This is a genomic window from Streptomyces xiaopingdaonensis (assembly GCF_000262345.1).
GTDB classification, from domain to species: domain Bacteria; phylum Actinomycetota; class Actinomycetes; order Streptomycetales; family Streptomycetaceae; genus Streptomyces; species Streptomyces xiaopingdaonensis.
Window position 1 is genome coordinate 1 of record NZ_AJTQ01000062.1, and the last position, 56,916, is coordinate 56,916.

The 56,916-nt window shown below is 71.1% G+C and carries 52 protein-coding genes and 1 tRNA gene (1 of these 53 only partly in view); 18 read left to right on the plus strand and 35 right to left on the minus strand.

The window, feature by feature from the left end; all coding sequences use genetic code 11:
• Positions 1 to 382: 382 nt before the first annotated feature.
• Positions 383 to 1,582, minus strand: a complete 1,200-nt coding sequence (locus UWG_RS34220; RefSeq protein ID WP_016906017.1) for a GntR family transcriptional regulator — start codon at positions 1,580 to 1,582, stop codon at positions 383 to 385.
• A 1,184-nt stretch (positions 1,583 to 2,766) separates the two neighbouring features.
• Here UWG_RS34220 and UWG_RS0104540 point away from each other — a divergent pair.
• Both UWG_RS0104540 and UWG_RS0104545 read left to right on the plus strand, forming a co-directional pair.
• Complete coding sequence (locus tag UWG_RS0104540; RefSeq protein WP_016906018.1) at positions 2,767 to 4,851, plus strand: serine/threonine-protein kinase; 2,085 nt, start codon at positions 2,767 to 2,769, stop codon at positions 4,849 to 4,851.
• Between the two features lie 124 nt (positions 4,852 to 4,975).
• Positions 4,976 to 5,542: a GNAT family N-acetyltransferase gene (locus UWG_RS0104545; protein WP_016906019.1), complete on the plus strand. Its 567-nt coding sequence runs from the start codon at positions 4,976 to 4,978 to the stop codon at positions 5,540 to 5,542.
• Positions 5,543 to 6,335: 793 nt separating this feature from the next.
• On the opposite strand, the gene UWG_RS0104550 is transcribed toward UWG_RS0104545, so the two are convergent.
• Positions 6,336 to 7,214, minus strand: coding sequence for a diacylglycerol kinase family protein (locus tag UWG_RS0104550; RefSeq protein ID WP_016906020.1), 879 nt, complete (start codon positions 7,212 to 7,214; stop codon positions 6,336 to 6,338).
• A gap of 528 nt (positions 7,215 to 7,742) precedes the next feature.
• Between UWG_RS0104550 and UWG_RS0104555 the strand changes: the two genes are divergently transcribed.
• A complete protein-coding gene (locus tag UWG_RS0104555; RefSeq protein WP_029391168.1) occupies positions 7,743 to 9,026 on the plus strand; it encodes an adenylosuccinate synthase in 1,284 nt (427 codons plus the stop codon).
• A 45-nt stretch (positions 9,027 to 9,071) separates the two neighbouring features.
• Here UWG_RS0104555 and UWG_RS0104560 read toward each other — a convergent pair whose 3' ends face one another.
• The 3 genes from UWG_RS0104560 to UWG_RS0104570 are packed head-to-tail and all read right to left on the minus strand — an operon-like array spanning position 9,072 to position 11,890.
• Positions 9,072 to 9,821: an alpha/beta hydrolase family protein gene (locus UWG_RS0104560; RefSeq protein WP_016906022.1), complete on the minus strand. Its 750-nt coding sequence runs from the start codon at positions 9,819 to 9,821 to the stop codon at positions 9,072 to 9,074.
• Positions 9,775 to 11,001 carry a kynureninase gene (locus UWG_RS0104565; RefSeq protein WP_016906023.1) on the minus strand — a complete coding sequence of 409 codons (1,227 nt, stop codon included), beginning with the start codon at positions 10,999 to 11,001 and terminating at the stop codon, positions 9,775 to 9,777. Before UWG_RS0104565 ends, UWG_RS0104560 begins: the two co-directional genes overlap by 47 nt.
• The gene (locus UWG_RS0104570; protein ID WP_016906024.1) at positions 10,994 to 11,890 is read right to left on the minus strand and encodes a tryptophan 2,3-dioxygenase; all 897 of its coding nucleotides are present in this window, start codon (positions 11,888 to 11,890) and stop codon (positions 10,994 to 10,996) included. Before UWG_RS0104570 ends, UWG_RS0104565 begins: the two co-directional genes overlap by 8 nt.
• 224 nt (positions 11,891 to 12,114) lie before the next feature.
• Between UWG_RS0104570 and UWG_RS0104575 the strand changes: the two genes are divergently transcribed.
• A complete protein-coding gene (locus tag UWG_RS0104575) occupies positions 12,115 to 13,221 on the plus strand; it encodes an amidohydrolase family protein (protein WP_016906025.1) in 1,107 nt (368 codons plus the stop codon).
• 75 nt (positions 13,222 to 13,296) lie between these two features.
• Here the strand turns inward: UWG_RS0104575 and UWG_RS0104580 are convergent, their stop codons facing one another.
• The 8 genes from UWG_RS0104580 to UWG_RS29490 all read right to left on the minus strand — a co-directional run bounded on the left by UWG_RS0104580 (position 13,297) and on the right by UWG_RS29490 (position 20,330).
• Entirely contained in the window at positions 13,297 to 13,710 is a 414-nt protein-coding gene (locus UWG_RS0104580) for a DUF3151 domain-containing protein (protein ID WP_016906026.1), read from the minus strand.
• 132 nt (positions 13,711 to 13,842) lie between these two features.
• Positions 13,843 to 14,868 carry a class II fructose-bisphosphate aldolase gene (fbaA, locus tag UWG_RS0104585; RefSeq protein ID WP_016906027.1) on the minus strand — a complete coding sequence of 342 codons (1,026 nt, stop codon included), beginning with the start codon at positions 14,866 to 14,868 and terminating at the stop codon, positions 13,843 to 13,845.
• A 239-nt stretch (positions 14,869 to 15,107) separates the two neighbouring features.
• Positions 15,108 to 15,647 carry an orotate phosphoribosyltransferase gene (locus UWG_RS0104590; RefSeq protein WP_016906028.1) on the minus strand — a complete coding sequence of 180 codons (540 nt, stop codon included), beginning with the start codon at positions 15,645 to 15,647 and terminating at the stop codon, positions 15,108 to 15,110.
• An 86-nt stretch (positions 15,648 to 15,733) separates the two neighbouring features.
• Positions 15,734 to 16,579 carry an aldose epimerase family protein gene (locus UWG_RS0104595; RefSeq protein WP_016906029.1) on the minus strand — a complete coding sequence of 282 codons (846 nt, stop codon included), beginning with the start codon at positions 16,577 to 16,579 and terminating at the stop codon, positions 15,734 to 15,736.
• Positions 16,580 to 16,675: 96 nt separating this feature from the next.
• The gene (locus UWG_RS0104600) at positions 16,676 to 17,509 is read right to left on the minus strand and encodes an alpha/beta fold hydrolase (RefSeq protein WP_016906030.1); all 834 of its coding nucleotides are present in this window, start codon (positions 17,507 to 17,509) and stop codon (positions 16,676 to 16,678) included.
• Between the two features lie 95 nt (positions 17,510 to 17,604).
• Complete coding sequence (locus UWG_RS0104605) at positions 17,605 to 18,594, minus strand: SRPBCC family protein (RefSeq protein WP_016906031.1); 990 nt, start codon at positions 18,592 to 18,594, stop codon at positions 17,605 to 17,607.
• 601 nt (positions 18,595 to 19,195) lie between these two features.
• Complete coding sequence (locus tag UWG_RS0104615; RefSeq protein ID WP_016906033.1) at positions 19,196 to 19,753, minus strand: DUF2617 family protein; 558 nt, start codon at positions 19,751 to 19,753, stop codon at positions 19,196 to 19,198.
• A 364-nt stretch (positions 19,754 to 20,117) separates the two neighbouring features.
• Entirely contained in the window at positions 20,118 to 20,330 is a 213-nt protein-coding gene (locus tag UWG_RS29490; RefSeq protein ID WP_033195967.1) for a hypothetical protein, read from the minus strand.
• 192 nt (positions 20,331 to 20,522) lie between these two features.
• Between UWG_RS29490 and UWG_RS0104625 the strand changes: the two genes are divergently transcribed.
• Positions 20,523 to 21,716: a pyridoxal phosphate-dependent aminotransferase gene (locus tag UWG_RS0104625; protein ID WP_016906034.1), complete on the plus strand. Its 1,194-nt coding sequence runs from the start codon at positions 20,523 to 20,525 to the stop codon at positions 21,714 to 21,716.
• 40 nt (positions 21,717 to 21,756) lie between these two features.
• Here UWG_RS0104625 and UWG_RS32945 read toward each other — a convergent pair whose 3' ends face one another.
• Complete coding sequence (locus UWG_RS32945; protein ID WP_016906035.1) at positions 21,757 to 21,918, minus strand: hypothetical protein; 162 nt, start codon at positions 21,916 to 21,918, stop codon at positions 21,757 to 21,759.
• The gene (locus UWG_RS0104635) at positions 21,915 to 22,157 is read right to left on the minus strand and encodes a hypothetical protein (protein ID WP_016906036.1); all 243 of its coding nucleotides are present in this window, start codon (positions 22,155 to 22,157) and stop codon (positions 21,915 to 21,917) included. Before UWG_RS0104635 ends, UWG_RS32945 begins: the two co-directional genes overlap by 4 nt.
• Positions 22,158 to 22,290: 133 nt before the next feature.
• Here UWG_RS0104635 and UWG_RS0104640 point away from each other — a divergent pair, with 133 nt between their 5' ends.
• Entirely contained in the window at positions 22,291 to 23,121 is an 831-nt protein-coding gene (locus tag UWG_RS0104640) for a helix-turn-helix domain-containing protein (protein WP_016906037.1), read from the plus strand.
• Complete coding sequence (locus tag UWG_RS0104645; protein ID WP_016906038.1) at positions 23,118 to 23,324, plus strand: DUF397 domain-containing protein; 207 nt, start codon at positions 23,118 to 23,120, stop codon at positions 23,322 to 23,324. The genes UWG_RS0104640 and UWG_RS0104645 overlap by 4 nt, the downstream gene beginning before the upstream one ends.
• A 47-nt stretch (positions 23,325 to 23,371) precedes the next feature.
• On the opposite strand, the gene UWG_RS32950 is transcribed toward UWG_RS0104645, so the two are convergent.
• The 9 genes from UWG_RS32950 to dnaK all read right to left on the minus strand — a co-directional run bounded on the left by UWG_RS32950 (position 23,372) and on the right by dnaK (position 34,754).
• On the minus strand, positions 23,372 to 23,911 hold the full coding sequence (locus UWG_RS32950; RefSeq protein ID WP_157838532.1) for a hypothetical protein: 540 nt from the start codon (positions 23,909 to 23,911) through the stop codon (positions 23,372 to 23,374).
• Positions 23,908 to 26,160: a DUF6571 family protein gene (locus UWG_RS0104655; RefSeq protein WP_237719983.1), complete on the minus strand. Its 2,253-nt coding sequence runs from the start codon at positions 26,158 to 26,160 to the stop codon at positions 23,908 to 23,910. The genes UWG_RS32950 and UWG_RS0104655 overlap by 4 nt, the downstream gene beginning before the upstream one ends.
• A gap of 90 nt (positions 26,161 to 26,250) precedes the next feature.
• Entirely contained in the window at positions 26,251 to 26,730 is a 480-nt protein-coding gene (locus tag UWG_RS0104660) for a hypothetical protein (RefSeq protein WP_016906041.1), read from the minus strand.
• 179 nt (positions 26,731 to 26,909) lie between these two features.
• Positions 26,910 to 27,449 (minus strand): type III secretion system chaperone family protein, encoded by a 540-nt coding sequence (locus UWG_RS0104665; protein WP_016906042.1) that lies wholly within the window; start codon positions 27,447 to 27,449, stop codon positions 26,910 to 26,912.
• 103 nt (positions 27,450 to 27,552) lie between these two features.
• Positions 27,553 to 30,168 carry an ATP-dependent chaperone ClpB gene (gene clpB / locus UWG_RS0104670; protein ID WP_029391170.1) on the minus strand — a complete coding sequence of 872 codons (2,616 nt, stop codon included), beginning with the start codon at positions 30,166 to 30,168 and terminating at the stop codon, positions 27,553 to 27,555.
• A 287-nt stretch (positions 30,169 to 30,455) separates the two neighbouring features.
• Complete coding sequence (locus tag UWG_RS0104675; protein WP_016906044.1) at positions 30,456 to 30,929, minus strand: heat shock protein transcriptional repressor HspR; 474 nt, start codon at positions 30,927 to 30,929, stop codon at positions 30,456 to 30,458.
• Between the two features lies 1 nt (position 30,930).
• Positions 30,931 to 32,121, minus strand: a complete 1,191-nt coding sequence (gene dnaJ, locus UWG_RS0104680; RefSeq protein ID WP_016906045.1) for a molecular chaperone DnaJ — start codon at positions 32,119 to 32,121, stop codon at positions 30,931 to 30,933.
• A 45-nt stretch (positions 32,122 to 32,166) separates the two neighbouring features.
• Entirely contained in the window at positions 32,167 to 32,886 is a 720-nt protein-coding gene (grpE, locus tag UWG_RS0104685) for a nucleotide exchange factor GrpE (RefSeq protein WP_016906046.1), read from the minus strand.
• Positions 32,883 to 34,754: a molecular chaperone DnaK gene (gene dnaK, locus UWG_RS0104690; protein ID WP_016906047.1), complete on the minus strand. Its 1,872-nt coding sequence runs from the start codon at positions 34,752 to 34,754 to the stop codon at positions 32,883 to 32,885. Before dnaK ends, grpE begins: the two co-directional genes overlap by 4 nt.
• 347 nt (positions 34,755 to 35,101) lie before the next feature.
• Between dnaK and UWG_RS0104695 the strand changes: the two genes are divergently transcribed.
• From UWG_RS0104695 to UWG_RS0104710, 4 genes are all read left to right on the plus strand, one after another.
• Positions 35,102 to 37,399, plus strand: coding sequence for a (Fe-S)-binding protein (locus UWG_RS0104695; protein ID WP_016906048.1), 2,298 nt, complete (start codon positions 35,102 to 35,104; stop codon positions 37,397 to 37,399).
• A gap of 200 nt (positions 37,400 to 37,599) precedes the next feature.
• Positions 37,600 to 38,508: an MEDS domain-containing protein gene (locus UWG_RS0104700; RefSeq protein WP_016906049.1), complete on the plus strand. Its 909-nt coding sequence runs from the start codon at positions 37,600 to 37,602 to the stop codon at positions 38,506 to 38,508.
• The gene (locus UWG_RS0104705) at positions 38,502 to 38,978 is read left to right on the plus strand and encodes an ATP-binding protein (RefSeq protein WP_016906050.1); all 477 of its coding nucleotides are present in this window, start codon (positions 38,502 to 38,504) and stop codon (positions 38,976 to 38,978) included. Before UWG_RS0104700 ends, UWG_RS0104705 begins: the two co-directional genes overlap by 7 nt.
• Positions 38,979 to 39,081: 103 nt before the next feature.
• Complete coding sequence (locus UWG_RS0104710) at positions 39,082 to 39,942, plus strand: Yip1 family protein (RefSeq protein WP_016906051.1); 861 nt, start codon at positions 39,082 to 39,084, stop codon at positions 39,940 to 39,942.
• 59 nt (positions 39,943 to 40,001) lie between these two features.
• Here the strand turns inward: UWG_RS0104710 and UWG_RS0104715 are convergent, their stop codons facing one another.
• The 5 genes from UWG_RS0104715 to UWG_RS33315 form a co-directional block, all read right to left on the minus strand.
• A complete protein-coding gene (locus UWG_RS0104715) occupies positions 40,002 to 41,537 on the minus strand; it encodes a ricin-type beta-trefoil lectin domain protein (protein ID WP_016906052.1) in 1,536 nt (511 codons plus the stop codon).
• Positions 41,538 to 41,721: 184 nt separating this feature from the next.
• The gene (locus UWG_RS0104720; protein ID WP_016906053.1) at positions 41,722 to 42,006 is read right to left on the minus strand and encodes a hypothetical protein; all 285 of its coding nucleotides are present in this window, start codon (positions 42,004 to 42,006) and stop codon (positions 41,722 to 41,724) included.
• A 116-nt stretch (positions 42,007 to 42,122) separates the two neighbouring features.
• Positions 42,123 to 42,620, minus strand: a complete 498-nt coding sequence (locus UWG_RS0104725) for a phosphoribosyltransferase (RefSeq protein WP_016906054.1) — start codon at positions 42,618 to 42,620, stop codon at positions 42,123 to 42,125.
• A gap of 31 nt (positions 42,621 to 42,651) precedes the next feature.
• Positions 42,652 to 43,227, minus strand: a complete 576-nt coding sequence (dcd, locus tag UWG_RS0104730; protein WP_016906055.1) for a dCTP deaminase — start codon at positions 43,225 to 43,227, stop codon at positions 42,652 to 42,654.
• A 156-nt stretch (positions 43,228 to 43,383) separates the two neighbouring features.
• Positions 43,384 to 43,548 carry a hypothetical protein gene (locus tag UWG_RS33315; RefSeq protein WP_016906056.1) on the minus strand — a complete coding sequence of 55 codons (165 nt, stop codon included), beginning with the start codon at positions 43,546 to 43,548 and terminating at the stop codon, positions 43,384 to 43,386.
• A gap of 335 nt (positions 43,549 to 43,883) precedes the next feature.
• Here UWG_RS33315 and UWG_RS0104740 point away from each other — a divergent pair.
• A tRNA-Gly gene (locus UWG_RS0104740) sits at positions 43,884 to 43,957 on the plus strand.
• A 405-nt stretch (positions 43,958 to 44,362) separates the two neighbouring features.
• Here the strand turns inward: UWG_RS0104740 and UWG_RS31945 are convergent.
• A complete protein-coding gene (locus UWG_RS31945; protein ID WP_157838533.1) occupies positions 44,363 to 45,205 on the minus strand; it encodes a TIGR02391 family protein in 843 nt (280 codons plus the stop codon).
• Between the two features lie 1,040 nt (positions 45,206 to 46,245).
• Here UWG_RS31945 and UWG_RS0104750 point away from each other — a divergent pair.
• A complete protein-coding gene (locus tag UWG_RS0104750; RefSeq protein WP_016906058.1) occupies positions 46,246 to 46,866 on the plus strand; it encodes a TetR/AcrR family transcriptional regulator in 621 nt (206 codons plus the stop codon).
• Entirely contained in the window at positions 46,863 to 48,047 is a 1,185-nt protein-coding gene (locus UWG_RS0104755; RefSeq protein ID WP_016906059.1) for an FAD-dependent oxidoreductase, read from the plus strand. The genes UWG_RS0104750 and UWG_RS0104755 overlap by 4 nt, the downstream gene beginning before the upstream one ends.
• A gap of 395 nt (positions 48,048 to 48,442) precedes the next feature.
• Here the strand turns inward: UWG_RS0104755 and UWG_RS31950 are convergent, their stop codons facing one another.
• Entirely contained in the window at positions 48,443 to 48,898 is a 456-nt protein-coding gene (locus UWG_RS31950; protein WP_337459918.1) for a transposase, read from the minus strand.
• 306 nt (positions 48,899 to 49,204) lie between these two features.
• Between UWG_RS31950 and UWG_RS0104765 the strand changes: the two genes are divergently transcribed.
• Positions 49,205 to 49,996, plus strand: a complete 792-nt coding sequence (locus tag UWG_RS0104765; RefSeq protein WP_016906061.1) for a serine hydrolase — start codon at positions 49,205 to 49,207, stop codon at positions 49,994 to 49,996.
• 355 nt (positions 49,997 to 50,351) lie between these two features.
• Here UWG_RS0104765 and UWG_RS0104770 read toward each other — a convergent pair whose 3' ends face one another.
• On the minus strand, positions 50,352 to 50,984 hold the full coding sequence (locus UWG_RS0104770) for a TetR/AcrR family transcriptional regulator (RefSeq protein WP_016906062.1): 633 nt from the start codon (positions 50,982 to 50,984) through the stop codon (positions 50,352 to 50,354).
• An 83-nt stretch (positions 50,985 to 51,067) separates the two neighbouring features.
• Between UWG_RS0104770 and UWG_RS0104775 the strand changes: the two genes are divergently transcribed.
• Positions 51,068 to 52,006, plus strand: coding sequence for an aldo/keto reductase (locus UWG_RS0104775; protein ID WP_029391173.1), 939 nt, complete (start codon positions 51,068 to 51,070; stop codon positions 52,004 to 52,006).
• A gap of 253 nt (positions 52,007 to 52,259) precedes the next feature.
• Here the strand turns inward: UWG_RS0104775 and UWG_RS0104780 are convergent, their stop codons facing one another.
• Positions 52,260 to 53,081, minus strand: a complete 822-nt coding sequence (locus UWG_RS0104780) for a TetR family transcriptional regulator (RefSeq protein WP_050988503.1) — start codon at positions 53,079 to 53,081, stop codon at positions 52,260 to 52,262.
• A gap of 105 nt (positions 53,082 to 53,186) precedes the next feature.
• On the opposite strand from UWG_RS0104780, the gene UWG_RS0104785 reads away from it, so the two are divergent.
• Positions 53,187 to 54,200 (plus strand): hypothetical protein, encoded by a 1,014-nt coding sequence (locus UWG_RS0104785; protein ID WP_016906065.1) that lies wholly within the window; start codon positions 53,187 to 53,189, stop codon positions 54,198 to 54,200.
• Positions 54,201 to 54,260: 60 nt separating this feature from the next.
• Here UWG_RS0104785 and UWG_RS0104790 read toward each other — a convergent pair whose 3' ends face one another.
• Positions 54,261 to 55,082 (minus strand): SDR family oxidoreductase, encoded by an 822-nt coding sequence (locus UWG_RS0104790; protein ID WP_016906066.1) that lies wholly within the window; start codon positions 55,080 to 55,082, stop codon positions 54,261 to 54,263.
• 104 nt (positions 55,083 to 55,186) lie between these two features.
• Here UWG_RS0104790 and UWG_RS0104795 point away from each other — a divergent pair, with 104 nt between their 5' ends.
• Complete coding sequence (locus tag UWG_RS0104795; protein ID WP_016906067.1) at positions 55,187 to 55,789, plus strand: TetR/AcrR family transcriptional regulator; 603 nt, start codon at positions 55,187 to 55,189, stop codon at positions 55,787 to 55,789.
• Between the two features lie 49 nt (positions 55,790 to 55,838).
• Here the strand turns inward: UWG_RS0104795 and UWG_RS0104800 are convergent, their stop codons facing one another.
• Positions 55,839 to 56,916, minus strand: the 3' portion of a protein-coding gene (locus tag UWG_RS0104800) for a DHA2 family efflux MFS transporter permease subunit (protein WP_029391175.1). It continues 425 nt past the right edge of the window; the window shows 1,078 of its 1,503 coding nt (coding positions 426-1,503); its start codon lies beyond the right edge, outside the window; its stop codon occupies positions 55,839 to 55,841.

Genomic DNA, 56,916 nt, shown 5'->3' on the forward strand with positions numbered 1-56,916 from the left:
TGATCGTGAGGCCCGTCGCCCGGGCTCGGTTGCGGAGTCTCGGTGTCCGGAAGGGGTTGCGAGGGACTCAATCGCGAGAGGAGCAGTCGCGGACACAGTCGCCGGGGCAATCGCAAGGCAGACAACCGTGAGGCAGGGACTCGCAAGGAGAAGGGTTGCGCAGGAAGCATCTGCACACGACGTGTTCGGGCGAGAGGTAACCGCTCGGAAAGCGCTCGCGGGGAATGCAGTCGCGAGGGAAGAAAGCGGGCGAGAGGTCATGAGGGGGCGGTCGTGCGGTAAGCGCTCGCAGGGGACATCGTCCCGCAGGGTCGGGGGCCGCGGGGGCGGTCGCACAGGTCCTTCAACTACCGCGGCATGTCGTGGGTCATGGTCCGAGCGGTCAGTCGCCGGGGTCGGGGGCGAGTGTCAGCGCGTGGGTGTTGTAGTCGCCGATGATGTGCCGGGATTCGTCGGCGTCGGCGCCTTCGACCGCCTCGACGAGTGCGCCGTGGTCCGCCCAGAGCTTCCCCGCGAGCGGCTCCTGGTGGCGCAGGCGGGGGACGACATAGGCCCAGCACTGCACCCGGAGGCGGTCGAGGAACTCGCATACGTAGGAGTTGGTGAGTACGCCGCCCAACTCCCGCCAGAAACGGAGGTCGTAGGCGATCAGTACGTCCAGGTCGCCCGCCCGGGCGGCACGGCCTGCCGCCTCGGCACGGCGCCTGATGGAGGTGAGGGTCTGCCGACCGACGTGCCGGGTGATCAGCCCTCCCTGCTCGGCACCGGCTGGACCGCCCGTCGAGGCGGGACGCCTGCTCTCGTCCGGGGTGGCTCCGGCGCCGGGGTACCCGAGGGCGCCTCGCACGCCGGAGGAGGTGTCCGGGTTCGCAGCGGGTCGGGCGTTGCTGCTGTTTTCGGAGAGCCCGTCAAGTGCTCTCGGTGCGGCGGGCGTTGGCGGGTCGGTCTCCGCCGTATGTGGGATTGCGGGGTTGGTTGAGGGGCACCCCTCGGCTGCGGGCGCACTGGGGTCGATGCCGCCCTCCGCCCCTGTGTTGCCGGGGGTACGGGGGCACGTGGGCTCGGACGGGCGGGGCTGCGAGTCCGCCGCGGGATGCGTGCACGCGGGAGAGACGCCGTCCGAATCCGGTACGGAGTCGCGGAGTTGGAGGGGGATGCCGTCGGGTGTGGGGCCCGGGGGACGAACGGTGCCCCTCGCCCCGGCCGCGGGAGCGCGTTCGGAATCAGGGGCGGTCGGCGTGCTGGAGGCGGTGGGTTCCGTGCGCGGACGGGCCGGTGCGGTGGGGGCGGTCCAGGGGAAGCGTTGAAGTACGCCCTCGACGACGAGGGTGCGGGCCTCGCACATGGCCAAGTAGTCGTCGCGGCCGAACTCGTGCACGCGGTAGCCGCGGTGCTGCTCGACGTCGAGGAGGCCCTGTCCCGCGAGGTCGACGAGCGCCTCACGGACGGGCGTCGCGGAGACACCGTACTGCTCGGCGATCTCCTTGACCGTGAACTGGGCGCCTGGGGCGAGGCGTCCGGCGAGGATCTCGTCGCGCAGCGCGGTGGTGATCTGCTCGCGCAGGGTGCTGCGACGGATCACCTGGACGGCATCTCCTCGATTTCTCGGCCACGCGGCGGGAGCAGCGTTTCCCTCGCGCACGGATGTTCGTGTGACCGGAACTCTACTGGCGAGTAGGCGACGCGGAGGGCAGTCCGGACGGACCAGTGGGGGGTGGTCACGTATGCTCCCTCGGTTCTGGCTGCGCTCGTGTGCGTGCGGTGCGCCCCACGGCGGCGGTGGTCACCCCCAGCCTAAAGCCTGCCGGGCGTGGTGGATCAGGTGCGGAACAGGCCGAAGGCACAGCCCGGGACGCGCCCGATCGGGCCGCCCGCGACCGCGCGCGCATTCGCGGACTGCCGCGGAGAGAAGCGGGGCGGGGGCACGACCCTCGTCGTGCGGAGTCGGTGATATGCACCACAGGACTCCCGTACGGAGGCCGGGCCTTCGCCTGGACGTCGCCGCAAGCAGGCCGCGGTCGGGACGTCGCTCCCCGCCCGGCAGACTCCGGACGGACGTCAGGACCGGCCCGCGGCCCACGTCCGCCTCAAGGCGTCGACGACAAGGCGACGCTCGGTCCGTGGCGTGGAGAGACGAGCCCGCGGCGCCGCGCGCCGGGCCGCCCGACGCACCGGCAGGGAAGCAGGCACCAGGTAGGTCCCTCTGCGGGTTCGGGACACGGCCGCCGATCGCCGCACGGCACGACAGCCTTCACACGCCTCCCCCACATCTCCCCATCACTCTCACTCCATCCGTCCCGTGGGCCCCGTGACGACCCGCAACGACCGGAGCGCACCACCTCGTCCCGGCCCCCGAGCCCACCGAACGAAGCGCCCCGAAAGCTTCCCGCACGGCGTCCGACGCCCCACCGCACAGGACCACAACTTCCCTCCGTCGCCCACGCTTTCCTCGCGCTTTCGAGCACACAACCGCCCGCGCCGGCCTCGTACGGGGCGCCAGGAGAGCCGCACCCGTACGTCGCGTCGGCGGCCTCCGATACGGTCTTAGGACCCAACAACGCCGTGGGCAGGGCCACTACGCTCCCGGAAGGGCCGACCGTTCCGGGAACCGCGGACACCTCTCGGTCACCCGACCGAGGACGCGAAGACCGGGCGCTCCAACCGGCGGTGCCGAGGGCATCACCGGTATGAGAGAACGGAACACCACCGTTCCGGAAGGGGTGACCGGGCGAGGGGCAGGACTGACCGACGGGGGACGGAAGGCAGATGGCAGAGCTGGCGGCCGACGATCCGCGCTTCGTCGGCGGGTATCGCCTGTTGAGCAGGCTCGGCGTGGGCGGCATGGGCCGCGTGTATCTCGCTCGCTCCGGCGGGGGCAGAACGGTCGCGGTCAAACTCGTGAAGGAGGAGCTCGCCGCCGAGCAGGAGTTCAGGGTCCGCTTCCGCCAGGAAGTGGAGGCGGCCGGTCGCGTGGGCGGCACCTGGACGGCCCCCGTCCTCGACGCCGACACCGAGGCGTCCACCCCCTGGGTGGCCACCGGATACATCGCGGGCCCCTCGTTGGAGCACGTCGTCTCCGGCTCGAGGGACGGCGGCACCGGGTACGGGCCGCTCCCCGCCGAGTCGGTGCGGATGCTGGCGTACGGGCTCTCCTCGGCGCTCGCCGACATCCACCGCGCCGGCCTCGTCCACCGCGACCTGAAGCCCTCCAACGTCCTGCTGACGATCGACGGCCCGCGCGTCATCGACTTCGGTATCGCCCGCGCGCTGGAGTCGGTCTCCGAGGCGACGCTCACGCGTACGGGCATGGTCGTCGGTTCACCGGCGTACATGTCGCCGGAGCAACTGCGGGGCGAGGGCCTCAGCGCGGCCGCCGACGTCTTCAGCATGGGTTCGGTGCTGGCGTACGCGGCGACGGGGCGTCCGCCGTTCGGCAACGGCGCGGGGACGGGCGGCGTGCACGCCGTGATGTTCCGCGTCGCGGCCGAGGAGCCCGATCTCGGCGGCGTCGAGGAGCCGTTGCGGGGCCTGATCGCCACCTGTCTCGCCAAGGAACCGGCGCTGCGCCCGGGTCCCGCCGAGACGCGGGAGCAGGTCGAGCCCCTCGGCGAGGGCGCGGCGCCACCGCTGTGGCTGCCTGCCGGGCTCCTCGCCGACCTGGGCCGCCAGGCGGTCCGCCTGCTCGACACCGACACCCCTCCCGACGGTTCGCGCGCCTCCGCCTGGCCGGAGACCGGCGTCGCCCCGTCGTCGTCGGGCGCGACGGAGCGCAAGGGAGCGCACGAGGAGGAGCCCGCGGGCCGGGAGTTCTCGGTGCGCCCTGCCGAGTCGGCGCCGCAGGAGGCGCCGGAACCGCTGACGGTCCAACTCCCCTCCGGCACCGGCGAGCAGACGGCAGAGGAGCCGCACGGCGAGCGGGCCGCCGAGGGCGCTCCGGAGCACACCGGCGGGGCCGAACCGAGCGCGGCGCAGTCGGCGCCGACCGAGGCGCCCGCCGACGCGCCGTCCCGCCGCAGGGGACTCCGCGCACGGATCGGACGCCATCGCGCGCTCGCCTCCCTCGCCGGGGTCGCGGTCGTCGGCGTCGCGCTCTACGCGGGCTTCACCGCGACCGGTTCCGCGCACGTGCCGTTCACGGGCGTCGGCGAGTCGGCCGACCACAGCGCCGACGCCGAGTCGGAGGCGTCGGACGTGCCGAGCGAGTACCTCGGCACCTGGACGGGCCCGATCGAGGTCGGCGGCGGACGGACCGGCGGCTACCGGAAGTTCGTGATCACGAAGGGGAACGTGGGCGACGTCGTCGTGGACAGCGTCACGCTCGGCGAGAAGTACAGCTGCTGGAGCGACGGCCGCCTGATCCAGGCGAGCGGCTCGGGCGGCCTCCGTCTCGACACCAAGGTCGTGCGCAGTCTCCCCGAGGGGCTCTGCACCGCGCTCGGGGAGCACACCTTGCGCCTGGACAAGGACGGCAACCTCCACTGGCGTGCCGCGAGTCGGAGCTCCGTGCTGAAGCGCCTCCCCCACCCGGAGCGGATCGGCGCCGACTTCCTCGGCACGTGGGAGCGCCCGCTGCCCGGCGGCGGCGTGCAGCACCTGACGGTCCGCGAGTCCTCCACCGAGGACGGCGGCGTGGGGCTGGTCTCGGACGGCCCCGAGCAGCACTGCGTGGCCAAGGCGCAGGTCTTCTCGCCGGACGGGGACGGCGAGCCGCTGCGTCTCGCCCCGCCGGCTCTCGACTCGGAAGCCTCCGACGACGGCTGCCGCCCCGGCACCAGCTCCGCGCTGACCGTGGGGGACGGAGAGCTGACCCGCTCCTTCCCCGACGGGACGACCCGCACCTACACGCGCTGAGCGCGGGCCCGAGCACCGTCGCGGTGCGGGCCGCTCCCGCCGACGGCCCACCGGCCGCCCGGAGTTGCCCCGGCACGCGGCGAAACCGCTGGCGCTCGGTATCGTCCCGAGCCACCATCGCCGCATGCCCGCCTTCCTGGAGAGCGAACGCCTCGTCCTGCGGCCCGTCACTGCGTCGGACCTCGACGACCTCGTCGCGCTCGACGCCGACCCCGAGGTGATGCGCTACCTCAACGGCGGCCGCCCCACCACCCGCGAATCGGTACGCCGCAGAGTGCTGCCCCGTCTCCTCCACGAGTACCCGTGCCTCGGCACGCCCGGCTTCTGGGCCGCGGAACCGCGGGGCGGCGGCACCTTCCTCGGCTGGTTCGAGCTGCGTCCCCTCGACGACGACTCGCCCGCCGAGGTGGAGCTCGGCTACCGGCTCAACAGGGCGTCCTGGAACCGGGGTTACGCCACCGAGGGGGCGCGCGCACTGCTCCGCAAGGCGTTCACGGAACTGGGCGTCGAGCGGGTGACGGCGAACACCATGGCCGTCAACGCCCGCTCCCGCCGAGTCCTGGAGAAGGCGGGGCTCCTCTTCGTGCGCTCCTTCACCGAGGAGTGGCCGGACCGGATCGACGGCTCGGAGCACGGTGACGTCGAGTACGCCCTCTCGCGGGGCGAGTGGCTCCGGCGGCACGGAGGTTGAGGGCGTGGTGGGTCAACGGGGGCGTTGTCACGCCGGTGTCCGGGAGGGCAGCGCGCGATCCGGGCGGCTGCGCGCCCGGATGCCGAGCCGTCCGAGTGTTCGCTGGCCGGACGGGCAGCAGGCCGGGCTCGGCGGTCGGCCCTGCGGGGTGACCAACCCCCCTGATCGCATGGGTACGCGGGCGCCCCACCACCGTCCGCCACGTCGCACGCCCGGACGCACACGCAAGCGACGCCGCCCTCCGCGGCCGCTCCTCACGGGGAAGAGCACGCTCAACGCCCGGAACCGACCCCACGACAAAGCCCCGGCCCACCCATCACGTCAAGCCGCCCGAAACACCCTTCGGTTGCTTCCCTCAGCCCGACCACACCGCACGCCCCTCGCCCCCGGACCATCGACCGCAGCGCCGAGCCGATCGACGGAACCGGCCCGTACCGGCCGGACCGCCCCCGCATGCCGGGCGAGCCGCCGACGAGCACGGGCCGCCCTCACCGAGCGGCGTGCACGTCGAGCGGAACCGGTCTCGGCCGCCTGCTCGGCGCACACGTCGGGAGAGTAGCCGCACCGGACCACGAGCAACCGGCTCGGTTGCCCGGGAACGGAACCGGCCGCGACCGACCGCCGGCCCCGCAGTCCCGGCAGGCACAGGCCGACGCCCCCAGCGACGCACGCAGCCCTCGCCCGAACCGCTCCGGCCACCGGGAACTCCGCCGAACGGACAGGCGTCCAACAGCCGGACCGGCACGCGCACTTGAGGAAACCCCGGACCGGCAACCGACGCCGCACGCCCCGTTCAGCTTCGCGGCAGCACGAGCCCCCACGCCGCCGGCAGCACCCGCCAGGCACGGAACCGCACCGGCCCGTCGACGGTGGCACCGGTGCGGTACCGGAACCCCTCGCCCCCCACCTCGACCGCCAAGCGCCGGGCACGTACGCGCAGTTCGCCTCCGCCGTCGGCGGCGGTCGGCCACTCGCCGCCGACCGCAGGGGCCGTAGGACCGCGGCGGGGCGCAGCACGCACGGTGACGTCCGCATAGCCCCCGGCGCCCGTCACCATCGCGACCTCGGCCGCGGGGGCGCCCGGCGGTACCACCGGCTCGCCGTCGGCCTCCACGCGCAGCCGCGGAGCGGGCGCGGTGGTGCGTCGCCGTACGAGGGAGCGGCAGGCGCGCAGCAACGCGGTCCCGGGGGGCGCGGGCGCCGGCGGGCAAGGCGGCTCGGGGATGCGGAGGGCGCCGGCCGCGACCCCTCCCGCGTCGTCGGCGAGGAGGTCCAACCGCCGCTCGGCGCCGCGGAGTACGGCGCGTGCCGCCGTGACGGCGTCGAGCGGCACCCCGAGCCCGCCGGCGACGGTGAGCCGCGTCGGCTGTCCGACGGGCACGAACGCGAGCGGTACGGCGAGCTCGCCGCCGGCGTGCAGCGCGCCGAGCGTGCGCTGGAGCGCGGCGTCGTCCCCGACCAGCACCGGGCGGCGACGGCCGTGGCGGAGGAGGGCGGCGGCCGTCTCCTCCGGTTCCTCGGGCAGGCAGAGCTTCACGCCCGGTGCGCCGGCGCGCAGTACGTCGCGCGCGATGCGTACGGACTCGATGTCCACCCGGCGCGCGAGCGGGTCCACCACGACGAGGAGCGGCTCCCCGGCGTCCGGCGGGTGCGGCGAGCGCTGCTGCGGCACCCTGGGCGGTTCGTGCTCGCCGCCGTCCGGTACGGCGGAGCCGGGCGGTGCGCACCGGTCGCCGACGGGGCCGCCGGGAGCGACGGGATCATGGGGTGGCCTCGCGGGATCTGGAGCCGACACCTCGGTCCTTCCTCGGATTCGTCAGGCCGTCTCAGTGGACAGTCTCCACCGGCGCCGCGCACGCAGGCGTACGCCCCCGGCCGCCGGCACGCGGCGCAGCCCCCGCCAGGGGACGCGGCCCGCGCGGTTCGGCGCCGTGGGGCCGGCGGTCGCGCGCCGGAGGACGCCCGGCCGGTTGATCCCGCGCACCCGCCGCCGGCACGGGGGTTCGCCCCGCGTGCGTCGGTGCGGACGCGAGACGCCCGTTCGTCGCCCGGCAGAGATGTTCGGTAATCTCTCGGTGCAAGAGCCCCTGTCGCTGTTGCGTCAGGGGCTTCGACTATCTGGGGCACCGGACCACGGCTCTCGCGTAGGCAGCAGCGCCGCGCACGTGGGACATGCCCCGCCCGGAAGGGGTGTACGCCTGTGCCCGCACTTGTGCTGCTCGGTGCTCAGTGGGGTGACGAGGGCAAGGGAAAGGCCACCGACCTGCTCGGTGGCTCCGTCGACTACGTGGTGCGCTACCAGGGCGGCAACAACGCCGGCCACACGGTCGTCGTGGGCGACCAGACCTACGCGCTCCACCTTCTCCCCTCCGGGATCCTCTCCCCCGGCTGCACGCCCGTCATCGGAAACGGCGTCGTCGTCGACCCGTCGGTCCTGCTCTCCGAGCTGAGCGGACTCGGCGAGCGCGGCGTCGACACCTCGAAGCTGATGGTCAGCGGCAACGCCCACCTGATCACCTCGTACCACGCGACCTTCGACAAGGTCACCGAGCGGTTCCTCGGCAAGCGCCGCATCGGCACGACGGGGCGCGGCATCGGCCCCGCCTACGCGGACAAGATCAACCGCGTCGGCATCCGCGTGCAGGACCTCTTCGACGAGTCGATCCTGCGGCAGAAGGTCGAGGCCGCCCTCGACTTCAAGAACCAGGTGCTGGCGAAGCTCTACAACCGCCGCGCGATCGTCGCCGAGCAGGTCGTCGAGGAGCTGCTGGGGTACGCGGAGGAGCTGCGCGGCTTCGTCGCGGACACCGCCTACGTGCTCAACGAGGCCGTCGACGACGGCAAGGTGGTCCTCTTCGAGGGCGGCCAGGGCACCCTCCTCGACGTCGACCACGGCACGTACCCCTTCGTCACCTCCTCCAACCCGACGGCGGGCGGCGCCTGCACGGGCTCGGGGGTCGGCCCGACGAAGATCGACCGCGTGATCGGCATCCTCAAGGCGTACACCACCCGCGTCGGCGCGGGCCCGTTCCCCACGGAGCTCTTCGACGACGACGGCGAGGCGCTCCGCCGGGTCGGCGGGGAGCGCGGTGTCACCACGGGCCGCGACCGCAGGTGCGGCTGGTTCGACGCGGTGATCGCCCGCTACGCGACCCGCGTCAACGGCCTCACCGACTTCTTCCTCACCAAGCTCGACGTCCTCACCGGGTGGGAGCGCATCCCCGTCTGCGTCGCCTACGAGATCGACGGCGAACGCGTCGAGGAACTCCCCTACAGCCAGAGCGACTTCCACCACGCGAAGCCGATCTACGAGTACCTCCCCGGCTGGAGCGAGGACATCACGAAGGCGAAGACGCTGGAGGACCTCCCGGCCAACGCGCGGGCCTACATCAAGGCGCTGGAGGAGATGTCGGGCGCCCCGATCTCCGCGGTCGGCGTCGGCCCGGGACGGGACGAGACCGTGCAGATCAACCCCTTCCTCTGAGCCGGAGCGGGCGGCCCGGGCGCACCGGGCCGCCCCCCGCTCCCGTCAGGCGAGCATGCGCGCGAGGACCCCGAACGCGGGGGTGTGCGGAACGAGCGCCGCGAAGTGCCCGCTGCCGGGGAGCAGGTGGAGCCGTGCGCCCCAGTTGTTGGCGTACCTGCGGGAGAGTTCGAGCGGGACGTCGGTGTCGGCGGTGCCGTGGAGGAGCTCGACGGGGACCCGGGGGAGCAGCCGCATCGGGTCGGCCGCCGCCCACGTCTCGGGCCCTGCCGCGCGGCCGAGGAACGCCGCCGCGGCGCCCTCGCTGAGGCGCAGCTCCCAGGCCCGCTGGAGGTCGGCGACGGCGCCGTAGGTGAGGACGCGCGCGGCAGCACGCTCCCGCACGGCCGCGGCGTGGAGGGCGAGTTGGCCGCCTGCGGAGTGGCCGAGGAGCACCGCGGGCGGGGCGCCGAGCAGGTCGAGCGCGGCCTGCACGTCCTCCGCCGTCTGCGGCCAGCCGCCGCCGTCCCCTACCCTGCGGTACTCGATGAGCGCGACGCGCATGCCGCGCGCGGCCAGCGCGGAGGCGAACGGCGTCAGGTGGCCGCGGTCCCACTCCTGCCGCCAGAAGCCTCCGTGGACCACGGCGATGTCGGGCCCGGGGCCCGACTCGCCGTAGAAATCGACGACTTGGTCCTCATGCGGCCCGTACGCCTCGGTGCGCTCCGGCGCGACGCGGCCGGCCTCCAGGAGAGCACTGAGCTCGGAGTCACTCAACGGACCCTCCCGCCACCTCGCCGAGGACGCGCGCGGCACGCTCCGTGTCGCAGAACGAAGTGTAGAGCGGCGCGAAGCCGAAGCGGAGCACTCCGGGCGCCCGGAAATCCGCCAGGACGCCGCGCTCACCGAGGAGTTGGAGTACCCGCTCGGCGCTCTCCGCCGGCCGCCAGCCCAGCGAGACCTGCCCCGCGCGGCGCCCGTGCGGCAGCGGCGTCAGCACGTGGGCGCGCGCCGGCGGGACGTGGACGGCGAGGCACCGCAGGAAGAAGTCGGTGAGCGCAAGGGACTTGGCGCGCACCACCTCGACGTCCACCCCCTCCCACACGCCGAGGGCCGTCTCCAGCGCCAGCAGCGACAGGATCTCCGGCGTACCGACCCGCCCGCGCGCCGGCCCCTGCGCAGGAACGTACGCGGGGGCCATCGCGAACGGCTCGGCGTGCGAGTTCCAGCCGGGGAGCGGGGAGTCGAACCGCGGTTGCAGCGCGCGACGGACGTAGAGGAAGGCGGGGGCGCCGGGGCCGCCGTTGAGGAACTTGTACGTGCAGCCGACGGCGAAGTCGACGCCGTCCGCGTCGAGTCGGACGGGGAGCACGCCGACGGTGTGGCAGAGGTCCCAGACGGTGCGGCCCCCCGCGGCGCGCACGGCGGCCGTCGTCGCCGCGAGGTCGTGGAGCTCGCCCGTGCGGTAGTCGGCGTGGTTGACGAGGGCGGCCGCGGTGCGCGGGCCCGAGGCGGCAGCGATCCGGTGCGCCGGCAGCGGACGCACCCGTACGCCGGTGAGCCGTGCCGCGGACTCGGCGACGTAGCCGTCGGTGGGGAACGTGCCCTCGTCGACGAGGAGTTCGTCCCGCTCGGCGTCCTCCCCGCGGGCGAGGCGCACCGCGGCCACCACCGCCTTGAAGACGTTGACGCTCGTGGAGTCGCCGACGACGAGCTGCCCGGGCTCCGCGCCCACGAGCGGTGCGATCAGGTCGCCGATCCGCTCGGGCGCCGTCCACCAACCCGACTCGGTCCAGGAGCGGATGCGCAGCTCGCCCCACTCCCGGGCGACCACCTCGGCGAGCCTTCCCTGCACGGCGGCGGGGAGCGCGCCGAGCGAGTTGCCGTCGAGGTAGACGGTGTCGTCGAGGACGAACTCCGTGCGCTTGGCGGCGAGTCGGTCCTCCGCGTCGAGCCGTGCCGCCTCCTCGGCGAGGCGGTCCGCCGGGTCAGACACGGCTGCGCGCCGTCCACAGCTCGGGGAAGACGGGTTTCGCGGCGCGCTTCTCCAGCCACGCGACCCCCGACGAGCCCCCGGTCCCCGTTTTCGCGCCCATCGCCCGCCGCGTCGCGAGCAGGTGGTCGTTGCGCCATCGCCACACGAGCTCGGCGACCTCGACGAGCGCCTCGCCGAGCCGCAGCGGCCCCCGCCCGGACTCCGGGGCCGCCACGACGCCCGCGTCGCCCGCCGCGCCCTCGGCCTCCGCCCGCTCGTCGGCGTAGATCGCGGCCCATGCCTCCTCCACGCCCGGGTGCGGTCGGTACGCCTCGCTGACGTCGCGCCGCAGCACCTCCTCGGGGATGGGCGCCCCGCACCGCGCGAGGTACGCGAGCGCCTCGTCGTAGACGCCGGGGCGGTGGAGCGCCTCCTCCAACTCGCGGTGCACACGCGGCGATCCGCGGTGCGGCACCAGCATCGACATCGACTTCTCGCCGAGCAGGAACTCCAGCCTGCGGTACATCGCGGACTGGAACCCCGAGCCGTCGCCGAGAGCGCCGCGGTAGGCGTTGAACTGGGCGGGGGTGAGGTGCGCCAGCGGCTCCCAGGACGCGTTGAGCGCGGCGAGCTCGCGTGTCGAGCGGCGCAGTGCGGCGAGCGCGGCGGGCAGGTCGTCGCGGCGGAGGGCTGCCGCCGCCGTCGAGAACTCGTGGACGAGCGCGGTGAACCACAGCTCCATCACCTGGGTGGTGACGAGGAAGGAGAGTTCTCCCGGGTCGTCGGAGAGCGGACGTTGGAGGTGGGTGAGCACCTCGGCTCGGACGTACTCCTCGTACGGCGTGGCCGCCTCGAAGTCCAGGTTGGGTGTCTCCTCGCCCTGGGGGGCGGCGGACGGACGCGTCGGCATGGTGGTGCCTCCCTCGTGGTGTGGCCGGGGTCGCCGGGCTTCTGCGGCGATCATCGGCCGGGGCACGAGCCGACGGCAAGAGCAGAGCACGAAACGCCCGGAGGGGCGCACACGCGCCGACCGATCCGGCTCGCACCCCGGCGCGTCCACGCGAAGTCCCCCGCACGGGGGAGATGTTGCCCGTAATGACGCGCGCGGCACCCCGCACCCGACACCCTGTTCCGGTGACTCATACCCGCCACCGCACGGCCCGGCTGGCCGCAGCCACCGCCTCCGCCGTCCTCGCCTGCACGCTCCTCGCCGCCTCTCCGGGAGCCCAGGCGGCCGCCGCCGACTGCTTCGACCGCGAGAAGGAGCCGTACACCTCGAAGGTCGATTCGCACCTGCACTTCCGCCCCTTCGGAGGCAAGCCGATCCCCTGGGAGGAGATGCTCGGGTACCTCCAGAAGAGCGGCGTCGAGTACGCCAACGTCTACGGCATCGGCCAGACGCTCCCGTACGACTCGAGCTGCACCTACTACCTCGACTGCCCCGGCACCCCCGTCACCCCCTCGATGCGCAACGACTTCGCCAACGCCGCCTCCTACGCGGCCGACCCGCCCCCGGACGACGTCCACCTGACGATGTCGATGACCTTCCCCGACCTCGCGCACCCCGAGGGCGTCCTCGACCGCATGGAACTCCTCGACGAGAACTACCCCGGGCTCTTCCGCTGGATGGGCGAGGTCAACGTCATCAAGCAGGCGCTCCTCCCCAACGGCCACGAGGCCGCGGGCGAGAAGGCGATCGACGGCTGGGCCCCGTTCATGCGCGAGCTGCGCGAGCGGGACATCCCGCTCACCCTCCACTCCGACCTCGGCAACAACGCGGACCCGACGAAGTACCTCCACCTCATGGAGCACGTGCTGGAGCGCTACCCGGAGAACAAGATCGTCTGGGCGCACGCGGGGCTCTCCAAGGAGCTCACCGAGATCGGCCCGGACGAACACCTCGGCATCCTCGGGCGCCTGCTCGACAAGTACCCGAAGCTCACCCTCGACATCTCCTGGCGCGTGCTCTGGGACGAGTACTTCTCGGACCCCGAGATCCGCGGCCGTTACGTCGACTTCCTCGACCGCCACCCGACGAGGGTCATCCCCGGGACCGACTTCGTCGCCTCCGACGACAAGGACTTCGCCGTCTACGAAGAGGAGTTGGAGGTCACCTCGCGGATCAACCGCGACCTGAGCGACGAGGCGTTCCGCGGCATCGCGCTCGGCGGCAACTACTTCCGCCTCACCGGGCTCGAGGAGAAGGCCCCGCCGATCTGCGAGTCCGGGCAGCGCCCCTGACGGTTCCGGACGCACCGCGCCCCCGCTCGCCGGCTCGTCGCCGGTGGGCGGGGGCGCTCGGTCGAGGCGGGGCGCTCAGCTCAGCGTCGCCGCAGCCGTCGGGGAGCTGTCCTTGAGGAACTCCGTGCACCGCTGGTACTCCTCCTCCTCGCCGATCGCCTGGGCGGCGCGGGCGAGTGCGTGGAGTGCGCGGAGGAAGCCGCGGTTGGGCTCGTGCTCGAACGGCACCGGGCCGTGGCCCTTCCAGCCGCTCCTGCGGAGCGCGTCGAGGCCCCGGTGGTAGCCGGTCCGCGCGTACGCGTACGACTCGACGGTGCTGCCGCGCTCGAACGCCTCGTCGGCGAGCTGCGCCCAGGCCAGCGAGGAGGTCGGGTAGCGCGCCGCGACCTCGGAGGGCGCGGTGCCCGCGGCGAGCAGCTCGCGGGGGCCCGGATCGTCGGGCAGGTGGGTGGGGGGTGGTCCCCCCAGCAGGTTCTCGTGAATGGCCATACCTCCAGTCTGCACGGTCGCTCGACCGGCCGGTACGGGACTGGGCGCCCCGCAGCGCGGCCGGACGGCGGGCACCGGACCGCGCGGGGCCGGGACCGCCTCGCGGCGGCCGGGCCCCGTGCGGTGGCGGCGTCACGTCAGACGGGTGCCCGTGGAGCGGAGGTTGGTGCAGGCGCGGACGACGCGCTCGGCCATGCCCTGCTCGGCGGCCTTGCCCCAGCTACGGGGGTCGTAGACCTTCTTGTTGCCGACGTCCCCGTCGACCTTCAGGACCCCGTCGTAGTTGCGGAACATGTGGTCGGCGACGGGCCGGGTGAAGGCGTACTGGGTGTCGGTGTCGAGGTTCATCTTGACGACGCCGTTCTCCAGCGCCGTCGCGATCTCCTGCTCGCTGGAGCCGGAGCCGCCGTGGAAGACGAAGTCGAAGGGCTGCCCCGACCTGCCGAACTTCGCGGCGACGCCCTCCTGGAGGTCCTTGAGCAGCTCGGGGCGGAGGACGACGTTGCCCGGCTTGTAGACGCCGTGGACGTTGCCGAAGGAGGCGGCGAGGAGGTAGCGGCCCTTCTCGCCGAGGCCGAGCGCCTCGGCCGTGCGCATCGCGTCCTCGACGGTGGTGTACAGCTCGTCGTTGATCTCGTGGGTGACGCCGTCCTCCTCACCGCCCGTGGGGGTGATCTCGACCTCGAGGACGATCTTGGCGGCGGCGGCCTGTGCGAGCAGCTCCTGACCGATCTCCAGGTTGTCCCTGAGCGTCTCGGCCGAGCCGTCCCACATGTGCGACTGGAAGAGCGGCCCCTCGCCGCGGTCGACGCGCTCCTTGGAGTGGGCGATGAGCGGACGGACGTAGCCGTCGAGCTTGTCCTTGGGGCAGTGGTCGGTGTGGAGGGCGACGTTCACCGGGTACTTGGCGGCGATGACGTGCGCGTACTCGGCAAGCGCCACGGCACCGGTGACCATGTCCTTGCTGTACTGGCCGCCGAGGAACTCGGCCCCGCCCGTGGAGATCTGCACGATGCCGTCGCTCTCCGCCTCGGCGAAGCCGCGCAGCGCGGCGTTGAGGGTCTGCGAGGAGGTGACGTTGATGGCCGGGTAGGCGAACCTGCCCTCCTTGGCCCGGTCGAGCATCTCGGTGTAGACCGCGGGGGTCGCGATGGGCATCTGTCCGCTCCTAAGGGGTGGTTGTCTCGGACGTCTTCGAGCAGGTTGCGACGACTGCGCGAAGTCGGGTCGGGCTCAACGGATCGACGGCATCGTCGTATGCCATCTTCCCAGACGTTCCGGACGCCCGGGCCACCGGTTCACGAGTGCACAACTCGCGGGTGACGCAAAGGGATCGCCCGCCGGAACGCGGACGGGGCGCACGACGGGCAGCGCACGCGGGGCGCGTCGGCCTGCGCTCAGTCGAGGTCGAGGTCGGCGAGGTCGTAGGCGTGGACGTAGTCGAGCCCCGCGCGCGCCAACGCGGGAGCCGCGCCCCGCTCGACGAGCGTCGCCACCGCCACCACCTCGGCGCCCGCCTCACGCACCGCCTCCACCGCGGTGAGCGGGGTGTTGCCCGTCGTCGAGGTGTCGTCGACGACGAGGACGCGGCGCCCCGCGATCTCCGGGCCCTCCACGCGGCGCTGCATGCCGTGCGCCTTCCCCGTCTTGCGGACCACGAAGGCGTCGAGACGCCGGCGGCGGGCCGCCGCGGCGTGCAGCATCGCCGTCGCGACCGGGTCGGCGCCCAGGGTGAGGCCGCCGACGGCGTCGAAGTCGAGGTGGGCCGTGGCGTCGAGGAGGACCTGGCCCGCGAGCGGCGCCGCCGCGCCGTCGAGGGTGATCCGGCGCAGGTCGATGTAGAAGTCCGCCTCCTGCCCAGAGGAGAGCGTCACCTTGCCGTGCACGACGGCCTTGTCCTTGATCTGCTGCAGCAGCTCGCCGCGTACGTCGTTCATGGGGCACGAGCTTACGGGGCGGCGGCTCGGCCGCGGGCGGCGCGACCGGAAAGCCGCCCGACACACGTGCGCCGCAGGGGAGTCGGCTACGGGCGGCGCCAGGTGAAGGTGGCCGCGGCCTCCAGCGGCTCCAGCGGCGTGACGAGGCCGGGGTGGGTGTTGAGGCCGTCGGGCGGTCCGGTCTGCGGCTCGACGCAGATCCCCTCGGGCTGCTCGTCGTAGACGACGAGCCACTCCATCCGGCTGCCGACCGTGAGCTCGAGCGCCCCGGGCCAGGTGAGCGTCGCCTCGACGCCGTCCGGCATACCGAAGCAGTCGTCCCAGGGGCCGGGTTGCGGATCGATGCGCCGACCCGTCGGGAGGTGATCGGGCCCGCGCTCCTCCTGCCACTGCGGCGCGAAGTCGAGCCTCGCCTCCTCGCCGCCGTCGAGGGTGCGGCGGAACCAGGGGTGCCAGCCGGCCTGCGCGGGGAACGTCGCCTCGGGGCTCTCGACGCCGAGGCCGAGGTGGAGGGAGCCGCCGTCCTCGGCGAGTTCCACGGTATGGGTGACCTTCCCCTCCCACGGCCAGGGGTCGGTGAGTTCGCAGGTGAGGACCGCCGAGCGGGTGTCGCGGCGTGCGACCTCCCAGGCGGTGTCGCGCACGGTGCCGTGGATGGCGTGCGGGCCGTTGGTCACCGGGAGTTGGTAGAGCTCGCCGCCGTTGCGGAACCGGCCGCGGTCGACCCGTCCGCACCAGGGCACCATCAGGAAGAGGCCGTACCGCTCCCCCTGCCGGAGCAGCTCGGTGCCGCCGACGCGGAGCGAGCTGATGCGGCTTCCGCGCGCCGGTTGGATCGTCAACTCCGCGTCCCCTGCCCGGAGGACGACTTGCTCCTCGGCGTCCCCGGCGTCCGCGGCTCCCGTGGCTTCCGTGGGGGTCAGCTCAGTCATACGCCGCACCCTAACCGTCCGCACCCCGACTGCCGACAGGGCACGGAGGCGGCGCGGTCGGCGTCGCCGCGGCCGCGCGCGCTCGTCGACGGGGGTTCAGCTCCGGAGGAAGGCGAGCAGGTCCTGGTTGAACTTGTCCTTGTGGCCGGGGACGACGGCGATACCGTGCGAGCCGCCTTCGTACACCTTGAGCGTCGCGTCCGGGACGATCCGGGCCGTCTTCTCGCCTGTGGCCTCGAACGGCACGATCTGGTCGTCGTCGCCGTGCACGACCAGCGTGGGGACGTCGAACTTCTTCAGGTCCTCGGTGAAGTCGGTCCGCTCGAAGGCCGTGACGCAGTCGACGCCCGCCTTGATGCTCTGCGCCATCGCCATCAGCCAGAACGCGTCCCGATTGCCCTGCGTCGCCTGGTTGCCGGGGCGGTTGCCGCCGAGGAAGCTCTCGGCGGTGTCCTTCCAGAACTGCGAGCGCTCCTTCCGGATGCCGTTCCTGATCTCCTCGAAGACCTGCGCCGGTACGCCTTCCGGGTTGCTGTCCGACTGGCTCATCAGCGGCGGGATCGCCGAGAGCAGGACCGCCTTGGAGACCCGGTCGGTGCCGTGCCTGCCGACGTAGCGGGCGAGTTCGCCGCCGCCCATGGAGTGGCCGACGAGCGTGACGTCCTGGAGGTCGAGCGCGGTGAGCAGGTCGTTGAGGTCGTCGGCGAAGGTGTCGAAGTCGTAGCCCTCCCACGGCTGCGTGGAGCGGCCGTGGCCCCTGCGATCGTGCGCGATGCCGCGGAAACCGTTCTCCGCGACGTACTTCATCTGGTCCTCCCACGCGTCCGCGTTGAGCGGCCAGCCGTGGACGAAGACGACGGTGGGGCCGCTGCCCCAGTCCTTGTAGAAGAGCTTCTCGCCGTCCCGGGTCGTGACCGTGCCAGTACCCATCGGAGTCCTCTCGCTCGGGAGGGCCCGGCACGCCGGACCCGCTGCCACTGTGACGAGTGTGCGCAAAGCCGGCGAGAGGCGCAGCCCGGAGGCGCTCAGCGGCGCCGGCGCCAGGCCCGTCCGAGGACGAGCGCGCCAGCGAGGACGGCGGCAGCCGCGGGCGCCGCCCAGCGCAAGGTGTCGGCCGCGCCGCTCGCCTCGGGGACGGGGACGGGGGCGTAACGGCCGCGCGGGGGCGCGTGGTCGACCTCCTCCGCGCTGCGGCCGATCATCGTGCGGCGTGCGTGCCCCGCCTCGGCCGCCGACGGCTCGCCGGCCCCCTTGCGTTCCCCTTCCTCCACGGGATCGAGCGACGACGGCGGGATCTCGGCCTCGAAGAGGCCCGACCCCTCGACGCCCTCCTCCGCGGCCGACGGCTCCTCGGACGCGGGTCCCGCGGGGCCTTCCTCCTGCTCCGGCTCCTCGGCGCGCTCGGGCGGCTCCTGCGCCTCGGCGGGCTCCTGGGCGCCGGGGGGCTCGCCCTCCGGACGCGCGGCGCCGCTCTCGGGGCCGGGGATGCCGGGGATCGCCGGCTCGTTGTCGTCGGGTTCGCCGATGCCGCCCGAAGCGGGCGAAGCGGGCGAAGGAGTGCCCTCCTCCGCGAGGCTGTCGGCGAGGGCGGCGCCGAAACGGTCCAGCAGACGCACTCCGGCCGCGGCTGCCGTGTGCTCCTCCAGGTCGGCGAGGCGCCCGTCGCGCACGACCGAGCCGGAGCAGACGAGCCAGCTCCCCCGCGCGTCCTCCGCGTCCCGCGGTTCGACGACGAGCGAGAGGCGCACCGTCCCGTCGCCGCGCGCCTCCGTCCCCTCGCCCTCGACGGCGAAGCCGCCCCCGCGAGGGGAGAACTCGAGACTCCCCCTGTAGGTGATGGTGGAGCCGCCGACGCGCAGCCGCAGCCGCCCGCTCAACCGGCCGCCGCGCGCCGTCTCTTCACCCTCCACCGCGTCCGGACGCAGCCCCGGGAGGCAGCGCGCGACCCGCTCCCGCTCGGCGAGCGCGGCACGTACGGAGTCGGCGGGGAACGGTACGTACACCTCGTGCTCCATGACGGGGAGCCTATTACCCGGGCCCCGCACACACATATGACTGAGCACCATCTCTCCGCGCGCCGCCGGGAAATCCTCACCGTCCGGGTCGTTCCGGACACTCTCCGTGCGCATGCGGTCATACCTTCCGCACGGTCGGACGACGGCGCCGCGTCCGCGGCGCCAACACGGCTTGCGCGTCAGAGGGCTTGGGCGATGCGGGTCGGGGAAGGAGAGCCGGTCGGGAAGAGCACCACCCTGACGGCCTGCGGCGGTCGCCCTCGGCGGCGTCTGGTCGCCCACCGTCCGCGGCTCCGCGCGCCACCGCCCACGAGCGCGCCTCGGTGCACCAGGAGCCGGAGCCGACGACGAGCGAGCCCCTCGGCGACAAGACGACCGACACCTCGGCGGCAGAGCGGCCCGCCAAGTACCTGATGCCCGCACCGAGTTCGCGCATGGGGATGCCCAACTTCCGGCGGCCGCCCTTGACTCAGTCGGGCCGCCGGAGCAACTGGGCGGCACCGGCAGAGGCGGACTCCGTACGGGGGCGCCGGGCGCACAGCCCGCCGCGCGATGCGAAGTCCGCGCGCGCACAGCCCGGTTGAGACGCCACACCCCGCCTTCAGCCGGTCACCGCCAGCGGCGCCACCTCGACGGAACCGGTACGGCGACCGGCAGGATGCAGGCCGACACGCGTCCGCGTGGCGACGAGGCACCCCTCCTGCGGGTAGGAATGCCAGGTGCGCCAGCGGAGTTGGCCCTCGTAGCGCTGGACGAGGAGCGCGGTGAAGGCGTTCGGGTCCCCGGGGAAGGTCCCCGCGAGGCCGTGCGGATGCTCCGCCACCAGCGCCAGCAGCTCCTGGGCCCGGCCCGCGAACGAGCCCTCGCCCAGGCGCTCCACCCGGGCTGCGAACTCGTACTCCAGGCAGTCGAGCCGGCGCGAGACCCCGAGCGGCAGCGGTGTGCTGCTGCCCGGCATACAGGCGACCGTCTCCGAGCAGCGGCCGTACTCCTCGTCGAGGAGGACCTGGTGCGAGGCGCCGAGGAGGCGCAACTCGACGGAGGCACCGCCGAGTTCGAGGTGGAGCGAGGCGAGCGCAGGTAGCGGCTCGCACCCCAGCGCCCAGGCGAGGTCGCCGGCGCAGGTATCGGTGTAGGCGGTTTCGAGAATCGTGAGCATGGTGGCTCCGCTGGCAGGCAGGAAGTGTGGAGCGGCTCGACTCCTGGGCATTCCTGCGCAGGGAGCCAGGACCGCGCGAACGCCGCCCCCTGCCCGCACCCTCGACCGCATCAGCCGGGGCTGCGCCGACCGGGGAGGCGTAATTACGCAACCACGTAACTGCCGTACCGCTCAGGGGTTTTGCACAACTTCTCAGCATATTCATCCCCCAGGGGACGGTCAGCTCAGATGTTCTCCCCTGCGGTTCGACGCTGCCGGAACAGCAAGGCCCCGGGAGCCGAGCGGGCCTCCCGGGGCGTGCGCGTCCTGCGGCGGAGCGCGGCTTTTGCGCCTCAACTGCCGTGCAGCGGTGGATCTTTCGAGGTCACTCGCCCCCGCCGCCGCCACCGCCGTCGCTGCCGCCGTCGTCGCCGCCACCGCTGCCGCCGTCGTCACCGCCGCCACCACTGCGGCGACGGCGGGCGGCCGGCTCGGGCACCCGGGCGCCGGAGCCGCTCCCGTGCGAGCCGGTGCGCACCACCGTCATCACCATCCCCGCGACTGCGAGGACGAGCAGGAGGAAGAGGAAAACTGCCATCACGAACCCCCGTGAAAGGACTCTCGCCCGTCACCCCGGCGGGCGAAGCGGCTCCGTACCGGTGCCGCCGTACGTCGGTTATTCCCCTGCCGCCGTACGGCAAAAGGGAGTTGAGGAAAGCCAGAGCTTCGCGGCGCACCGGCCGCCCGAGCGGTGTTGAGCTCCGCCCCGAGGTCGCAGAGGATGAGCTGCATGTCCCGTACACCAGGAAGCCCTCGTCCGCTCCTCAACAGCCGCCTCTCCGGCTTCGGCACCACGATCTTCGCCGAGATGTCCGCGCTCGCCGCGAAGACGGGCGCCCTCAACCTCGGCCAGGGCTTCCCCGACACCGACGGGCCCGAGGAGGTCCGCGAGGCCGCCGTCCGCGCGATCCGCGACGGCAGGGGCAACCAGTACCCGCCGGGCCCCGGCGTCCCGGAGCTGCGCGAGGCCGTCGCCGAGCACCAGCACCGCTTCTACGGACACCTCGGGCTCTCCTACGACCCGGAGACCGAGGTGCTCGTCACCGCAGGCGCCACCGAGGCACTCGCCGCCGCCCTCCTCGCACTGCTGGAGCCGGGCGACGAGGTCATCGCGCTGGAGCCGTACTACGACTCGTACGCGGCCGGCATCGCCATGGCCGGCGGCCGCCGCGTCCCGGTCACCCTGCGCCCGGCGGAGGACGGCTACCACCTCGACCTCGACGAACTCCGCGACGCCGTCACCCCGCGCACCCGCCTGATCCTGCTCAACTCCCCCCACAACCCCACCGGTTCGGTCCTCACCGAGACCGAGCTGCGCGCCGTCGCCGAGCTGTGCACCGAGCACGACCTCCTCGCCGTCACCGACGAGGTCTACGAGCACCTCGTCTACAGCGGCTCGCACCTCCCGCTCGCCTCCCTCCCCGGCATGCGCGAGCGCACGGTCACCATCAGCTCCGCGGGCAAGACGTGGTCGGTCACCGGGTGGAAGGTCGGCTGGGTCACTTCGACGCCCGAACTCGTCACCGCCGTCCGCTCCGCGAAGCAGTTCCTCACCTACGTCTCCGCCGGCCCCTTCCAGTACGCCGTGGCCGAGGCGCTCCGCCTGCCCGACGCCTACTACCACGACCTCCGCGACGACCTGCGCGCCAAGCGCGACCTCCTCTCCCGGGGCCTCGCCGACGCCGGCTTCCGCGTCTTCCCGTCCGCCGGCACCTACTTCGTCACCACCGACATCCGCCCCCTCGGCGAGAGCGACGGCCCCGCCTTCTGCCTCGCCCTTCCTGAGCGCTGCGGCGTCGTCGCCGTCCCCAACCAGGTCTTCTACGACCACGCCGAGGAGGGCGCCCCGTACGTGCGCTTCGCCTTCTGCAAGCAGCGGGAGGTCTTGGAGGAGGCGTCGGAGCGGTTGCTCGCGTTGGGGTAGGGCGAACTCGTGGGCGGCTCGGGCGGGTTGGGCGCTCCCGTCAGCCCGCGGAGTCCCACAGGTCCCGCAGGTGCTGCTCGATCTCCCGGCGCAGTTGCGCGACGCGCCTGCCCAACTCGTCGCTGTCGGCCGGCCCCTGCCCGTCGGCCTCGTCCCTGCGGGGCGCGGGCTCCCGCTCGTGCGGCACGTCGGACTCGCTCACCGTACGCCGCTCGCCTTCCGTGCTCCGGCCCCCGCGCGTACCGCGCCCGCGAGGGCGCGAGCCGTCGCGGGGCTGCACCGTCCCAGGTCCACCAGGGACACGCGCACGAGCGAGGACTCCGGCGCGGGATCGGGCGCGAGCGACGGCAGCGTGACCCCGCTCCCCCGCAGCGCCTCCCGGAGCTCCTCGCACGCCGCTTCGGCCTCTACCGCGCCCTCTTCCCGCTGCGTTGCCACCATCGGCTGCACTCTCCCCGATCCGCTGCATTCCCGACCCTGTACGCATTACCTTGCAGGCTCCGAGCATCGGCCTTTCCACGGCCGACCGACAGCCCTTCATTTCCCCGACACTTGCTGGGGAGAGGAGACGCACATGCCGGCACGCCCACGCGAGCTCACCCCGGACCGCGGCGCCCGCCACCTCTTCGGCGCGAAGATGCGCACGCACAGGGAACGCGCAGGCATAAGCCTCGAAGGACTCGCGGAGGTGGTCAACATCAGCCGCAGCCACCTCTCCCGCATCGAGACGGCAGAGGCGATGCCGCCGCCCTCCCTGCCCGCCGCGCTCGACGCGGCCTTCGGAACGGACGGCATCTTCGCGGAGCTGTATGCGCTGGCGAGCAGGGAGATCCATCCGGATCAGTTCCGGAGGAGAATGGAACTCGAAGCCCGCGCACGGCTGATCGAGGAGTACGCAGGGCAGATCGTGCCCGGCCTCGTTCAGACGCCCGACTACGCACGAGCGCAATTCGTCGTCTCCGGCCCGAAGGCGCAGCCTGAAGAGATCGAGCAACTGCTCGCGGCCAGAATGAGCCGGCAGTCGCTCCTCAGCAGCAACTCGGCCCCGGACTTGTCCCTGATCCTGGACGAGGCAGTACTACGGCGCTCGTTCGGCGACGCACCAACGATGCGGGCGCAGTTGGCGCGTCTCGTGGACCTGTCGCTCACACCGACATCCGTAGTACAGGTTCTCCCGTTCGCCCATGGGGGACATGCTCTGCTGGGAGGCACACTCACGCTGATGACCTTGGAGGACGGCTCCCGAGTCGCCTACGAGGAGAGCATCTCGACGGGCACGCTCCTCGAAGACCTCGGCGTCGCGGCGGACCGTCAGCGCGCCTACGATCTGCTGAGAGCGTCCGCCCTGTCCCCCAAGGACTCGGCCGGATTCATCCGGTCCGTAATGGAGGAACTACCGACATGAGCACCACCCCCGGCGTGACCCAGGCCGACTGGGTCAAGTCCAGCTACAGCGGTAACGGCGGAGGCAGTTGCGTCGAGTGGTCCCCCTCCTCCGCACTCCACGGCACCGTCCCCGTCCGCGACAGCAAGCAACCGGGGCTGCGGCCTCTGACGTTCTCCACGCAGACCTGGACCGCGTTCACCTCCGCGCTCCGGCACGGCTGAGGAGCCGCGACGGGCGGAGCCCAGGTGGCACACACGGAAGCCCGGATTCACCGTCCTTCACACGTCAACTTCTCCCGATACGCCTTCGCATACGGCACGATGAGCTTCTTCATCGCCGCCTCGGTGTGCTCGTCAGGCGTCGGCACGTGCACTTCCAGGGTGAAGACCTCGGCACCTTGGCCGCCGCCGTCGGAGGCCACTACCTCCTCACCGGTAGCTCGGCAGGGTATGGCCGCTGAAGCGCCGCGGTCCCACACCGTGTATTGGCCGTCGCCGAAAGGCTTCGGCGCTGGGTTGCCTGCCGCGTCCGCAGCCGTCTCCCCCGCCCTGTGCCACTCGCCACGGGTGCTGATGGCGACTTTTTCGTCGACGAGGACCTCACACCCTTCGAGTCCCCTGTTGGCGCCGAACCCACTCTCTTGCTGCTCGAGCTCTTCTCCTGACGTAAGCAAAGGCTCCAAGTACTCGGCCGGAACGGGAACTTCACAAAGCGAGTTCGGAACTTCATACCCGCGCTCCGAGCCACACCCGGCAACGCTGAACGAGAGGGCAGCGGCCAAGAACGCCAATTTTACTTTGGACTTCACGAACTGTCCCCCGCAGACTCCCAGGCAGATCCCGCGGTGTGACCGGACTGTGCACCACTTCGCGCGGAACGCTTCAGGTCGTCAATGGTGTCGTAGTTGAGATCGCTATTGAGGGTCGCGTTGCTCACCGCGTTGCTCGCCGAATCTCTGGCCGCGTCGAGACCTTCCGTGTACTGCCGGTTCGCCTCGCCCTCAGCCTGGTCGGAAGAGTCACGGTAGACGCTGTCCATAACACTGGACTGGATGTCCTCCGACACCCAACCAATGACGTCACCAGCGATCGGCACCCGTTCCGCAACCTGGTCTGTTCCCATGCTCAGGATGCGATCCACCCATTTCTGCTTCTCGTCAGCAGCGTCGTTGAACTCCTGATCACTGGCCGCGTGGTAGTCCAACACCGCGTCGGCGCGGGCCTCGCTCATAATTCCGGCGACTACCCCACCCGGCTCAGTCGCTGCCCGCACCCTCTCTCCGAGGTCCACATTCGACTCGCTGTCCCCGTTGATGACGCCGTCGACAACGTCCCTTGTATATGCCTGTTGGGCGGCGGTAATAGATCCGTACGCATCGGGGTCTTGACCGACCTCAGCCAGGAACCGCACAGCATCGCCGCTCTTGAACTCGGCCTCTTCCCCAAAGGACGGGAACACATCGCTGGAGACTTCCTCGCCTGAGACCGTCCTCTGGAAGTCCCCTATGTACTCCGCTGCGATGTCCCCGAGGCTTCCCCGCATCGCGTGGAGTGGACCGCTCTCCTCGTCCAGATCGCCGTTCTCGTTGTGACGGATCAACTCGGGATTGTTCCCGAATCTCTCGACCACCTCTTGCGCCAACTCCGCCCGTTCTGGCGTGTGCCGCACCGCGTCCGCCGACGCGTCACTGTCGTACGGTCGGCCTGTCGTGGCCGCCTCCAGGGCGTGCCCCAGGGCTTTCGGCCCCTCGTTGAGTGCTTGCTCGGCGTCCGGGTGGCCGACGAGGTTGAAGGCGTTGCGGTCGATGTTCCAGTGGAAGTCCTCTTTGGTGAACTCGTCCAGGTAGCTCGCGAATCCGGCGTCTCCGCCCTGGTCGACCGTGCCGTTCTCGTTGTACTTCGTGGGAGGCTCGGTGAAGAACTTCTCGGCCGCGTCGGGACTGTGGCCGAGGGCCTCCAGCACGCTGTTGAGCGGGTCGTTCCCCGAGCCGAGCTTGCCCGACGGGTTGAAGCCGTACCGGTCGTCGCTACCGGCCGGGGAGTTGGTGAGGAACCGCCCCGGATCGTCCCGATGCAGCTGCGTGACGTGCTCCGCGATCGGGTTCAGAAAGCCGGGGTCATAGTTGCCGTACCGCAGCAGGCCGCCCAACACCTGGTATCCGTAAGGGCGATTGGTCATGCCGCGCTGCCACTCGATGGGCTGGGTGCCCAGTCGGCGGAACTCCTCGCCCCAGCTCGCCGGAAGGTGGTACTTCCGGCCGTCGAGCCCTTGCGGGGCGTCCGGCTCGGTGGCGTTGGCGAGCGTGTGGCCCATGTTGCGCTGGAGTTGCTGTACGGCGTCGAGGCGCGTGGCGCTCGCGTCGTCGCCCGTGCCCTGGACGGACATCTGCGCGTAGAACTCCAGGGCCTTCTCCGGACCCCCGAGCTTCTCGTAAACCCTGGTGGCGAACTCCCCGTTCTTCTCGCGGCCGTTCTGCTCCAGCAGCCTGTTGAGCTCGGACAGTTCCTTGGGCGACATCTCGTCGCCCTTCTCGGCGAGTTCTGCGGCGCGTTCGGCCTGGGCCTCGTTGAGTGAGGAGTACTCCGCATGACCCGCGTTGTACGCGTCACCGCCGTGCGCCTTCTTCAGCGCCCGCTTGATGTCGATGTCGAGGCCGGCGGCCTTCTCGATGTGCGGGTTGACCCGCTTCGCGTAGCCGCGCCCCTGCTCGTTGAGGGCCTGCTGGTCCTCGGGAAGGATCGCGCCGCGCGGGGTGTCCCCCGCGTAGTGGAAGGAGACCGTCCCGTCGCCGTTGTCCTGTTCGCGGAAGGACGCCTCGTGCGCCTCCCGCACGACGCCCTTCACCGCCGACTGGTGCGCGGCCAACTCCGCGCGGACATCGCTGAGAGTGCTGTAAATGCTGTCCGCTTCGCCGGCGAGGTCCCCGAACTCCTTCGCCGTCTTGTCCACGAAACCGCGGGTGACCTCAGCATTGACGCCGGCCCATCGCGCCTTCTCGGACTTGGCCAGCATGCCGTCCCTGGCTTCCTGCGCCAGGGTCTCCAGGTCGTCGCGCACCTGCTTCCAGTCGCCGACAGCCGTGGCCAGCTTCGTCAGATCGACCTCGACGAGATCGGTGAAAGTGAGATGCCCCATCGCCGCCCGCCCTCAGTCCACGAGCCCGGATATCCGGGAGACGCTCATCGGCTCGCCGTTCCGGTCGCGCATCGCGGCGGCGATGTGGTCCTCGTCCTCGGCGTGCCGGGCCTTTGAGTAATCCAAGTGGTTGGAGATGTGCGCACACATCTGGCGAACGGTCTTCACCTGGGATTCCCAGACACTCAACGCGGTGCTCAACTCGCCGCCCAGACGAAAGTTGCGCCGGGTGAGTTCGCGGGCCGCCAGGGCGGTGCTGCCCTCCCCGTCGTCGCTGTCCTCACTGCCCGCGCCCGCGATGTCGGCACGCTTCCGCAGCTTGTTGTGGAGCGTGTACGCGTCGTTGCCGACGGCGCCGAGATCGTCCTGGTTGACGACGAGGCCGTCCTGACCGCCGCCACCGGGCGACGCGGGAAGCTGATTGAGCCGGGTCGCCGTCGTCTTCCCGGCGGCACCGCTCTTGAGTTGCGCCCACTCCTGCTCGAACGACATATTCCCCGCCCCTGTCTCACGTAAAAGACCCCGCTGCCCGGCGCAGAGCCGTCAAGCTACCAAGCCCTGCCGGCGCGTGCCACGGCGGAACCGGGCCGCCGCTGCCACGAGCACAACTCCGGCCCGCGCCACCGGAGTTCAGGTGGGCACGGGCCGGGGGAAGCGGTGGTGCGGTGCGCTCACTCCTCGCCGGGGTCGGCCGAGTCGTCGACGTCCTTGCCGAGGCCCAGCTGCTCCAGCAGCCACTTGTCGAACTCGATCGAGGCGCGGACCCAGCTGACCGTGCTGGAGACGAAGTGCTCCAGGGAGACGCCCGTGCCGATCAGCATCTGGGCTTCGCCGATCAGGCGGACGGAGCCGTCGTCGTGGGTGTGGGTGTAGACCTTCGGCCACAGGGTGCGGCGGTTCCAGTCGTCCACCGTCTCCAGGATGCGGGCCTTCTCCTCGATCGAGTGCGGCCTGTCGTAGAACGTACGCACCGAGAAGACCTGCTGCTCCTCCTCGCCGCGGAACATGAAGTAGGTGCGGAACTCCTCCCACGGTGCAGCGAGGTCGCCCTCGTCGTCGACGACGTACTTGAGCTCCATCTGGTCGAGGAGCTGCTTGACCAGCTCTTGGTCGGGGACGATCGGGCCGCTCGGCCCGGTCCCCTGCTCCTCGGGCTGCTCCTCGGGCTGCTGTCCCCCGAAGTTCGGGATCGAGGACGGGTCGATGCTCAACGTGGACTTCCCTTCGTACGGATTCCGCCATCCTCCCTCATCCCGGCCAGGTACTCGCAACCCTGGAGGCGCGCGGGCACGCACCGCCCCGCGCGCCCGGAGCTCAGTCCGCCGTCTCGCCCGTCGCCGCGCCGACGATCAGCCCGTCCCACCCCTCGACGTGGTCCACGCGGACGGTGTCGCCGTCCTTCACCTCGCCCGAGAGGAGCTCCCGCGCGAGCTGGTCGCCGATCGCCGTCTGCACGAGGCGGCGCAGCGGACGCGCCCCGTACGCGGGGTCGTTGCCCTCCACGGCGAGCCAGCCGAGCGCCGCGGGCGTGACGTCGAGGGTGAGCCTGCGCTCCGAGAGCCTGCTCTGGAGGGCGCGGATGTGGAGTTCCGCGATCCGCCCGAGCTGCTCGGTGTCGAGCGCGGTGAAGACCACCAGGTCGTCGAGGCGGTTGAGGAACTCGGGCCGGAACGCGGCACGCACGGCCGCGAGCACCGACTCGCGCTTCGACTCCTCCTTCTCCAACGGGTCGGTGAGGTGCTGGCTCCCGAGGTTGGAGGTGAGCACGAGGAGGGTGTTGCGGAAGTCGACGGTACGGCCCTGCCCGTCCGTGAGCCGGCCGTCGTCGAGCACCTGGAGGAGCAGGTCGAAGACCTCCGGGTGCGCCTTCTCCACCTCGTCGAGGAGCACGACGCTGTACGGGCGCCGCCGCACCGCCTCGGTGAGCTGGCCGCCCTCCTCGTACCCGACGTACCCGGGGGGAGCGCCGACGAGGCGGGCGACCGAGTGCTTCTCGCTGTACTCGCTCATGTCGATGCGGACGATGGCGCGTTCGTCGTCGAAGAGGAAGTCCGCGAGGGTCTTCGCCAGCTCCGTCTTGCCGACACCGGTCGGGCCGAGGAAGAGGAAGGACCCCGTCGGGCGGTCCGGGTCGGCGACGCCCGCACGGCTGCGGCGCACCGCGTCGGAGACGGCCCGTACCGCCTCGGACTGGCCGATCAGCCGCCGGCCGAGCTCGTCCTCCATGCGCAGCAGCTTCTGCGTCTCGCCCTCGAGCAGCCGCCCCGCGGGGATTCCGGTCCAGGAGGCGACGACGTCGGCGATGTCGTCGGAGCCGACCTCCTCCTTGACCATGGTCTGCTTGGTGCGGAGCGAGGCGGCCTCCTCGGCCTCGGACGCCTCGGCCAACTCGCGCTCCACGCCCGGGATCTCGCCGTAGAGCAGCTTCGACGCGGTGTCGAAGTCGCCGTCGCGCTGGGCGCGTTCGGCCTGGCCGTGGAGCTCGTCGAGGCGCTCCTTGAGTTCGCCGACGCGGTTGAGGCTCTGCTTCTCCTTCTCCCAGCGTGCCGTGAGACCGCGCAACTCCTCCTCTCTGTCGGCGAGTTCGCGACGCAGCCGCTCCAGCCGCTCGACCGAGCCCGGGTCGGTCTCGTTGCCGAGCGCCATCTCCTCCATGCGCAATCGGTCGACGGAACGCTGGAGTTCGTCGATCTCCAGCGGAGAGGAGTCGATCTCCATGCGGAGCCGCGAGGCCGACTCGTCGACGAGGTCGATCGCCTTGTCGGGGAGGAACCGCGAGGTGATGTACCGGTCGGAGAGGGCGGCGGCCGCGACGAGCGCGCCGTCGGAGATCTGCACCTTGTGGTGGGCCTCGTAGCGCCCCTTGAGGCCGCGGAGGATGGCGATGGAGTCCTCGACCGTCGGCTCGGCGACGAGCACCTGCTGGAAGCGGCGTTCCAGCGCGGCGTCCTTCTCGATCCGCTCGCGGTACTCGTCGAGCGTCGTCGCGCCGACCATCCGCAGCTCACCACGGGCGAGCATCGGCTTCAGCATGTTGCCCGCGTCCATCGCCGAGTCCCCGCCGGCTCCGGCGCCGACGACCGTGTGGAGCTCGTCGATGAAGGTGATGATCTGCCCCTCGCTCGACTTGATCTCCGAGAGCACCGTCTTGAGCCGCTCCTCGAACTCACCGCGGTACTTCGCGCCCGCGACCATCGCGCCGAGGTCGAGCGCGACGAGGCGCTTGTCCCGCAGCGACTCAGGGACGTCGCCCTTGACGATCCGCTGCGCGAGGCCCTCGACGACGGCGGTCTTGCCGACCCCCGGTTCGCCGATGAGCACCGGGTTGTTCTTGGTGCGCCGGGAGAGGACCTGCACGACGCGGCGGATCTCCTGGTCGCGGCCGATCACCGGGTCGAGGCCGCCGTCCCGCGCCGCGGCGGTGAGGTCGGTGCCGAACTTCTCCAGCGCCTTGTACGCGCCCTCCGGGTCGGGCGTGGTGACGCGACGGGAGCCGCGCGCCGACTGGAACGCGTCGGCGAGGCTCGCCGCGTCGGCGCCCTGTTCCGTGAGGAGTTGGCCGGCCTGGCCGCCCTTGGCCGCGATGCCGATGAGCAGGTGCTCGGTGGAGACGTAGTCGTCGCCGAGGTCCTTGGCGCGCTGCGAGGCGTCGGCGAGCGCGGCGAGGAGGTCGCGGTCGGGCTCCGGCTTGGCGACGGTCGAGCCCTGGACGGTGGGCAGCGCGCCGAGCTGCTGCTCCGCGCCCGAGCGCAGTGCCGCCTGGTCGGCGCCTGCGGCGGCGACGAGGTCCTGGATGTTCTCGTTCTCCTCGGCGGAGAGGAGCGCGAGGAGGAGGTGGGTCGGGGTGATGTCGGGGTGGCCGTCGGAGAGGGCGCGGCGACCTGCCGCCCCGATCGCGTCCCGGCTCTTGTTGGTCAGCTCGGCGTCCACGGTGCTGCGCTCCTCCTGTGGGTTCTGTTGTTCCTGCTGTCCGGTCCGCACGGCGGCGATCTCCCCTGCCCGCGGGGCGGGTTGCCGCTCCTGCCATGCAGCAAGTTGCGTCTACTCTGCTCAACTCTGCGGCGACACTTTTCCTTCCCGGGGAGAAGGGGTTGTCGCTCCGCTCTCGGTGAACTCTCGGACGTCCGCCCGCAGAAGAGCGGAAGGCCCCGCCCCGCAAACGGGCGGGAAGCCGCCGGAGCGGCCGGGTAGTCGGCCGCCCGGTGTACGCGCCTCCGCTAGCGGTTGCCGCCGCGCTTCGGGCGCCAGACGACGAGGGCGCTGGAGGAGTGCACGTCCTCGTACGGCACGAGGTCGCGCCGGTAGGAGGCGTGCACCTGGGCCTCGCGCTGCTGCATCGCGACGGCCGCGCCCTCGACCGCCTGCTGGAGCTCGGCGACCCGCGACTGCAACGCCGCCACCTGGTGCTCCAGCTCGATGATGCGCTTGATGCCGGCGAGATTGATCCCCTCGTCCTGGCTCAACCGCTGCACCTGGCGCAGGAGTTGGATGTCCCGCGCCGAGTACCGGCGCCCCCGGCCCGGTGTCCGGTCGGGGGAGACCAGGCCGAGGCGGTCGTACTGCCGCAGCGTCTGCGGGTGCAGGCCGGAGAGCTGGGCGGCGACCGAGATGACGTAGACCGGCGAATCCTCGGTCAGCTCGTACGCAGGACCGCCGGTGAACTGCTGCCTTCGTCCGCCTCGGCCGTCCACTTCAGTCTCCCTTCGCTGCCTCGAAGAGCGCTGCCCGCGGATTCTCCTCCGCGGTCGCCTCACGGTAGGACTCCAGGGTCTTCCTGGCCTCCTCGCCCAACTCCCGCGGCACCGCGATGTCGACGGTGACGAGCAGGTCGCCGCGGGACCCGTCCTTGCGCGTCGCCCCCTTGCCGCGCGCCCGCATCGTGCGTCCCGACGGGGTACCCGCCGGGATGCGCAGCTTCACGGGCGGCCCGCCGAGGGTCGGCACCGAGACCTCACCGCCGAGCGCGGCCTCCGCGAAGGTGACCGGCACGGTCACGGTGAGGTTGTCGCCCTTGCGCCCGAAGACCGGGTGCGGGTCGACGTGCACGACGACGTAGAGGTCGCCGTTGGGCCCGCCCCGCTCGCCGGGCGCGCCCTTGCCGCGCAGGCGGATGCGTTGGTTGTCGCTGACGCCTGCCGGGATGCGCACCTGCATCGTGCGCGAACTCGTCGCCCGACCGGAGCCCTTGCAGGTGTCGCACGGGTCCTCGGCGATGAGACCGCGGCCCTTGCAGTCGACGCACGGGTCGGTGAGCGAGAAGCCACCGCCACCGCCCCTGCTGACCTGCCCGGTGCCGACACAGGTCGGGCAGACCCGGGGGGTGCCGTTCTTGTCGCCGGTACCCGAACACGCCTTGCACGCCGCGCTGCTGGACATCCGCAGCGGCACCGTCGCGCCATCGACGGCCTCGGTGAAGCTCAGCGTCACCTCGGACTCGACGTCCTGCCCGCGCCGCGGCTGGGTGCGGGTACCGGCGCCGCCGCGGTTGAAGAGGCCGCCGAAGACGTCCCCGAGGCCGCCGCCGAAGCCGCCGGCTCCGCCCTGCTGCCCCGGCTGCGTGCCGCCGAAGAGGTCGCCGAGGTCGAAGTTGTAACTCCCCGCGCCCTGGCCGGCGCCCTGGCCGGGGCGACCGCGGAAGCCGCCGTTGCCGAAGAGGGCGCGCGCCTCGTCGTACTCCTTGCGGCGCTTGGCGTCGCCGAGAACGTCGTACGCCTCGGAGGCGTCCTTGAACCGCTCCTCCGCCTTCGCGTCGCCGCGGTTGGCGTCGGGGTGGTTCTCCCGCGCGAGCTTCCGGTACGCCTTCTTGATCTCGGCCTCTGTGGCGTCCCGAGGGACGCCGAGGACCTTGTAGTAGTCCTTCTCGATGAAGTCCTTGGTGCTCATCCCCGACGTCCCTCCTCCCGGCTCAGCCTGTGGCACGGGCTGCGGTCAGCCCTCCTCGGGCCCACCCGGCTCCTCTTCCTCCGCGCGCTCGCCCTCGGCAGCACCCGCCGACTGCTGTGCGCCCGGCTGCGGTTCGGCGACACCCACCCTGGCGGGGCGGATCGTACGCTCGCCGATTCGGTACCCCGGCTGCAGGATCTGCACGCACGTCGTCTCCGTGACGTCCGGGGAGTACGAGTGCATCAGCGCCTCGTGGACCGTCGGGTCGAAGGGCTCGCCCTCCTTGCCGAACTGCATCAGGCCCATCTTGGCCGCCACGGTCTCCAGCGACTCGGCGACCTGCTTGAAGCCGCCGACGAGTTCACCGTGGTCCCGTGCCCTGCCGATGTCGTCGAGGACCGGGAGCAGCTCGGTGAGCAGGTTGGCGACCGCGGTCTCCTTCACCGCGACGCGGTCCCGCTCGACCCTGCGGCGGTAGTTCTGGAACTCCGCCTGGAGCCGCTGGAGATCCTGGGTGCGCTCGTTGAGCGCCGTGCGGACCTGGTCGAGCTGGGCCGTGAGTGCTGCGGCCTCCTGCGCCTCGGGGCTCTGCGGCGCCTCCTGCTCGGGGGCTGCCTCGCCTGCTGTGTTCGCTTCCCCGTCCTGCCCGGGGCCGGCCCCGGCGGGCTGCGCCGCCGAGGTCTCGTGCTCGTCCGGCTGCGCCGGTCCGGGCTCGGCGGGGACGTCGGGCTCCTTCTTGTCGAAACCCGGAGTCTCCTCCGTCACGCGGCACCGTCCTTCGGCTTCTGCTGGTCGTCGTCGACGATCTCGGCGTCGACGACGTCGTCCTCGGCCTTGCCGCCGGCCTGCTCACCGGTGGCCTCCGCGCCCTCGGCGCCGCCCGCCTGCGCCTGCTGCGCGTCGGCGTAGAGCGCCTGGCCGAGCTTCTGGCTCGTCGCGGCGACCTTCTCGCTCGCCTCGCGGAGCGCGGCGGTGTTGTCGCCCTCCTCCTTGAGCTGCGTCTTCAGCTCCTCGACGGCGGACTCCACCTCGCTCTTGGTGTCGGCAGGGACCTTCTCCTCGTTGTCCTTGAGGAACTTCTCCGTCGTGTAGACGAGCTGCTCGGCCTGGTTGCGGGTCTCGGCGGACTCGCGGCGCTTGGCGTCCTCGTCCGCGTACTGCTCGGCCTCGCGCATCATGCGGTCGATGTCGTCCTTCGGCAGCGCCGAGCCGCCGGTGACGGTCATCTTCTGCTCCTTGCCCGTACCGAGGTCCTTCGCCGCCACGTGCATGATGCCGTTGGCGTCGATGTCGAAGGTGACCTCGATCTGCGGGACGTTGCGCGGGGCCGGCGGGAGGCCGGTGAGCTCGAACATGCCGAGCTTCTTGTTGTACGCCGCGATCTCGCGCTCGCCCTGGAAGACCTGGATCTGCACCGAGGGCTGGTTGTCCTCCGCGGTGGTGAAGGTCTCCGAACGCTTCGTCGGGATCGTGGTGTTGCGCTCGATCAGCTTCGTCATGATGCCGCCCTTGGTCTCGATGCCGAGGGAGAGCGGCGTGACGTCGAGGAGCAGGACGTCCTTGACCTCACCCTTGAGGACACCGGCCTGGAGCGAGGCGCCGATGGCGACGACCTCGTCCGGGTTGACGCCCTTGTTCGCCTCCTTGCCGCCGGTGAGGTCCTTGACCAGCTCCGCGACGGCGGGCATACGCGTCGAGCCGCCGACGAGGACCACGTGGTCGATCTGCGAGAGCTCGATCCCCGCGTCCTTGATGACGTTGTGGAACGGGGTCTTGCACCGGTCGATGAGGTCCTGGCTGAGCTGCTGGAACTGCGCCCTGGTCAGCTTCTCGTCGAGGTGGAGCGGGCCCTCGGCGGAGGCGGTGATGTAGGGAAGGTTGATCGTGGTCTCGGTCGACGAGGAGAGCTCGATCTTCGCCTTCTCCGCGGCCTCCCGGAGGCGCTGGAGCGCCATCTTGTCCTTGGAGAGGTCGACGTTGTTGGCCGCCTGGAACTGCTTGACGAGGTGGTCGACGATGCGCTGGTCCCAGTCGTCACCGCCGAGCTGGTTGTCGCCGTTGGTGGCCTTCACCTCGACGACGCCGTCGCCGATCTCCAGCAGCGAGACGTCGAAGGTGCCGCCGCCGAGGTCGAAGACGAGGATGGTCTGGTCGTCCTTCTCCAGCCCGTACGCGAGGGCGGCGGACGTCGGCTCGTTGACGATGCGGAGCACGTTGAGGCCCGCGATCTCGCCGGCCTCCTTGGTGGCCTGGCGCTCCGAGTCGTTGAAGTAGGCCGGGACCGTGATGACCGCGTCCGCGACCTTCTCGCCGAGGTAGGACTCCGCGTCCCGCTTCAGCTTCTGCAGGATGAACGCGCTCATCTGCTGCGGGTTGAAGTCCTTGCCGTCAAGGTTGATCTTCCAGTCGGTGCCCATGTGGCGCTTGACCGAGCGCACGGTGCGGTCCACGTTGGTCACCGCCTGACGCTTGGCGACCTCGCCGACGAGCACCTCGCCGTTCTTCGCGAAGGCGACGACGGACGGCGTGGTCCTGGCGCCCTCGGCATTGGTGATGACGGTGGACTCACCGCCTTCGAGAACACTGACGACGGAGTTCGTCGTACCCAGGTCGATGCCGACCGCACGAGCCATTTCGGGTTCCTCCATGAATCTGTTGAGTGAAGCTGACTCAAGAGTGCCTCACTACGAGCCGTGCGTCAAAAGACATGAGCGTAGGACACTCAACCCTCTTGTGGCCCACATACGCAGGGGCGGGGGAGGACCCCGTACGGTCATCGCGCACCACGGCGTGAACGCCCGCGCGAGCGACGCAGATCACCGCTCGGCCGCCTACTGTGCGCAGGAGCGAGTGAGTAGTCTCGACGGGATGGGTTAAGTTACTGCTTAGTAAGCGCAGTTGAGGGTGCGGCCGCCGACCGCTCACGTGCACCCCGAAAGCTCGCCCGAAGCACCCGCTCTCGAGGCCCGAGGAGCCGTCCATGCAACTCGCCGCGATCATCGTGTCGTTGGTACTCGCCGTGGTGGGCGTCGCGTTGTTCGCCCGTGCCGTCGCGCAGATCTTCCAGGCCGTACGGCTGGGGCAGCCTGTACCAGCGGGCTCGCGCACCGACGAGCCATGGCAGCGCACCGTCACCCTCCTCCGGGAGTTCCTCGGGCACACGCGGATGAACCGGTGGGGGATCGTGGGCGTCGCCCACTGGTTCGTCGCCGTCGGCTTCCTGACGCTGGTGCTCACGCTCATCAACGCGCTCGGCCAGCTCTTCAAGGCGGACTGGGTGCTGCCGATCCTCGGGAGCTGGCTGCCGTACGAGCTCTTCATCGAGTTCATCGGCACCATGACGACGCTCGGCATCCTCACCCTGATCGTCATCCGGCAGCTCAACCGCCCCGGCAAGGCCGAGCGCAAGTCCCGCTTCGCCGGCTCCAAGACCGGCCAGGCGTACTTCGTCGAGGCCGTCATCCTGATCATCGGCGTCTGCATCATGCTGCTGCGCGGCCTGGAGGGCGCCCTCCACCACGTCGACGGGTACACGGCGGCGTACTTCCTCTCCTACCCGCTGGTGGCCGCCTTCGACGGGCTGAGCACGGGGGCGCTGCAGAACCTCGTCTACCTCGTCGCGATGGTGAAGATCGGCACCTCGTTCATCTGGATGATCACGGTCGCGCTGAAGACGAACATGGGCGTGGCCTGGCACCGGTTCCTCGCCTTCCCCAACATCTGGTTCAAGCGCGAGGCACGCGGCGGGACCGCACTGGGCGAGCTGCAGCCGATGGTCTCGGGCGGCAAGGAGATCGACTTCGAGACCGCCCTGGACGAGGGGCACGACGAAAACGCAGAAGAGGTGCGGTTCGGCGCCTCGGCCGTCGAGGACTTCTCGTGGAAGGGCCTGCTCGACTTCTCGACCTGCACGGAGTGCGGTCGCTGCCAGTCGCAGTGCCCGGCCTGGAACACCGGCAAGCCGCTCTCGCCGAAGCTGCTGATCATGTCGCTGCGCGACCACGCGCACGCCAAGGCGCCCTACCTCCTCGCCGGCGGCGGCAAGACCATGGAGGGCGAGGAGAAGGCCACGGCCGAGCAGCTGGCGGACGTCCCGCAGTCCGCGCTCGACGAGGCCGAACGCCCGCTGATCGGCACCGCCGAAGAGGGCGGCGTCATCGATCCGGACGTGCTGTGGTCGTGCACGACCTGCGGTGCGTGCGTCGAGCAGTGCCCCGTCGACATCGAGCACGTCGACCACATCGTCGACATGCGCCGCTACCAGGTGATGATCGAGTCCGCGTTCCCCTCCGAGGCCGGGACGATGCTCAAGAACCTGGAGAAGAAGGGCAACCCCTGGGGGCTGGCGAAGAAGCAGCGGCTGGAGTGGACGAAGGAGCTCGACTTCGAGGTGCCGATCGTCGGCAAGACGATCGAGGACCTCACCGAGGTCGAGTACCTCTACTGGGTCGGCTGCGCCGGCGCCCTGGAGGACCGCGCGAAGAAGACGACCAAGGCGTTCGCCGAGCTGCTGCACATCGCCGGCGTCAACTTCGCGATCATGGGCGGCGACGAGAAGTGCACCGGCGACTCCGCCCGCCGCCTCGGCAACGAGTTCCTCTTCCAGCAGCTCGGCGAGGAGAACGTCGCCAACCTCAACGCGGCCTTCGGCGAGGACGACGAGGACGAGAGCACGAAGAAGCCCAAGGCGTCGAAGAAGATCGTGGCGACCTGCCCGCACTGCTTCAACACCCTGGCGAACGAGTACCCGCAGCTCGGTGGCGAGTACGAGGTCATCCACCACACCCAACTTCTCCAACACCTCGTCGACGAGGGCAGGTTGGTGCCCGTCACCCCCGTCGAGGGCCTGATCACCTACCACGACCCCTGCTACCTCGGCCGGCACAACAAGGTCTACACGCCCCCGCGCGAGATCATCGCCAGCGTGCCGGGCGTGCGCACCGAGGAGATGCACCGGCACAAGGAGCGCGGCTTCTGCTGCGGCGCCGGCGGCGCCCGGATGTGGATGGAGGAGCGCATCGGCAAGCGCGTCAACAACGAACGCGTCGACGAAGCCCTCTCCCTCGACCCCGACATCGTCTCCACCGCCTGCCCGTTCTGCCTCGTGATGCTCACCGACTCCGTCAACGGCAAGAAGAACGACGGAGCAGCCAAGGAGAACCTCCAGGTCGTCGACGTGGCCCAGCTCCTCCTCGACTCCGTCAAGGCACCGACCGACCCCGCGGGCGACGAGGACGCAGCCGGCGCACCCGAGCCCGAGCCGACGCCTGCCGGCTGACACCCCGCCGCGGCGCCTGAGCGACCGTGGCCGGAACCGTCTCTACGGTTCCGGCCACGGCTTTTTCTTGTAGCAGCGTGGCCAGATCCGATCAGTATGTGGGCAGCTCACGCCAATCCCCGTCCGTGGGATACCGACAGCCGCGCCCCGCGCCTAGCCTCCCCTCAGCGAAGCCGCGACAGCGCGAGGAGGCGACCCAAGTGGCGGACCGCCCAGGTCCCGACGTCCGTACCATCCCGGTCCAGCGGATACGCCCCGGCGACCACGCCTTCGCGGCGTACCGCGACGAGGCGGCGAAGTGGGCGCTGCTCGGCGCGTTCGTCCACCACGGCCTCGCCCAGGGCGAGAAGGTGCTCGCCCTGCTCGACCCCGCCGTCACGGCGGACGAGCTCCTCGACCGGATCGGCCCCGAGAGCGGCAACCTCCGACGGGCCTGGCGGAGCGGCCAGTTGGAGCTCACCTCGATGCGCGCGCTGCTCCACCCGCACCGCCGGTTCACCACCGCACGGCAGTGGCAGCGGCTCGCCGAGGAGTCCCGACTCGCCGTGGACCAGGGCTACTCCGCCGCCCGCGCCTACATCGACATGGGCTGGGTCGCGGACCTCGGCACCGAGGCGGCCGACGTCGTCGCATGCGAGCACGGCGCCCGGCACCTCTTCGCCGGGCGCGCCTACAGCGAGGTCTGCGCGTACGACGTCAACACCTTCGCGCCCGAAGTCCTCAGCGCCGCCCACGAGTTGCACCCGGTCCACCTCCTCGGCGACATCGGGACGCTCCTCGCCACGCACACCGCGACGGACACGGGCGACCCTGCCGTCCGCCTCGTCGGCGAGGCCGACATCGCGACGGCGGAGGAGTTCGCCGCCGCCCTGCACACCGCCTTCGCCCGGCGCGAGCAGCACCCCGCACCGCCCCTCCGCGTCGACCTCACCGGGCTGCACTTCCTCGGCGCCGGGTGCGCCGCGCTGCTGCTGCGGCTCGCCTCCACCGCCGGAGCCGTCGACGTGGTGTGCACGACGATCCAGGACCGTGTACTGCGCCGGCTCGGTGCCGCCGGAATCCCCTCGCTGACCCTGCGCACCGCGCACGGAGAGGAGCGCCGATGCTGACACCCGAACTCCTCTGCCGCCTCCACTTCACCCTCCGCGACCTGCCACGCGTCCGTATCGAGGTCGACAGCTGCGCCGCGTGGGCCGGCCTCGACGAGCCGCGGCGCGGGGAGTTCGTCGTCGCCGTGGACGCCGTCGCGGCCAACGCCGTCGAGCACGCGGGCGGTGAAGGGCGGCTGCTGCTGCGGCAGTTGGGGGACGAGCTGGAGTGCCAGGTGACGGACTCGGGGCCCGGGTTCACGGAGGAGGTGATCCCCGAGGTGCTGCCGGGGCTCGACGGCGCGTCGACGGGGCGCGGCCTGTGGCTCGCCCGCCTCGTCACCGACGGCCTCACCGTCGCCCCGGCCGTGACCGCCACCGGCTGGCCGCGCGGCGGCGAGGAGCCGACGGGCTCCGTCGTCACCCTCGTGATGCGCCTTCCCGGAGGCGAGAAGGAGCGCGGATGGGACGACGGGCGCCCCGGCGAGTGAGCCGGGGCGGCCGACCGCCGGGATGTCACAGGTCAGCAGCGATATCCGGTCTCGTCTCCGCTGGACGGCCTGGGCCGTCGTGCGACGCGGTACGTTCGGGGGCGTGGCTGGTTTCAGGAGCGGACGGGGCCGGGATTCGGGCTCCGCACAAGGGCGTCAGTACCCCCAGCAGCAGTACCCGTACGGGCAGCAGCAACCCCCGTACGGGCAGCAGCCCGCGCCCGGCGCCTGGCCGCAGGCCGGCCAGGGGCAGTACCCGGGCCCGCCGCAGCCACCGGGCGGCCCCGGTCAGCCCGAGTACTTCGGCCCCCCGCAAGGCGGCGACCCGTACGCCAACAACCCCGGCCACACCCAGTCGTTCAGCGTCCAGGACCCGTACGGGCAGGGCGGCTACCACGACGGCCCTCCCGAGCCGCCGCCCGGTCCGCGGTTGTCCTGGAAGGAGCTGCTGAGCGGCGTCGTCCTGCGGCCCAACCGCACCTTCTGGCAGATGCGGGACTACCCGGTCTGGGGCCCCGCGCTCCTCGTCACCTTCCTCTACGGCCTCCTCGCGGTCTTCGGCTTCGACAAGGCCCGCGAGGACGCCATCAACACGACGATCTCCAGCGCCATCCCGTACGTCCTCACGACGGGCATCGCGATGGTCATCGCAGGGCTGCTCCTCGGCGTCGTCACGCACACCCTCGCCCGGCAGCTCGGCGGCGTCGGCTCGTGGGCGCCCACCGTCGGCCTCTCGATGCTGATCATGTCGCTGACGGACGCGCCGCGGCTCGTCTTCGCGCTCTTCCTCGGCGGCGACGCCTCGCTTGTGCAGCTGCTCGGCTGGCTCACCTGGATCGCGTCGGGCTTCCTCTTCACCTCGATGGTGAGCCGCTCGCACGACCTGCCCTGGCTCAAGGCGCTCGGCGCCTCCGCCATCCAACTCCTCGCGCTGCTCTTCCTGATCAAGCTCGGCACCTTCTGACCCCGGCCCGCAACCGGGGCCCCGCCACGGCGGCGGGGCCCCGGTGCGTGGGGGGTGGTTCAGGCGAACCGCTGGCTCTCCGAGCCGTCGCAGGCGGCGAGGCGGGCCTGCTCCTCGGTGCCGGGCAGCGTCACGCAGAGGCCGGTGTCGTCGGCGGGACGGAAGGTCCCGTCCTCCCGTACCAGGCGCTGCGCCGACGCGTCCGCCGCGCAGTCGCCGAGGACGAGGCCCGCGCCCTCGGCGACCTCGCCTTCGACCTGCACGCACCTGTCATGGGTGAGCTGCGTGTAGAGGGAGCGGGACTCCTCGTCGTACCACCAGCCCTGGTTGCGCTGGTCCTCGCCGCACGACCAGCCGCGGACCTGCGTCCCCACGGCGGACTCGGCGCCGTCGGCGTCGAGGCAGCTCCCGGTGGCCGCGTTGGTGAGCGGCGCGAAGACGTCGTCCCAGGCGAGGTCGTACAGGCGCGGGGTGCCCGAGCCGTCGGGGTCGGCGCAGGACGCCTCGCGGCTCTCCGTGCGGTACATCGCGGTGAGGCAGGCGGCGAAGGCGCCGTGGCCGCGCTCGTTGGGGTGGAAGGACTGCCGGACCGAGTTCTCGTCGGGCGGGAACGGGTTGCTCAGGTCGACATGGAGACCGCGGACCCAGGTGTTCTCCATGCAGACCTCGTGCCCCTGCATCAGCCGCGAGAGGTCGAGGTACTCGGTGCCGGCCCGCTTCGCCGCCTCGCGCAGCCCCCGCTCGAACGGCGGGACGGCGCCGTCCCTGCCCCAGCCGGAGTCGCTCGTGTAACCGGTGCAACCACCGGGGAGCTTGCCGGGGAAGTCCGGGTTGTCCTTGACGTCCGGGCCGATCGGGCTCGGGTAGCCGAGCAGGACCAACTGGTAGTCGTCGTCGGCGTATCCGGCCTCCGACATCACCGTGCGCAGGTCCCCCAGCGTGCGCTCGACCTTCGGGACGAGCGCGTCCACGCGGTCCTGCCAGCCGTCCTCGTACTTCGCCCGGCACGGGCCCTGGAGGGTGAACCAGCGCACGACGCAGTCGGTCAGCACGGGACCGAACTGGAGGTCGTCGTTGGCGCCGACGAAGACCTGGATCTGCTCCAGCCGCGTGTTGCGCGCCTTGACGGCGAGGCTGTCGGACTGCACCAGCTCGTCGTCGTACTGCTTGCTGCCGCCGATGCGCACGTTCTCGGTGTTGGCGCCCGAGCAGGCGACGTTGTACGTGACCTCCGCACCGATCCCCGTACGGTGCACGGCGGAGTCGGGGGAGCGGTGGCACCAGTTGTCGGGCCCGTCGGTGCCCGGCTCGTACGTGCCGACGCCCTCGCCCGATATCTCGGAGTCCCCGATGGAGACGAGCGAGGTCTTGCGCTCGCCCATCGGCCGCTCCGCCGGGTCGCCGTAGAGCTCCTCCGCCTCGGCCGCCCTGATCTTCTCCAACTCCGGTGGCAGCGCGGCCGCTTGTGCGGCCCCGCGCTCGCCCGCCGCCCGCTGCGCCTCCGCTCCGGCACTCTGCGCCGTCGCGAGGCCCAGTCCGCTACACGCCATCACCAGGGCCGCCGCGGTCGCGACGGCCTTTCTCGCACGTGCCATGAGGTGGTCCCCCTCCGGCTGCGTCTTCGGTTACCCGCGGTTTCTACCGGCAGGTAGACGGCGAAGGGAAGACTTCACACCACGAACGACGATTTCCGTCAAACACGTTGAGCGGGGCGACATCACGCCCAAAAGAAACGAGCAGCCGCGGTTGCCACCCCCACCCCCCGGGCAACCCGCGCCGCTACTCCTCCGACCGCCGCTCCCCGTGGTAGTGCTCCGGATACCCGTACTGCTCGTACGCCTCCTCGCGCTCCTCGTGCTCCCTCTCCAGCCGATCGGGCGGCGGAGCCACGGGGTCGGGCCGCGGCGTCTCACGCGGCAACGGCCCGAGGTGGTGCTCGGACTTGTGGTGCACAAGGTGCGGCGCGGCCTGCTTGCCCACGGTCTGCGCGTTCACCAGGTGAATCACTGTCGCCGCGACCAGGATCATCAACACGATCAGACCGACCTGGACGAGTGTCTCCATCGCTCACGCTCCGGGGATGTACTGACGCGGAAGCCTCACGTCCCCGGGTGTCCCGCACGCGCGAGAACCAACATCGAGCAGCCCCGGTCACGCTGCGTCGACGCGCACCGCGCCCCTCAGGCGTCGAGCACCTGCCCGTCGCGCGGGACGACCGGAGGCTCCACGCTCCAGGGGAAGTTGATCCACTTCTCGGTGCGCTTCCAGACGTACCGGCAGCCGACGAGTGACTGCGGCTTCTCGTAGATGACGGCGGTGCGGACCTCGGCCGCGTGGCCCTCGCAGAACTCGTAGACGAGCTTGAGCGTCCGGCCGGTGTCGGCGACGTCGTCCGCGACGAGGATGCGCTTCTCTGAGAAGTCGACGGCGTTCGGCAGTGGCGGGAGCATTATCGGAACGTCGAGGGTTCTGCCGACCCCTTCGTAGAACTCCACGTTCATCACGTGGAGGTTCTTGACCCCGAGCGCGTATCCGAGGCCGCCGGCGACGAAGAGGCCCCCGCGTGCTATGGAGAGGATGATGTCGGGCTCGTAACCGTCGTCGGCGACACTCTGCGCCAACTCCCGGACGGCCTGCCCGAAGAGGGGGTACGTCAGGTTCTCTCGCTCGTCGCTCACGGGCTTTCTCCGCTGCCTCTCGCTCTGGCCGTCAGACCTGCGTGCGGTGGAAACTCAGGTAGGAACGCGAGGGTGTCGGGCCCCGCTGCCCCTGGTAGCGGGAGCCGTACCGCGGCGAGCCGTACGGCTCCTCGGCCGGCGACGTCAGCCGGAACATGCACAGTTGCCCGATCTTCATGCCCGGCCAGAGCTTTATCGGCAGCGTCGCGACGTTCGACAGCTCCAACGTGACGTGCCCGGAGAATCCGGGGTCGATGAAGCCCGCGGTGGAGTGCGTCAGCAGACCCAGCCGGCCGAGGGAACTCTTGCCCTCCAGGCGCGAGGCGAGATCGTCGGGGAGCGTGACCACCTCGTACGTCGAGGCGAGGACGAACTCGCCCGGGTGGAGGATGAACGGTTCGCCCTCTTCGCTGGTGATCAGCCGCGTGAGATCGGGCTGTTCGACGGCCGGGTCGATGTGCGGGTAGCGGTGGTTCTCGAACACCCGGAAGTAGCGGTCCAACCGGACGTCGACGCTGGACGGCTGGACCATCGTCGGCTCGTACGGCTCGATCCGCACCCGGCCGTCGTCGATCTCGGACCGGATGTCCTTGTCTGAGAGAAGCACGGACCGAGGGTACGCGTACGAAACGGGGCCGGCCCAATCGGACCGACCCCGTGACGGGGCGCACCGCCGACGGCACTGTCGGCTACCCCCGACTTCTGCTGCGGCGCCCGCCGTTCGCCAGCCGGTCGCCACGGCGGGCCCGGCCGCACCGCTCCCTCAGCGCTTGCGGTGCGCCACGGGGACGGCCTGGCGCAGTCGGCCGCAGCGCGGACATCTCAGCAGCCGACCGGGACCGATCCGGTTCGCGCCGAGGTTCTGCATCGGGAACGTCGAGGTCTTGAACACGTGCCCTTCGGCGCACTCCACAACGGTGGACTCCATCGGCACCCTCTCCCCAAGTACGTGGACGACAAATGCCACATTAGGGGATGCTCCGGACCACCTTGGAGGCGGCGCTCCGCCTCCACCGTACGCCTCGGGACTCCCCCCGAAACAACGGCACGGACACCCCGCCCCGCACCCTCACACACCCCCGCCCCACCCTGGCAACCACCACCGACTCCGCACCTCCGGGCGGCCGTTCACCCTGCCCAGGGACACCGCCGAACACACCCGCCCACGCCTCCCCCGACAACGAGAAGGCCCCTCGCTCTGTGCAGCGAGGGACCGGCATGGGGTAGAGTATCGAAGGCCGAGCCGGACAACTCCGGCTTTGCGCGGGCGTAGTTTAATGGTAGAACATGAGCTTCCCAAGCTCAGAGCGCGGGTTCGATTCCCGTCGCCCGCTCCATGACTAAGACCCAGGTCAGGGACCTGGGTCTTGCTTGTTGCCGGGGCGGGTTACGTGTCCCGTGCCCGATAGTGGCGAGGCCGCCTTGTTAGTGCTCGGCGCCGGCCCGGGCACACTCAGCGCGCAGCCCGGAACAGTAACCCCATTTGCGCAGCAGGGACTTCGGATCATTTTGCCCAGCGCGACTCGTCCCACCAGCAGACATGCGCCAGCACCGCCACGACCAGGCGTCGAGCCTGATGCCTCTGTACCGCCGGGCAAAGCACACCGGCCAGGCCAGTGGCACGACGCCCAGATCTCTTCGCGGTCCGCAGACTAGTCCCGCCATCGCCAAGTGGCCGGCCGGGGCACAGCGGAGGCGTCTGCGAGTCAGAGATCGGGAAGGCCCCAGCCTCTGAACTTGAGCTATTCCTTCCCGCGGGTGAGGCTCGCCCTGTCCAGCGCTCGGTGCAGTGCACTCGCCACGGACAGCCATTCAATAACTTCGTTGGAGTCGAAATTCGGATCAGACGGCCTGTGCGCGCGAGGGTTTCGAGCTGCCATGTACAGTGCCATCCCCAAGTGCATGTACCCCTTTTGCTCGTCTTCGCCTGACTGCGTCTTCCCCTCATTCAGCGTGATCAGGGGTTGGCCGCCTAGCGTGTTCGTCACGAGGGATGTGCCGTCTTGATCCAATCCTGTTAGGCTTCGAAGGCGAGCCCCCACACTTTTACATGCTTCTTCAACTGCTTCATCGCCGTGCCCGCTTGCTAGCCGCACCAACGCTCCCGGCTTCACGGCGGGATGCAGGTGTTGCAACTGTGTCTCGAATACACCCCCTTCAGCCGAATTAATCCTAGCCGATTCCGGATGGTTAATCGCTTGGAGGATGAATGACTGTAGGCCGCGGACGAGATCCTCACAGGCTCGCTTCACTGGCCCCGAAGCAAATACCCATGAAGTCGACCTTTCGTTCTTTGAAAAGGTGACCGACACGTACTGCTCTGAGCTGTCGTCATCGTTTTCAGTGCGCGAGATGTCCACTTCCGTTACGTCTCGCTGGTCTTCCCCGAGTTCAATCTTTGCATCGATCAGAGAATTGTAGCTACCGTACAGATCACGCTTCCCCTCAACGCGAATTGCGGTTTCCGCATATAGCCACTGATCTGTAATTCTCTCAACTTCTCGTATCGTTTCCTCGATGAGCTTCCAGTTCTGGTGGTGGCCGTGCGGAATTAAAGCATTAGCGGTGAACTCTCGCCTAGCCATTACTACTCCCTCGTGGATAGGGGTGTTTCCGACTTGAAGCATAGTCTGCATCGGGATGGCAGGCATGAGGAACAGCAGCAGAAAGGTGGAGGATGATCACCGCCAGCGCATGCCGGATCGGTCCGAGGCAACTGATGGGAGATCACTCTTCATCCATGGCTTGGGCCGAAGGTAACCACCTGCAGCGGCCCCTGTGTAGTGCCACAGTCTCCAGGGCGTGCGATGGCCCTCGCACTCAGCGGCAGGTGCAGTGCAGTAGTGAAGTACAGCAACCCCACCAACTGCGGTAGCCGTCGACACCACAGTCGGGACCGCTTGGACCATCGCTGACCGGCCCATGCCCAGCCTGCAGACAGAAGGTGAACTGTCGGCCATTGCTGCACCACAGCGCACCAGAACGGCCGGTGACCAGCGGTCAACGGCGGACACCACGACGGCCCGGCGTCACCCCGCGAACCCCGCATCGGCCCAGCTCAGCCACCCAAGGCGCAGGTCGGGTGTCAACCCGTCCACCGCGATGCGGATGATGTCCCGGCTCACCCCGGTCGGTCCGACCGACCAGCAGGTCAACCCGGGCAACCGGCGCGAGCGGCTGGTGCGGCTCACCGATGCGGGGCACCGCATCGTGGAGGAGGTCACCGTCCGCCGCCGCGCGGAGATCTCCGCCGTGGTGGCGCGGATGTCCGCGGCACAGCGCGGCTCCCTCGTCGACGCGCCGACCGCCTTCTCCGAGGCGGGCGGCGAGATGCCCGCCCCGCACGGCGGCCGCGACCTGCATGGGCTGGGACGACCCGGTAGTGCCGAGCACCTGAGGCGCCCCTTCCCGTCCGTTCCACCGGCGGACAGGGTGATACCCCGCCCCCTGAGAGCCGGTACACCTCTCCGGAACCCGCCGAGCGCAGCGCACGCAAGAAGTAAGCCGGATACATGCCGCTCCCCGACCTCTGGGCACGGGAGTGCTGTCGCGCTACTGTTTGGGCAGTTGCCCAATGCGAATGCCCCATACGTCCGCCCAAACCCGCCGCACGGCAGGAGCCCCGATGACACCGCCCACCGCGCCCCGTACGAGCCAGGAGGTGCGCCGACGGCTGCAGGAGGCCGCGGCCGAGCTGATCGCCGAGCTCGGCTGGGGCGCGGTCAGCACCCGCACGGTCGCCGGCCGCGCCCGAGTCGGCCCCGGACTGGTGCACTACCACTTCGACTCCCTCCAGGACCTGCTCAGGCAGGCGACGGTCGGCGTGATGCGCAGACTGACGGGCGAGCTGACCGCTCTGCTCGATGACGCCGGGACACCCGAGGAGGGCCTGGAGCGGATCGTGGGTGCGCTGTTCGGCTACGCGCCCGAGGACCCCGACTCGCTGCTGTTCATCGAGGCGTACCTGGCCGCCACCCGCGATGAGGAACTGCGCCGCGCCCTCGGCGAGGTCATGGGCGAGGCCGCCGCCCCGCTGGCGCGGTGGCTGGCCGAGCGCTGCGTGCCCGCCGCTGAGGAGACGGCGACGGTGCTGTTCGCCGCCCTCGACGGCCTGATGCTCTACCGCTCCCTGCACCCCGGCCTCACCGCCGAGGACGTCCTGCCCGTACTCGCCCGCACCCTCCACACACCAGCCGGGCAACCGCCCGGAAAGCAGCATGCAACGGAAGAGAGGCACCGCACATGAAGGCCGTGATCTGCGGAGCCGGAATCACCGGACTCGCCCTCGCACACCGCCTCCATGCCCTGGGCTGGGAGGTGACCGTGCTGGAGAAGGCGCCCGGGCCCCGCACCCAGGGCTACATGATCGACTTCTTCGGCCCCGGCTACGACGCCCTGGAGGCCATGGACCTGCTGCCGCGGGTACAGAAGAGCAGCTACCGCATCGAGGAGGCCAGCTTCCTCGATGCGACGGGCAGGCGCCGCGCCGGGTTGAAGTACGGTCAGTTCACGAAGGTCACGGGCGGCAGGATGTTCAGCATCATGCGCCCCGACCTGGAGCAGGCACTGCGCGAACAGCTCAGCGACAGCGTCGAGTTGCGTTTCTCCACCGGACCCGCGGCCCTCACCGAGACCGGCCAGGGCGTACGGGTGGAGCTGAGCGACGGCAGCGCACTGCAGGCGGACCTCCTGGTGGGCACCGACGGCATCCACTCCACCGTGCGCGAGCTGGCCTTCGGGCCCGAGGAGCGCTACCTGCGCCATCTGGGCTTCCACACCGCCGCCTTCACCTTCCGCGACCCAGAGCTGCACGAGCGGGTGCGGGGCGGCTTCTTCCTCACCGACACCATCGGGCGGCAGATGGGCTTCTACGGCCTGCGCGACGGACTCGTGGCCGCCTTCGCCGTACACCGCACGCAGGAGACCACGCTGCCCCGCGACGCCCGCGAGGCGCTGCGGCACGAATACGGCACCCTGGGCTGGATAGTGCCCCGCGTCCTGGCCAACTGCCCGCCGCACCAGGAGGTCTACTACGACCACGTCGCCCAGACCACCGTGCCCCACTGGAGCCGGGGCCGCACCGTCCTGGTCGGCGACGCCTGCTACGCGGTCTCCCTGCTCGCCGGCCAAGGCGCCTCCCTCGGCATCGCCGGCGCCTACGTCCTGGCCGAACAGCTCGCCCGCCACGCCACCCTCGACCAGGGCCTGGAGGCGTACGAGCGGACGTGGCGCCCGATAGCGGAGGAGAAACAGCAGGTGGCACGCAGCGGGGCCCGCTGGTTTCTGCCCGCCTCCCCACTCCAGCTACGGGCACGCCACATCATGATGAAGCTCTCCCGCATCCCCGGCGTGGACCACCGCATCGCCGCCGCACTGGTCGGCAAGACCACAGGGGTGGTCCCCGAACTCGCCGCCGCACACCGGTAGCTGCCCACCGGTCGTTGTCGCCCCGGTTCTCGGCCCGCTCCGGCGAACCAGCGCGATCCGAGAACCGCGTCGCCTCCACGGGGCCCCCGGGAGCCCCTGCGGAGGCTGGCCTTCCGAGCACTCTGCCGAACCGAGAACGTTGGCAGCCGTGTACCCACGCACACATCGCTCAGGCACGGATGCGCCGCTGCCCGCAAACCCAGCACCTCTCCTGGGCACACAGTGCGATCGCCCGCACCCGGTCCGGACGCTTGCGCGGCCTCCCGAGTCCCGGCCGAGGCACCCTGACCGCTTCCAGGACGGGCTCGAACTGCGGGAGTCGCCGCGCTGCCCGGCTGTGATCACGATTGGCAGGGGTTTTTGTCCCTGCTCCACCGCCAGGTGAACCTTGATGGTCAGCCCGCCCCGGGAGCGTCCGAGTCCGTGGTCGGCCGGCTCGAGGGCAATCCCTCCCGGCGGCTCCTTTTGCAGGTCCCCCTCTTCACCGCTCCGGCGGCGTGCTGGTGGGCCCGGCAGACGGTGGCATCGACGCTCACGTCCCAGGTGATCAGGCCCTTCGCATCAACCTGGGCCTGAAGTTGGGTGTCGATCCGGGCCGAGGTGCCGTTCCGCTGCCACCGCCGGAACAGGTCGTAGACCCGGTCCCACGGTTCGTAGCGCTCCGGCACATCCCGCCAGGGAGCACCAGTCCGGGTCCGCCACCGTATGCCGTCCATCAACTGCCGCCGCGTCCACACCGCCGGACAGCCCGGCTTGATGCCTTGCGGCAGCAACCTCTCCAACCGAGCCCACTGCTCACGCAGTCGCCGACACTGCGGCTGCCGAACGTCTCCCACGCCTCGCGCCACCACATGAACTGAATCGTCCGATATGCACCTTCAGGGGAGAAAAGCATTGTGTGCAAATCGAAACGAATCTGTTTGACTCGACGTGTTCTTGAACCTTCACCGCCATAGCTGCGTCATACGGGACACGAACACGGGAGCAAGAGCGCGGATTCATCCAGCCGAGTGCAGGCGCCCGTGTGACGAAATGCACGAGCGAAGAACGGACAGCGCACCATGGGTCGCCACCGACGAATAACCAACACCTCGCGCAGCGCGCTGACTTCGAAGGCAGTGCTTGCCGCGGGGGTTCTCATACCGACGATCGCCTCGGTGGGATCGGCCCACGCAGCCACCCCGCAGGCCGCGGTCTGCACCTCGGACAGTCCGGAACTCGCCGAGCAGCTGACCGAGGACATCAACTCGGCGCTGGAGGACTCCGCCAACACCACGTCGGTCAGCCTCCACGACCGCACCACGAACACCACCTGCACCGTGGATGCGGACCGCAACTACGACTCCGCCAGCACGGTGAAGGTGGCGGTCCTCTCCACGCTGCTGTGGGACGCGCAGAAGGACGGCCGCGCCCTGACGGCGAAGGAGAAGGAGCTCGCCACCGAAATGATCACGAAGTCCGACAACGACGCCACCACTGCACTGTGGAAGCAGCTCGGACCGGACAAGATCAACGGATTCCTCCAGGCCGCGGGCATGACCAACACGACCCTCGACCCCGACCTGGCCTGGGGGCTCACCCAGGTCAACGCCAACGAACAGGAAAAGCTCCTGCATCTGGTGACGCACGCGAACCCGGTGCTCAGCGACGATTCACGCGCCTACATCCTCAAGCTCACCGGCGCTGTCATCCCCTCCCAGCGCTGGGGCACCCCGGCAGGCGCTCCGGAGGAAGCCGAGACGCACGTGAAGAACGGCTGGCTGGAACGGGACTCGAACGGCTGGCGCGTACACAGCCTCGGGGCGTTCACCGGTGCCGGCCACGACTACACGATCTCCGTGCTCTCGCAGGACAACAAGACGATGGACGACGGCATCGACAGCATCGAGACCATCGCCCGCGCAGTCCACAAGGACCTCAACTCCCCCGCCTTCCACACCCTGCGGTAAAACCTGCGCACCTCCGCGCATCCGCCTCCACCTTCCCGGTGGCCCGCGATGGGGCGCCTGGCCTCCGGGGTCGGTACGGCGTTTCCCCCAGTCGCACGCATGGCCTGGGATATCACCGGCTCCCGAGGCATTCGACAGACCGCTGATCAGTGAGGTGACCACCGGCCTTTTCGCAGGCCGGGAGGCTCTCCGTGGCGTGGGTACGGCGATCGGTGTCGTGGGGCGGCCGGGCAATTGTCGGCACCTGGCAGTCGGCGCCCCAGGGGATGTGCGCGCAACTGCCGTCTCGGTGGGCCAGCCGGTCACCGAGCGTACTGCGTACGGGGATTCCCGGATCAGCGTGGGCCACGAACGGCTATGACGCAGTGTCAGTACCGGTGTGCTCGCCCACCAGCGGCCGAAGCGCATCGGTGATCAGGTCGAGTAGGCGAGCCGTTCGGTCCGGGTCGTCGCCGGGGGCCGTGGCGAGGAAGGTGCCGAGCAGCATTGTGGTCACGTCGTCGGGGTCGATGTCCGGGCGGAGCGAGTGGGTTCGGGCTCCGGCCGTGAGGATGGTCGTTATCGCGGCGGTGAGGCGTTCGCGGGTGGCCGGGGTGGCGATGGTGCCCGCGGACCAGCCGGCGCGGAGGGTGGCGATGATGGTGCGCTTGGTGGTGACGAACGCCGCGTAGCGGTCCATCCATGCTCGTAGTGCGGCCGGAGGCGGCAGTTCGGAGAGCAGCGTGTGGGCGCTGGTGGTGACGTCGTCCAACTCGGCGGCGTAGACGGCTTCGACGAGTGCTTCGCGGGTGGGGAAGTGGCGGTAGAGGGTGCCGATGCCGACGCCGGCCTCGCGGGCGACGGTCTCCAGCGCGACCGTGTCGTCGGCGGTGGCGAACACGGTGCGGGCGGCGGTGAGGAGTTTCTCGCGGTTGCGCCGGGCGTCGGCCCGGGCGGGGGCGCCCGGGCCGGGTGTGCGAGCGGAAGGCGGTGGCTCGGTCGTACTCAAAACGGAGGCTCCTCCGGTAGTCTGGGCCGCTTAACGGAGGCTCCTCCGTTTGTCTCAGCGTCTCACGAGAACGGCAGTTCATGATGTCCTCCACCTCTCACTCCGAGTCCACGTCCACCGGAGCGTCCCGCGCGGGCGGGGCCGGCCTGCTCGCGGGCCGCACCGTCTCGCGCGTCGGCTTCGGGGCCATGCAGTTGGAACGCCTCAAGGACGACCGCGGCGCCGCCCTCGGCATCCTGCGCCGTGCGGTCGAGCTCGGTGTCGACCACATCGACACCGCCCAGTTCTACGGAAACCGCTTCGCCAACGAGGCCATCCGCGAGGCAGTACGCGACGAGGACGGTGTTCTCGTCGTCAGCAAGGTCGGCGCCACCCCGGATCCCGGCGGGCCGTACCCGATGCGTCTTGCCCAGCGGCCCGAAGAGCTGCGCACCGGTGTCGAGGACAACCTCGCCAGTCTCGGACTCGAGCAGATCCCGCTGGTCAACCTGCGCCGCGCCGTCCACGGCCCCGGTCTCCGCGCCGAGGGTGAGCAGCTCGTCGACATCGACGACCAGCTCGCCGAGATGGCCGCCCTGCGCGACGAGGGCAAGATCGGCGCGATCGGGATCAGCAACGTCGGCATGGACGAGCTGCGCTGCGCGCTCCCGGTCGGTCTGGGCTGCGTGCAGAACGCCTACAGCCTGGTCTCGCGCGACGACGAGGACATGCTCCGGCTCTGCCTGGCCGAGAACATCGCCTGGGTTCCGTACTTCCCTCTCGGCAGCGCCTTCCCCGGCATGCCGAAGGTGACCGACGAGCCCGCCGTCCTCGCCGCCGCTCGGTCCCTGGGTCGTACCCCCTCGCAGATCGGGCTGGCCTGGCTGCTCCACCACGCCCCCAACGTGCTTCTCATCCCGGGCACCGCCAACCCCGAGCACCTGGAGGCCAACGTGACGGCAGGCGAGATCGCCCTCGACGGCGAGACCCTCGCCGCGCTCGATGCCGTCCCCTCGCGGTCCGGGGACATCGTCGCCGACTGAGGCGCACGTCGGCCCACGGACGACGAGCCGAGGAGCAACCTCGCGCTGTCCGGACTCGCGGCTCAGGAGTTCGCCGCAGAGCTGCACTTCACCTGCGGTCGCAGCACACCCACCGGTGCCGACCCGTCGGCCGGCGCGGTAGGTGTGCAGGCGCCGTGGCGCCGGGAAGGGTCGTCGACGTGCGGCCGAGCGCCCCTCCGGACGCGCAGGAAAGCCCAACTGCCGCACCGTGGACGCGCGTTCGCCCCCGCCGTCAGCGCTCAGGTGCCGCGACGGCGCGCAGGAAGGCCTGGGTGAAGGTTTCCACGGCCGCCTCCGTGGTCGGGAGTTCCGCTTCGGGGACGGAGCGGTGTGCCGGGCGGAGGAGGAAGTGGAAGAGGAGCGGGCTCATCATCTGCTGGAGGAGCAGAAGGGGAGGCAGGTCGCGGACGCGGCCGGCTGCTGCTTCGGCGGCGAGCCACCGGCCGACGCCGTCGAGTATGCGGCGGAGTATCCGCGCGGCCACGTCCTGTACGGACGGGTCGTCGGGCCGGGCGAGCACCTGCGCCAGTATGGCCGGGAGGACGCGGGGCTCGCGGTCGAGCGCTTCGGCCGCGAGGTGGTGGATGCGGCGGACCCGCTGCTCCAGGGGCTCGCCGGGGACGGCCAGCGCCTCCTCGACGTCGAGGATGGGGCTGTGCCGCTCGAAGGCCGCGAACAGCAGTTCGTCCCGGTTCCCGAAGACGGCGTAGAGGCTGTGCACCGAGCACTGCGCGGACTCCGCCACCCGCTCCAACGTCGCAGCGGCGAGGCCGTGTTCGCCGATCACCGAGGCCGCGGCGTCCACCGCACGGTCGTGCACGGACTTCTGGCCTCCGGGGTCCACGCCCCTCGCGCGTACGGCCTCGTCCAACGCGCGGCGGGATCCGCCGAGCCGGCGCATCAGGGTGCTGCGGGAGACGCCCGCCTCCTGGGCGATCGCGAGCGCCGGTACGCCGGCCACGGAGGTACCGCGGGCTTCGGCGACGCGCAGGGCGGCCTCGACGAGCTCTGCGGGTACGGAACCGCGTGCAGTTTTTTCATCATGCGTTGACACAGCGATAAACCTAGCCTGTACTCATTACTCAGTCCAGCCGACTGCGCGGCGGGCTCCGTCAGTTGTGCGCCGGGGCCGGGCGCCTCCCGACAGAAGAAGGTCACCATGTCCAGCCCTCCCGCAACCGACGTCGAGACGAGCACCCGAGCCCGCGGCGCGGGGGCGAAGCTGGTGGCCGTGGTCCTCGGTATGGCCGCTCTCGTCACCGTGATGCTCTGCGCCTTCGCGCTGCCGGGCGTCAACGGCGGTCCCCACGACGTGCCGATCGGCGTCGCCGGGCCGGATCAGGTGACCCGGGCCGCCGAGCAGAAGCTCGCAGGCGACGCATGGGACGTCACCGTCTACGACAGTCCCGAGGCACTCAAGTCCGCGGTCGGGGACCGGGAGATCGCCGGCGGGCTCGCCGCGAGCGCCGGGGGCATGGACGTCTACACCGCCACGGCCGGCGGCCCGATGGCGGCCGGCGCACTGACCACCGTGGGCGACGGCCTCGCCGCCCGGCAGGACGTCCGGGCCACCGTCCACGACCTGGTGCCGTTCCCCGAGGACGACCCGCGCGGGGCCGGTTTCTCGTCCGCGGCGCTGCCGTTGATCTTCGGCGGCGTCTTCCCCGCCGCCCTCCTCGGGCGCCTCTTCCGCGGACGAAAAGGGCTGGGGCCGCGGCTGGCGGGCGCGCTCCTCTTCTCGCTCGTGGCGGGGGCGGCCGTCGCCGCCGTCCTCCAGTACGGCACCGGTTCCCTGGACGGCGGTTACCGGCTCACGGCGCTGGGTCTGAGCCTGGGCGTGGCGGCGCTCTCGATCACGTTCGTCGGGCTCGAAGCACTCTTCGGACTCGTCGGCCTCGGCCTCGGGGCCGCCGTGATGATGTTCCTCGGCAACCCCCTCTCCGGGCTCGCCACCGGGCCGTACTGGCTGCCCGCCGGCTGGGCGGCGCTCGGTCAGGCCCTCCCGCCGGGGGCCTCCGGCAGCCTGCTGCGGGCGAACGCCTTCTTCGACGGCGCCGGGGCCGGCGCGCCTGCGCTCGTGCTCGGCGGGTGGGTGCTCCTCGGCGTGGTGCTCGTGCTGATCGCCCGGGGACGCGGCCCCCGGGGGGCCGACGCCCTGCCGACCGCGGGGTGACGGTCGCGGCGGACGGCACGGGAAAGGGCGGCCCGGCGCCGCAGCGAGCCGCCCCCGCGCTCAGGGACGCATCGCCGTGGGCTGGGCGTCGGTGCGCATCGCGGCGTCGGTGCCGCCGTCGACGAAGAGGAGCGTGCCCGTGGTGAAGCGGGCCTCGGGGCGCAGGAACTGCTCGATCCAGAAGGCGATGTCCGCCGGTTCGCCGAAGAGGCCGAGCGGCATCGGCGTCGGGAAGGCGTCCGGGTCGGGGGCGACGCCCGTGGACCCCGTCATCAGCGGGGTGACGACGGCGCCGGGTGCGATCGCGTTGAGGAGCACGCCGCGGCGGCTCCACTCCGGCGCGACGGCGGTGCGCCGGACCCAGCGGGCGAGGGCGAGCTTCGACGTCGCGTAGGCCGAGATGCTGGGCGACGCCTCCGGCGCCTCGGCGGACATGGCGCGCTGCGCTGCAGCGGCGTGGTCGCGGGCGGCCGTCTCCGCACCGGAGAGCAGCAGGTCGACGAGTGCGTCGTCGATCACCGGGACGGTGGTGGCGGAGTTCGAGCTGATCACGACGGCCCGCCCCGCTCCCGAGCGCTCCAGAGCCGGACGCAGGCCTTCCAACAGGCCGACAGGACCGAAGTAGTCGATCGATACGACGGCCGAGGCGTCCCGCATGTCCGGTCCGACGCCGGCGACGGCGGCGACTCCGTCCAGGGTGCCGCCGCTGAGCGAGAGGACCTCCTCGACGGCGTGCCGCCTGCCGTCCTCGGTGCCGAGGTCGGCGACGACGTCGGCGTCCCCGAGGTCGACGCCTATGACCCGGTGGCCCGCCTCGCGGAGCCGGGCGGCGCTCGCGGCGCCCATGCCCGAAGCGGACCCGGTGACGACGTGGGTGCCCATCGGTTCTCCTTTGCCGTGGTACGTGCGGTGCTGTTTCCAAGCATAAATCAATCAGTGATTGAACCGGAGGTGCCGTGTCCCCGCCCTGTGGTGGAATGGCGTGCATGAGCCAGCACGAGGTCTCCACGCGGGACCGCCTGCTCACCGCGGCCAAGAAGCTGTTCCTGGAGAAGGGCGCCGACCAGGTCTCGCTCCGCTCCGTCAACGCGGCGGCCGGAGTGAACCCGGGGGCGGTCCACTACCACTTCGGCTCCCGCGAAGGGCTCGTCACCGCACTGCTCGAACGGGAACTGCGGCCGCTGTGGGCGGGGCGGCTGGAGGCGCTGTCGAGCAACTCCGGTACGGAGGTCGCGGTGCGGGAGATGGCCGCCGCGCTCACCGAGCCCTTCGCCGAGCTCGTCGGGACCCGCGACGGCCGGGTGCTCTGCCACCTCCTCGCGCGTACCGCCCTGCCGACGGGACAGCTTCCGGGCGCCCCGAGCCTCTTCACGCCCGCACCGTTCGAGGTACTGGTCGGACGTGCGCTGCCCGGGCTGTCGCCCCAGGAGGTCACCGAGCGCTGCCGCCTCGCCTTCGACCTCGTGATGCAGACCTACGGCCGCCCCCTCGCCAAGATGCCCGCGGAGTCCTGGGCGTTCCCCGCCACGGAGACGGTCGTCGCCTTCGTCACCGCCGGACTGACGGCGCCGTCGCGCCAGGTGACATGAACCGACCGAACCCCCGCCCACGGGACGGGGGTTCGGTCGTGCGGCAGGACTACGCCTCGGGAGCCGCCGGCGCGGGGGCGCGCTCGGGCTCCGTCGCCCCGGGCCCCGAGGCGTGGAGGCGGGACGGGCGAGGGCTGCGGCTGACGAAGAGGGAGGCGGCGAAGGCGAGCACGCCGATGACGCCCGCGACCATGAACGCGGTACGCAGCCCCGCGGCGTCCGGCACCGAGGAGCCGGCGGCCGCGCCCAGCGAGGCGACGGTGACGAAGACCGCGGTGCCGAAGGCGCCGGCCACCTGCTGGAGCGTGGAGAGGATGGCGCTGCCGTGCGAGTAGAGGTGGTCGGGGAGGGCGCCGAGGGACTCCGTCATCAGCGGCGTCATCATCAGACCGAGGCCGCCCATGAGCAGCAGGTGGATGGCGATGACGGCGGCGAGCGGGGAGCCGGTGCCGAGCAGGGTGAAGAGCCAGAGCGAGACCGCCATGGCGAGCGCGCCCGGGATCACGAGCGGACGGGCGCCGAAGCGGTCGAAGAGGCTCCCCACCGGTCGCCCGAGGAGTCCGAGCAGGAGACCGCCCGGGAGGACGGCGAGGCCGCTGACGAACGTGCTGGTGTCCAGGACCGTCTGGAGGTACAGCGGCAGCATGATCGAGCCCACGCCCAGCAGGCACATGAAGAGCAGCGCCGAGAGGACGAGCGCGACGCTGAACGTGCGGATGGCGAACGGGCGCAGGTCGAGCAGGGCACGATCCTCGCGCTGGAGCCGGAGTTGGCGCCAGACGAACGCGGCGAGCGCGACGAGACCGACCACGATCGGTGCCCACGGCGGCACGGGGTGCTCGCCCCCGCCCGACTCGCCTATGGAGGCGAGCCCGTAGAGGACGCCGCCGAAGCCGACGGCGGAGAGCAGCACGGAGAGCAGGTCGAGCGGGATCTGCCGGGTCTCGCCGTCCAGCCGCATCCACATCGCGCCGAAGACGAGCGCGACGACGGCGAGCGGCAGCACGATCCAGAACATCCAGCGCCACCCGAGCGAGGCGAGCACGGCCCCGCCGACGGTCGGGCCGACGGCGGGCGCGACGGCGATGACGATGCTGATCGTTCCCATCGTGGCGCCGCGCTTCGAG

Coding starts and splice junctions, on each gene's coding strand:
- UWG_RS0104540 (WP_016906018.1), top strand. CDS start 2,767: ATGGCAGAGCTGGCGGCCGACGATCCGCGCTTCGTCGGCGGGTATCGC.
- UWG_RS0104545 (WP_016906019.1), top strand. CDS start 4,976: ATGCCCGCCTTCCTGGAGAGCGAACGCCTCGTCCTGCGGCCCGTCACT.
- UWG_RS0104570 (WP_016906024.1), bottom strand. CDS start 11,890: ATGCCGACGCGTCCGTCCGCCGCCCCCCAGGGCGAGGAGACACCCAAC.
- UWG_RS0104580 (WP_016906026.1), bottom strand. CDS start 13,710: ATGGCCATTCACGAGAACCTGCTGGGGGGACCACCCCCCACCCACCTG.
- fbaA (WP_016906027.1), bottom strand. CDS start 14,868: ATGCCCATCGCGACCCCCGCGGTCTACACCGAGATGCTCGACCGGGCC.
- UWG_RS0104590 (WP_016906028.1), bottom strand. CDS start 15,647: ATGAACGACGTACGCGGCGAGCTGCTGCAGCAGATCAAGGACAAGGCC.
- UWG_RS0104595 (WP_016906029.1), bottom strand. CDS start 16,579: ATGACTGAGCTGACCCCCACGGAAGCCACGGGAGCCGCGGACGCCGGG.
- UWG_RS0104600 (WP_016906030.1), bottom strand. CDS start 17,509: ATGGGTACTGGCACGGTCACGACCCGGGACGGCGAGAAGCTCTTCTAC.
- UWG_RS0104605 (WP_016906031.1), bottom strand. CDS start 18,594: ATGGAGCACGAGGTGTACGTACCGTTCCCCGCCGACTCCGTACGTGCC.
- UWG_RS0104615 (WP_016906033.1), bottom strand. CDS start 19,753: ATGCTCACGATTCTCGAAACCGCCTACACCGATACCTGCGCCGGCGAC.
- UWG_RS29490 (WP_033195967.1), bottom strand. CDS start 20,330: ATGGCAGTTTTCCTCTTCCTCCTGCTCGTCCTCGCAGTCGCGGGGATG.
- UWG_RS0104625 (WP_016906034.1), top strand. CDS start 20,523: ATGTCCCGTACACCAGGAAGCCCTCGTCCGCTCCTCAACAGCCGCCTC.
- UWG_RS0104635 (WP_016906036.1), bottom strand. CDS start 22,157: ATGGTGGCAACGCAGCGGGAAGAGGGCGCGGTAGAGGCCGAAGCGGCG.
- UWG_RS0104640 (WP_016906037.1), top strand. CDS start 22,291: ATGCCGGCACGCCCACGCGAGCTCACCCCGGACCGCGGCGCCCGCCAC.
- UWG_RS0104645 (WP_016906038.1), top strand. CDS start 23,118: ATGAGCACCACCCCCGGCGTGACCCAGGCCGACTGGGTCAAGTCCAGC.
- UWG_RS0104660 (WP_016906041.1), bottom strand. CDS start 26,730: ATGTCGTTCGAGCAGGAGTGGGCGCAACTCAAGAGCGGTGCCGCCGGG.
- dnaJ (WP_016906045.1), bottom strand. CDS start 32,121: ATGAGCACCAAGGACTTCATCGAGAAGGACTACTACAAGGTCCTCGGC.
- dnaK (WP_016906047.1), bottom strand. CDS start 34,754: ATGGCTCGTGCGGTCGGCATCGACCTGGGTACGACGAACTCCGTCGTC.
- UWG_RS0104695 (WP_016906048.1), top strand. CDS start 35,102: ATGCAACTCGCCGCGATCATCGTGTCGTTGGTACTCGCCGTGGTGGGC.
- UWG_RS0104705 (WP_016906050.1), top strand. CDS start 38,502: ATGCTGACACCCGAACTCCTCTGCCGCCTCCACTTCACCCTCCGCGAC.
- UWG_RS0104715 (WP_016906052.1), bottom strand. CDS start 41,537: ATGGCACGTGCGAGAAAGGCCGTCGCGACCGCGGCGGCCCTGGTGATG.
- UWG_RS0104720 (WP_016906053.1), bottom strand. CDS start 42,006: ATGGAGACACTCGTCCAGGTCGGTCTGATCGTGTTGATGATCCTGGTC.
- UWG_RS33315 (WP_016906056.1), bottom strand. CDS start 43,548: ATGGAGTCCACCGTTGTGGAGTGCGCCGAAGGGCACGTGTTCAAGACC.
- UWG_RS31945 (WP_157838533.1), bottom strand. CDS start 45,205: ATGGCTAGGCGAGAGTTCACCGCTAATGCTTTAATTCCGCACGGCCAC.
- UWG_RS0104750 (WP_016906058.1), top strand. CDS start 46,246: ATGACACCGCCCACCGCGCCCCGTACGAGCCAGGAGGTGCGCCGACGG.
- UWG_RS0104755 (WP_016906059.1), top strand. CDS start 46,863: ATGAAGGCCGTGATCTGCGGAGCCGGAATCACCGGACTCGCCCTCGCA.
- UWG_RS0104775 (WP_029391173.1), top strand. CDS start 51,068: ATGTCCTCCACCTCTCACTCCGAGTCCACGTCCACCGGAGCGTCCCGC.
- UWG_RS0104785 (WP_016906065.1), top strand. CDS start 53,187: ATGTCCAGCCCTCCCGCAACCGACGTCGAGACGAGCACCCGAGCCCGC.
- UWG_RS0104790 (WP_016906066.1), bottom strand. CDS start 55,082: ATGGGCACCCACGTCGTCACCGGGTCCGCTTCGGGCATGGGCGCCGCG.
- UWG_RS0104795 (WP_016906067.1), top strand. CDS start 55,187: ATGAGCCAGCACGAGGTCTCCACGCGGGACCGCCTGCTCACCGCGGCC.